General features: G+C 61.1%; 57 protein-coding genes and 5 tRNA genes (2 of these 62 cut by a window edge). 15 read left to right on the top strand and 47 right to left on the bottom strand.

What is annotated here, in order from left to right; genetic code table 11:
* The 24 genes from ACSQ26_RS09645 to ACSQ26_RS09530 all read right to left on the bottom strand — a co-directional run.
* Positions 1-636, bottom strand: the beginning of a protein-coding gene (locus ACSQ26_RS09645; RefSeq protein WP_436015181.1) for an LLM class flavin-dependent oxidoreductase. 690 nt of this gene lie to the left of the window's left edge; the window shows 636 of its 1,326 coding nt (coding positions 1-636); its start codon is at positions 634-636; its stop codon lies beyond the left edge, outside the window.
* 53 nt (positions 637-689) lie between these two features.
* Positions 690-1,349 (bottom strand): methionine ABC transporter permease, encoded by a 660-nt coding sequence (locus ACSQ26_RS09640; RefSeq protein WP_436008330.1) that lies wholly within the window; start codon positions 1,347-1,349, stop codon positions 690-692.
* Complete coding sequence (locus ACSQ26_RS09635) at positions 1,330-2,403, bottom strand: methionine ABC transporter ATP-binding protein (RefSeq protein ID WP_436008329.1); 1,074 nt, start codon at positions 2,401-2,403, stop codon at positions 1,330-1,332. The genes ACSQ26_RS09640 and ACSQ26_RS09635 overlap by 20 nt, the downstream gene beginning before the upstream one ends.
* A 75-nt stretch (positions 2,404-2,478) precedes the next feature.
* Entirely contained in the window at positions 2,479-3,303 is an 825-nt protein-coding gene (locus tag ACSQ26_RS09630) for a MetQ/NlpA family lipoprotein (RefSeq protein WP_436008328.1), read from the bottom strand.
* 179 nt (positions 3,304-3,482) lie between these two features.
* Positions 3,483-4,886: an LLM class flavin-dependent oxidoreductase gene (locus ACSQ26_RS09625; protein WP_436008327.1), complete on the bottom strand. Its 1,404-nt coding sequence runs from the start codon at positions 4,884-4,886 to the stop codon at positions 3,483-3,485.
* 12 nt (positions 4,887-4,898) lie between these two features.
* The gene (locus ACSQ26_RS09620) at positions 4,899-6,128 is read right to left on the bottom strand and encodes an SfnB family sulfur acquisition oxidoreductase (RefSeq protein WP_436008326.1); all 1,230 of its coding nucleotides are present in this window, start codon (positions 6,126-6,128) and stop codon (positions 4,899-4,901) included.
* 4 nt (positions 6,129-6,132) lie between these two features.
* Complete coding sequence (locus ACSQ26_RS09615) at positions 6,133-7,392, bottom strand: SfnB family sulfur acquisition oxidoreductase (protein WP_436008325.1); 1,260 nt, start codon at positions 7,390-7,392, stop codon at positions 6,133-6,135.
* Between the two features lie 22 nt (positions 7,393-7,414).
* Positions 7,415-8,068, bottom strand: a complete 654-nt coding sequence (locus tag ACSQ26_RS09610; RefSeq protein ID WP_436008324.1) for a methionine ABC transporter permease — start codon at positions 8,066-8,068, stop codon at positions 7,415-7,417.
* On the bottom strand, positions 8,049-9,224 hold the full coding sequence (locus ACSQ26_RS09605) for a methionine ABC transporter ATP-binding protein (protein WP_436008323.1): 1,176 nt from the start codon (positions 9,222-9,224) through the stop codon (positions 8,049-8,051). The genes ACSQ26_RS09610 and ACSQ26_RS09605 overlap by 20 nt, the downstream gene beginning before the upstream one ends.
* Complete coding sequence (locus ACSQ26_RS09600) at positions 9,212-10,015, bottom strand: MetQ/NlpA family ABC transporter substrate-binding protein (RefSeq protein ID WP_436008322.1); 804 nt, start codon at positions 10,013-10,015, stop codon at positions 9,212-9,214. Before ACSQ26_RS09600 ends, ACSQ26_RS09605 begins: the two co-directional genes overlap by 13 nt.
* Positions 10,016-10,281: 266 nt before the next feature.
* Positions 10,282-11,274, bottom strand: coding sequence for an ABC transporter substrate-binding protein (locus ACSQ26_RS09595; protein WP_436008321.1), 993 nt, complete (start codon positions 11,272-11,274; stop codon positions 10,282-10,284).
* Positions 11,271-12,020 (bottom strand): ABC transporter ATP-binding protein, encoded by a 750-nt coding sequence (locus ACSQ26_RS09590; protein ID WP_436008320.1) that lies wholly within the window; start codon positions 12,018-12,020, stop codon positions 11,271-11,273. Before ACSQ26_RS09590 ends, ACSQ26_RS09595 begins: the two co-directional genes overlap by 4 nt.
* Positions 12,017-12,766, bottom strand: a complete 750-nt coding sequence (locus ACSQ26_RS09585; RefSeq protein ID WP_436015179.1) for an ABC transporter permease subunit — start codon at positions 12,764-12,766, stop codon at positions 12,017-12,019. The genes ACSQ26_RS09590 and ACSQ26_RS09585 overlap by 4 nt, the downstream gene beginning before the upstream one ends.
* A 77-nt stretch (positions 12,767-12,843) precedes the next feature.
* Complete coding sequence (locus tag ACSQ26_RS09580) at positions 12,844-13,932, bottom strand: LLM class flavin-dependent oxidoreductase (RefSeq protein ID WP_436008319.1); 1,089 nt, start codon at positions 13,930-13,932, stop codon at positions 12,844-12,846.
* Positions 13,933-13,996: 64 nt separating this feature from the next.
* Positions 13,997-14,497 (bottom strand): RrF2 family transcriptional regulator, encoded by a 501-nt coding sequence (locus tag ACSQ26_RS09575; RefSeq protein ID WP_436008318.1) that lies wholly within the window; start codon positions 14,495-14,497, stop codon positions 13,997-13,999.
* Between the two features lie 18 nt (positions 14,498-14,515).
* Positions 14,516-14,869 carry an ATP-binding cassette domain-containing protein gene (locus tag ACSQ26_RS09570; protein ID WP_436008317.1) on the bottom strand — a complete coding sequence of 118 codons (354 nt, stop codon included), beginning with the start codon at positions 14,867-14,869 and terminating at the stop codon, positions 14,516-14,518.
* Positions 14,866-16,128: an acyl-CoA dehydrogenase family protein gene (locus ACSQ26_RS09565; protein WP_436008316.1), complete on the bottom strand. Its 1,263-nt coding sequence runs from the start codon at positions 16,126-16,128 to the stop codon at positions 14,866-14,868. Before ACSQ26_RS09565 ends, ACSQ26_RS09570 begins: the two co-directional genes overlap by 4 nt.
* A 79-nt stretch (positions 16,129-16,207) precedes the next feature.
* Positions 16,208-16,945 (bottom strand): ABC transporter ATP-binding protein, encoded by a 738-nt coding sequence (locus ACSQ26_RS09560; protein WP_436008315.1) that lies wholly within the window; start codon positions 16,943-16,945, stop codon positions 16,208-16,210.
* 27 nt (positions 16,946-16,972) lie between these two features.
* Complete coding sequence (locus ACSQ26_RS09555; RefSeq protein ID WP_436008314.1) at positions 16,973-18,313, bottom strand: ABC transporter substrate-binding protein; 1,341 nt, start codon at positions 18,311-18,313, stop codon at positions 16,973-16,975.
* 96 nt (positions 18,314-18,409) lie between these two features.
* A complete protein-coding gene (locus ACSQ26_RS09550) occupies positions 18,410-19,465 on the bottom strand; it encodes a branched-chain amino acid ABC transporter permease (RefSeq protein WP_436008313.1) in 1,056 nt (351 codons plus the stop codon).
* A gap of 2 nt (positions 19,466-19,467) precedes the next feature.
* Complete coding sequence (locus tag ACSQ26_RS09545) at positions 19,468-20,349, bottom strand: branched-chain amino acid ABC transporter permease (protein WP_436008312.1); 882 nt, start codon at positions 20,347-20,349, stop codon at positions 19,468-19,470.
* 9 nt (positions 20,350-20,358) lie between these two features.
* Entirely contained in the window at positions 20,359-21,126 is a 768-nt protein-coding gene (locus ACSQ26_RS09540; RefSeq protein WP_436008311.1) for an ABC transporter ATP-binding protein, read from the bottom strand.
* A complete protein-coding gene (locus ACSQ26_RS09535) occupies positions 21,126-22,547 on the bottom strand; it encodes an LLM class flavin-dependent oxidoreductase (RefSeq protein WP_436008310.1) in 1,422 nt (473 codons plus the stop codon). The genes ACSQ26_RS09540 and ACSQ26_RS09535 overlap by 1 nt, the downstream gene beginning before the upstream one ends.
* Positions 22,548-22,796: 249 nt before the next feature.
* The gene (locus ACSQ26_RS09530; RefSeq protein WP_436008309.1) at positions 22,797-23,639 is read right to left on the bottom strand and encodes a LysR family transcriptional regulator; all 843 of its coding nucleotides are present in this window, start codon (positions 23,637-23,639) and stop codon (positions 22,797-22,799) included.
* Positions 23,640-23,889: 250 nt separating this feature from the next.
* Between ACSQ26_RS09530 and ACSQ26_RS09525 the strand changes: the two genes are divergently transcribed.
* Genes ACSQ26_RS09525 through ACSQ26_RS09510 form a run of 4 tightly spaced genes read left to right on the top strand, consistent with a single transcriptional unit; the run spans position 23,890 to position 27,731 of the window.
* Positions 23,890-24,873 carry an ABC transporter substrate-binding protein gene (locus ACSQ26_RS09525; protein WP_436008308.1) on the top strand — a complete coding sequence of 328 codons (984 nt, stop codon included), beginning with the start codon at positions 23,890-23,892 and terminating at the stop codon, positions 24,871-24,873.
* A gap of 16 nt (positions 24,874-24,889) precedes the next feature.
* The gene (locus ACSQ26_RS09520; protein ID WP_436015177.1) at positions 24,890-25,894 is read left to right on the top strand and encodes a FecCD family ABC transporter permease; all 1,005 of its coding nucleotides are present in this window, start codon (positions 24,890-24,892) and stop codon (positions 25,892-25,894) included.
* Complete coding sequence (locus tag ACSQ26_RS09515) at positions 25,891-26,925, top strand: FecCD family ABC transporter permease (RefSeq protein ID WP_436008307.1); 1,035 nt, start codon at positions 25,891-25,893, stop codon at positions 26,923-26,925. The genes ACSQ26_RS09520 and ACSQ26_RS09515 overlap by 4 nt, the downstream gene beginning before the upstream one ends.
* A gap of 8 nt (positions 26,926-26,933) precedes the next feature.
* The gene (locus ACSQ26_RS09510; RefSeq protein ID WP_436008306.1) at positions 26,934-27,731 is read left to right on the top strand and encodes an ABC transporter ATP-binding protein; all 798 of its coding nucleotides are present in this window, start codon (positions 26,934-26,936) and stop codon (positions 27,729-27,731) included.
* Here the strand turns inward: ACSQ26_RS09510 and ACSQ26_RS09505 are convergent.
* The 12 genes from ACSQ26_RS09505 to ACSQ26_RS09450 all read right to left on the bottom strand — a co-directional run bounded on the left by ACSQ26_RS09505 (position 27,703) and on the right by ACSQ26_RS09450 (position 34,346).
* Positions 27,703-28,401 carry a class I SAM-dependent methyltransferase gene (locus ACSQ26_RS09505; RefSeq protein ID WP_436008305.1) on the bottom strand — a complete coding sequence of 233 codons (699 nt, stop codon included), beginning with the start codon at positions 28,399-28,401 and terminating at the stop codon, positions 27,703-27,705. The genes ACSQ26_RS09510 and ACSQ26_RS09505 overlap by 29 nt on opposite strands.
* 385 nt (positions 28,402-28,786) lie before the next feature.
* Positions 28,787-29,383, bottom strand: coding sequence for an excalibur calcium-binding domain-containing protein (locus ACSQ26_RS09500; protein ID WP_436008304.1), 597 nt, complete (start codon positions 29,381-29,383; stop codon positions 28,787-28,789).
* 43 nt (positions 29,384-29,426) lie between these two features.
* Positions 29,427-29,732 carry a hypothetical protein gene (locus tag ACSQ26_RS09495; protein ID WP_436008303.1) on the bottom strand — a complete coding sequence of 102 codons (306 nt, stop codon included), beginning with the start codon at positions 29,730-29,732 and terminating at the stop codon, positions 29,427-29,429.
* Complete coding sequence (locus ACSQ26_RS09490; RefSeq protein ID WP_436008302.1) at positions 29,729-30,088, bottom strand: hypothetical protein; 360 nt, start codon at positions 30,086-30,088, stop codon at positions 29,729-29,731. Before ACSQ26_RS09490 ends, ACSQ26_RS09495 begins: the two co-directional genes overlap by 4 nt.
* Positions 30,089-30,570: 482 nt before the next feature.
* Positions 30,571-31,608, bottom strand: coding sequence for an AraC family transcriptional regulator (locus ACSQ26_RS09485; protein WP_436008301.1), 1,038 nt, complete (start codon positions 31,606-31,608; stop codon positions 30,571-30,573).
* Positions 31,598-31,891 carry a hypothetical protein gene (locus ACSQ26_RS09480; RefSeq protein WP_436008300.1) on the bottom strand — a complete coding sequence of 98 codons (294 nt, stop codon included), beginning with the start codon at positions 31,889-31,891 and terminating at the stop codon, positions 31,598-31,600. Before ACSQ26_RS09480 ends, ACSQ26_RS09485 begins: the two co-directional genes overlap by 11 nt.
* Before the next feature lie 43 nt (positions 31,892-31,934).
* Entirely contained in the window at positions 31,935-32,162 is a 228-nt protein-coding gene (locus ACSQ26_RS09475) for a GcrA family cell cycle regulator (protein WP_436015175.1), read from the bottom strand.
* A gap of 453 nt (positions 32,163-32,615) precedes the next feature.
* A tRNA-Arg gene (locus ACSQ26_RS09470) sits at positions 32,616-32,692 on the bottom strand.
* A gap of 49 nt (positions 32,693-32,741) precedes the next feature.
* A complete protein-coding gene (locus tag ACSQ26_RS09465; RefSeq protein WP_436008299.1) occupies positions 32,742-33,047 on the bottom strand; it encodes an ETC complex I subunit in 306 nt (101 codons plus the stop codon).
* Between the two features lie 90 nt (positions 33,048-33,137).
* A tRNA-Pro gene (locus tag ACSQ26_RS09460) sits at positions 33,138-33,214 on the bottom strand.
* Positions 33,215-33,279: 65 nt separating this feature from the next.
* Positions 33,280-33,756 (bottom strand): DUF192 domain-containing protein, encoded by a 477-nt coding sequence (locus ACSQ26_RS09455; RefSeq protein WP_436008298.1) that lies wholly within the window; start codon positions 33,754-33,756, stop codon positions 33,280-33,282.
* Between the two features lie 11 nt (positions 33,757-33,767).
* Positions 33,768-34,346, bottom strand: coding sequence for a cold-shock protein (locus ACSQ26_RS09450; protein ID WP_436008297.1), 579 nt, complete (start codon positions 34,344-34,346; stop codon positions 33,768-33,770).
* 191 nt (positions 34,347-34,537) lie between these two features.
* On the opposite strand from ACSQ26_RS09450, the gene ACSQ26_RS09445 reads away from it, so the two are divergent.
* The 4 genes from ACSQ26_RS09445 (at position 34,538) to ACSQ26_RS09430 (ending at position 37,053) form a co-directional block, all read left to right on the top strand.
* A complete protein-coding gene (locus tag ACSQ26_RS09445; RefSeq protein WP_436008296.1) occupies positions 34,538-34,978 on the top strand; it encodes a VOC family protein in 441 nt (146 codons plus the stop codon).
* Positions 34,979-35,157: 179 nt separating this feature from the next.
* Entirely contained in the window at positions 35,158-36,585 is a 1,428-nt protein-coding gene (locus tag ACSQ26_RS09440) for a YcbK family protein (protein WP_436008295.1), read from the top strand.
* Positions 36,586-36,757: 172 nt separating this feature from the next.
* Positions 36,758-36,832 (top strand) — tRNA-Glu (locus ACSQ26_RS09435).
* A 146-nt stretch (positions 36,833-36,978) separates the two neighbouring features.
* Positions 36,979-37,053, top strand: a tRNA-Glu gene (locus ACSQ26_RS09430).
* A gap of 46 nt (positions 37,054-37,099) precedes the next feature.
* On the opposite strand, the gene ACSQ26_RS09425 is transcribed toward ACSQ26_RS09430, so the two are convergent.
* Both ACSQ26_RS09425 and ACSQ26_RS09420 read right to left on the bottom strand, forming a co-directional pair.
* Positions 37,100-37,477: a helix-turn-helix domain-containing protein gene (locus ACSQ26_RS09425; RefSeq protein WP_436008294.1), complete on the bottom strand. Its 378-nt coding sequence runs from the start codon at positions 37,475-37,477 to the stop codon at positions 37,100-37,102.
* Positions 37,474-37,776 carry a type II toxin-antitoxin system HigB family toxin gene (locus ACSQ26_RS09420; protein ID WP_436015173.1) on the bottom strand — a complete coding sequence of 101 codons (303 nt, stop codon included), beginning with the start codon at positions 37,774-37,776 and terminating at the stop codon, positions 37,474-37,476. The genes ACSQ26_RS09425 and ACSQ26_RS09420 overlap by 4 nt, the downstream gene beginning before the upstream one ends.
* A gap of 210 nt (positions 37,777-37,986) precedes the next feature.
* Here ACSQ26_RS09420 and ACSQ26_RS09415 point away from each other — a divergent pair.
* Positions 37,987-38,061 (top strand) — tRNA-Glu (locus tag ACSQ26_RS09415).
* A gap of 5 nt (positions 38,062-38,066) precedes the next feature.
* On the opposite strand, the gene recJ is transcribed toward ACSQ26_RS09415, so the two are convergent.
* The 5 genes from recJ to ACSQ26_RS09390 form a co-directional block, all read right to left on the bottom strand.
* Positions 38,067-39,869, bottom strand: a complete 1,803-nt coding sequence (gene recJ, locus ACSQ26_RS09410) for a single-stranded-DNA-specific exonuclease RecJ (protein WP_436008293.1) — start codon at positions 39,867-39,869, stop codon at positions 38,067-38,069.
* Positions 39,870-39,930: 61 nt separating this feature from the next.
* Positions 39,931-41,253 carry a homoserine dehydrogenase gene (locus ACSQ26_RS09405; RefSeq protein ID WP_436008292.1) on the bottom strand — a complete coding sequence of 441 codons (1,323 nt, stop codon included), beginning with the start codon at positions 41,251-41,253 and terminating at the stop codon, positions 39,931-39,933.
* A gap of 24 nt (positions 41,254-41,277) precedes the next feature.
* Positions 41,278-42,501, bottom strand: coding sequence for an LL-diaminopimelate aminotransferase (locus ACSQ26_RS09400; protein ID WP_436008291.1), 1,224 nt, complete (start codon positions 42,499-42,501; stop codon positions 41,278-41,280).
* 104 nt (positions 42,502-42,605) lie between these two features.
* Complete coding sequence (locus ACSQ26_RS09395) at positions 42,606-43,238, bottom strand: LysE family translocator (protein WP_436008290.1); 633 nt, start codon at positions 43,236-43,238, stop codon at positions 42,606-42,608.
* A 4-nt stretch (positions 43,239-43,242) separates the two neighbouring features.
* Complete coding sequence (locus ACSQ26_RS09390; protein WP_436008289.1) at positions 43,243-43,554, bottom strand: SHOCT domain-containing protein; 312 nt, start codon at positions 43,552-43,554, stop codon at positions 43,243-43,245.
* Between the two features lie 141 nt (positions 43,555-43,695).
* On the opposite strand from ACSQ26_RS09390, the gene ACSQ26_RS09385 reads away from it, so the two are divergent.
* The 4 genes from ACSQ26_RS09385 to ACSQ26_RS09370 all read left to right on the top strand — a co-directional run bounded on the left by ACSQ26_RS09385 (position 43,696) and on the right by ACSQ26_RS09370 (position 48,519).
* Entirely contained in the window at positions 43,696-45,537 is a 1,842-nt protein-coding gene (locus tag ACSQ26_RS09385; RefSeq protein ID WP_436008288.1) for a PHA/PHB synthase family protein, read from the top strand.
* Positions 45,538-45,609: 72 nt separating this feature from the next.
* Complete coding sequence (gene map, locus ACSQ26_RS09380; protein ID WP_436008287.1) at positions 45,610-46,437, top strand: type I methionyl aminopeptidase; 828 nt, start codon at positions 45,610-45,612, stop codon at positions 46,435-46,437.
* A 7-nt stretch (positions 46,438-46,444) separates the two neighbouring features.
* The gene (radC, locus tag ACSQ26_RS09375) at positions 46,445-47,272 is read left to right on the top strand and encodes a RadC family protein (RefSeq protein WP_436008286.1); all 828 of its coding nucleotides are present in this window, start codon (positions 46,445-46,447) and stop codon (positions 47,270-47,272) included.
* A 110-nt stretch (positions 47,273-47,382) separates the two neighbouring features.
* The gene (locus ACSQ26_RS09370; protein WP_436008285.1) at positions 47,383-48,519 is read left to right on the top strand and encodes an NADH:flavin oxidoreductase/NADH oxidase; all 1,137 of its coding nucleotides are present in this window, start codon (positions 47,383-47,385) and stop codon (positions 48,517-48,519) included.
* A gap of 22 nt (positions 48,520-48,541) precedes the next feature.
* On the opposite strand, the gene ACSQ26_RS09365 is transcribed toward ACSQ26_RS09370, so the two are convergent.
* The 3 genes from ACSQ26_RS09365 to tpiA all read right to left on the bottom strand — a co-directional run bounded on the left by ACSQ26_RS09365 (position 48,542) and on the right by tpiA (position 51,702).
* Entirely contained in the window at positions 48,542-50,170 is a 1,629-nt protein-coding gene (locus ACSQ26_RS09365) for a CTP synthase (protein WP_436008284.1), read from the bottom strand.
* A 139-nt stretch (positions 50,171-50,309) separates the two neighbouring features.
* Entirely contained in the window at positions 50,310-50,810 is a 501-nt protein-coding gene (secG, locus tag ACSQ26_RS09360; RefSeq protein ID WP_436008283.1) for a preprotein translocase subunit SecG, read from the bottom strand.
* A 121-nt stretch (positions 50,811-50,931) separates the two neighbouring features.
* Positions 50,932-51,702 (bottom strand): triose-phosphate isomerase, encoded by a 771-nt coding sequence (gene tpiA / locus ACSQ26_RS09355; RefSeq protein WP_436008282.1) that lies wholly within the window; start codon positions 51,700-51,702, stop codon positions 50,932-50,934.
* Positions 51,703-51,900: 198 nt separating this feature from the next.
* Between tpiA and ACSQ26_RS09350 the strand changes: the two genes are divergently transcribed.
* The gene (locus ACSQ26_RS09350) at positions 51,901-53,427 is read left to right on the top strand and encodes a caspase family protein (RefSeq protein WP_436008281.1); all 1,527 of its coding nucleotides are present in this window, start codon (positions 51,901-51,903) and stop codon (positions 53,425-53,427) included.
* 19 nt (positions 53,428-53,446) lie between these two features.
* A complete protein-coding gene (locus tag ACSQ26_RS09345) occupies positions 53,447-54,184 on the top strand; it encodes a hypothetical protein (RefSeq protein WP_436008280.1) in 738 nt (245 codons plus the stop codon).
* 3 nt (positions 54,185-54,187) lie between these two features.
* Here the strand turns inward: ACSQ26_RS09345 and ACSQ26_RS09340 are convergent, their stop codons facing one another.
* Positions 54,188-54,976, bottom strand: the 3' portion of a protein-coding gene (locus ACSQ26_RS09340; RefSeq protein ID WP_436008279.1) for an alpha/beta hydrolase family protein. Its footprint extends 87 nt past the window's final position; only the last 789 of its 876 coding nucleotides appear in the window; its start codon lies beyond the right edge, outside the window; it ends in the stop codon at positions 54,188-54,190.

The following is a 54,976-nucleotide window of genomic DNA, read 5'->3' as shown; positions in this document are numbered from 1 at the left end:
GACCGGCCAGCCCTGGATCGGTCGCGCAATGTTGAGCGGTCCCGCGACGCTGAGTTCCTCGCCTTTGTGATCCAACCTGTGCATCTTGGCCGGATCAAAGAAGATGCCGCTCTCGGCGTCGCGGAAGAAGGCATCGTCGGCAAAGCTGTCCCAAAGTCCGGTGACGACATCGAAGAATTCCCGCGCCCGTTTGTATCGCTCTCCATGTTCGACATGATCGTCCATGCCGAAATTGCGCGCGGCATCCGGATTGGACGTCGTCACGATATTCCACCCGGCGCGGCCGCCGCTCAGGTGATCGAGCGAAGCGAACCGGCGGGCGACGTGATAGGGCGCCTCGAAGGTCGTGGACGCTGTCGCGACCAGCCCGATCCGCTCGGTGACCGCCGCGAGCGCTGAAAGAAGCGTCAGCGGTTCGAACGATGTGACGGTCTGGCTTCTGCGCAGTGCCTCGATGGGCATGTTCAGCACCGCCAGATGGTCCGCCATGAAGAAGGCGTCGAACTTGGCTGCCTCGAGTTTCCGAGCGAATGCGCTGAGATGCGCGAAGTTGAAGTTGGCATCCGCAAAGGCGCCGGGATACCGCCATGCGCCGGTATGCAGGCTGACGGGACGCATGAATGCGCCAAGGTGCATTTGTCTCTTGTCGGGCAATGCGGTCATCCTCCTGCTTTACGGGTCTATGTGCGTCAGCCCTGGCGATGGTCGAGCCGCGCGACCAATCTGTCGCCCAGCCATTGCATCGCGCATACGAGTGCGATCAGGACGATCACGACAGCGATCATGATACCCGTCTCGAAGCGTTGATAGCCATAGCGGATCGCGAGGTCGCCCAGCCCCCCGGCGCCGATCGCACCAGCCATGGCGGATGCGCCGATAAGCGTCACCAGCGTCACGGTGAAGCCGGCCACGATACCCGGCAGCGCCTCCGGCACGAGAACCTCGCGAATGATCGTCCAGCGCCCACCGCCCATGGCGCGCACCGCTTCGATCAGCCCATGATCTACTTCGCGCAGCGACACTTCCGCGATCCGTGCATAATAGGGCGTGGCCGCAATGGCGAGCGGCACGATCGCCGCCCAGGTGCCGAGCGCCGTGCCGACGATCAGCCTTGTCAGGGGAATGAGTGCCACCAGCAGGATGATGAAGGGCACCGACCGGAAGCCGTTGATAATAGCGCCGAGGATGCGGTTGACCCAGAGGTTCTCGGCAATGCCGCCGCGATCGGTCATGACCAGGGCGAGGCCGAGCGGCAGGCCGGCGATCAGCGAGATCAAGCCCGCGGCACCGGTCATCAGCACGGTTTCCCAGAGAGATCGGACAAAGAGTTCAAGCATGATCGGCGACATGGCCCAGGACCTCCACCCGCGCCAGGCGGGACGTCAAGAATTTCTGGATTCGTTCGGCGTCATTTGCCGCGACGGAAATGAAGAACCGGCCGACTGGCTGGCCCTGGATATGGTCTATGCCGCCATGCAACAGCCTGACGGTCTTGCTGCCGAGGCCTGCGAGATCGAACAGCACCGATTGCGCGTCGGGGCTGGTGATATCCACGGCAAGCAGCAGGTGCTTGCCCGCCGTCGAGAGCCGTCTGGCGATGGCTTCAGGCAATTGCGGCCGCACCGAGCGCAGCATGCTGGCTGTGACCTGCGATTGCGGATTGGCGAAGACCGACCAGACAGGCCCCTCCTCCACGATCCGCCCCGCTTCGATCACCGCCACGCGATCGGCAATCGTTCGCACCACCTCCATCTCATGCGTGATGAGCAGGATGGTCAGGCCGAGCCGCTGGTTGATGTCCTTGAGAAGCGCCAGGATGGAATGTGTGGTTTCGGGATCGAGCGCCGAGGTGGCTTCGTCCGAAAGCAGCAGCGCCGGGCGTGCGGCCAAAGCACGCGCAATGCCGACGCGCTGCTTCTGCCCGCCTGACAGTTGCGAGGGATAGGACCGCTCGCGGCCGGACAGGCCGACGATATCAAGCAATTCCCGGGCGCGCTTCAGCCGTTCCGCTTTCGCAACACCCTCGATCTTGAGCGGCAGGGCGATGTTGTCGATCACCGTCTTGGCCGAAAGCAGGTTGAAATGCTGGAAGATCATACCGATGCGTCTGCGAAGCGGCTGGAGTTCTTGTTCTGCCAGTCGATCGATCCGTCGCCCCTCGATGGCGATCTCGCCGGAGTCGGCACGCTCAAGCCCGTTGAGGCAGCGTATCAGCGTGGACTTGCCCGCTCCGCTACGGCCGATAAGGCCGACGATCTCGCCCTTGCCCACCTCGAGCGACACACCGTTGAGCGCGGGCGTCGCGCCGAAGCGCCGGTGAACATCGGTCAGCCGGACGACCGGTTCGGGCCGGTCGGCCACGGCTGCCGCCTGGATGGGCGCTGGCAGGACAATGGAATTCATATCAAACTCTCCGCATGATCACGGGCCGGGGCAGTTCGGCGCGCGAACCACCCCGGCCCATGATGGATTTCAGACTTAGTAGGCGCTGATGCCGGTGCCCTTGTAGACCCGGTCGAATTCAGCCTTCACCGTGTCGTTCTGATAGGCGGAGACGAGGATCTTAACCCATTCCTCATTCTCAGTACCGGCCTTCACGGCAATGAAGTTACGATACGGATTGTCGTTCACCGGCTCCTGCGCGATCCGGTCGGCGGGCGAAAGGCCGCTCTTCAGCGCCCAGTCGGTGTTGACGACGGCGGCGTCGAGATCGGTGATCGCGCGGCCGACGACGCCGGCATCGAGTTCCTTGATCTCGACCTTCTTCGGATTTTCGACGATATCGGCGATCGTGGCGAGAATTCCCGTGCCGTCCTTCAGCTTGATGATGCCCTCGTTCTGCAGGACGCGGAGTGCACGACCCTCGTTCGACGGATCGTTCGGGACGCCGATCACGGCACCATCAGGAAGTTCGGCAACCGACTTGAACTTCTTGGTATAGAGGCCGATCGGCCAGACGCCGGTATAGCCGACAGGCACGATGTGATAGCCGTGCTGGCTGATCTGGTTGTCGAGATACGGCTTGTGCTGGAAGGCGTTGGCCACGATCTCGCCCCGCTCCAGCGCCTCGTTCGGCTGGGTGTAGTCGTTGAACGTGATGGTCTCGATCTTGAGGCCCTTCTTGGCAGCCTCGGACACGACAACGCGCCAGACGTCCTCGTCCTCGCCGCTCATGATGCCGACCTTGATCGACTTGTCTTCGGCATGCGTAACCGCTGGTGCAGCGAAGGCGAGAACCGCGAATGCGGACGCGGCGAGCGCTGAAAAGCCACGCCGGGTGAAGGTGCGTGTGTTGAAAGACATGTTTCCCGTCCTTGTTTTGATTGCGATGGATGCGTCGGAAAGATCGCAGGCTTGGCGCGATCTTTCGAAGCATGGACATCCCGGTCCGCAGCGCCTGATAGAAAACCTTCGATGCCTTCCATGCTCGCCGTGAAAAAATAACCCACTAAATCGATATATAAAATGCATAAATGATTGCGTCACGCCCGCGTGATGCGCTTTTCGGATGCAGCCGGAACATCAGCCGCACCAATGCGGAAAGACGCTCCGTGATGCCGTGCGGGCAGCCTGTCGCCTTCGCTGAAAAGCTTGTTGCGAAGCCCGCCATCATCATAGGACGTTTTGTAGATGCCGCGGTCCTGAAGTTCCGGGATGACGATATCGATGAAGTCCTCGTAGCTTTCGGGCGTCACCGTCCGCGTCAGGTTGAAGCCGTCGATTTCGCCTTCCTCGATCCATGAAGCCAGCTCGTCAGCGATATGGTTGGCATCGCCGACCGCGCGCGGATATCGGCCGCCGATCTCGACTTCACCGAGCAATTGGCGCTTGGTCCAGCCCTTCTGCTTGGCGAGCTGGGTAATCGACTGGATGGAATTCGAGGTACCGTAGGTAATCGGCTCGTCGAGATCGTATTTCGAGAAATCGATGCCCATGCCGGCGGCAAAATGCGCCAGCCCGGCCTCGGGGCTCGCATCGCGCTTGTATTCCTCGAATTTGTCTTCCGCCTCGGCCCGGGTCTTGCCCGGGATGACAGTGATGCCGATGAAAATCTTGATATCTTCTGGTCGCCGACCCACATCGACGGCCGCCTGCCGCAATGCACGCGACGTCGCGCGGGCCGTGGCCTTGTCTGAGCCCGTGATGAACACACATTCGGCATGGCGTGCCGCAAATTCCCGGCCACGGCCGGAACTGCCTGCCTGGTAAAGCACGGGCGTGCGCTGCTTCGACGGCTCGGCGAGATGATAGCCGTCTGATGTGTAGAAAGGTCCGCGATGATGAACCGCATGCACCTTGGCCGGGTCAGCGTAAAGCCGGGCGGCCATGTCCTTGATGACGGCGCCATCTTCCCAACTGCCTTCCCAGAGCTTGTAGCAGAGGTCGAGGTAGTCGTCGGCACGGTCGTAGCGCTTGTCGTGCTCGTCCTGGCCCGAAAGGCCCAGTGCACGGGAGGCGCTATCGAGGTAGCCGGTCACGATGTTCCAGCCCATGCGGCCCTTGGTCAGATGGTCGAGCGTCGACATGCGGCGCGCGAAGATGTAGGGCGCCTCGGCGCTGAGATTGACGGTGACGCCGAAGCCGAGGTTTTTCGTTACCGAGGCCATGGCCGAGATCAGCATCAGCGGATCGTTGACGGGAAGCTGGATGGATTCCTTGAGAACCAGGTCCACATTGCCCTGGTAGATATCGTAGACGCCGACGATATCGGCGAGAAAGATGCCGTCGAACAGCCCGCGTTCCAGCGTTTTCGCCAGCGAGGTCCAGTAGTCGAGATCGGCATATTCGGTGGAGCGGTCGCGCGGATGGGTCCACAGGCCGTGATTGATGTGACCGACGCAGTTCATGTTGAACGCGTTGAGGAGGATCTTCTTCTTTGATGTCATGTCTCGATCCGATCAGAGCGCGCCGTGGCGCGGCGGCAACCTGCCATTGAGGTAGAACTGCCCGACGGCCTGGTATTTCCAGCGCACCGGGTCATGCAGCGTATGGGTCCGGACATTGCGCCAGTAGCGGTCGAGACCATCCTCGGCGAGCGTCGATGACGTACCGGAGAGCTCGAAAAGCTTGGTCGCGGCGAGAAGTCCGGCCTTGGTGCAGAGGATCTTGGCCTCGGCAACCGCGATCGATGCCTCGGCGACCGATTGCTCCGTCATACCCGCCTGCGCCGCATCGACAAACCGGCCAGCGCGTTCGAGCGAGGCCTCGGCCGCCCTCAGGCGCAGCCGCACATGGCCGACCTGGTGCAGCGTCAGCGGATCGTCGGCCGCCCGTTCGACGTTGGCGTCGAGCCATGGCCGGGCGCGCTCGCGCACGAAGTCCACAATCTCGCGATAGGCGCCCTGCCCGATCCCGAGATCGATCGCCGCATGGATGATCTGCGCGAGGGGTCCGATCGTGGTGGGTTTTTCGAAGGAGACCTGAAAAGGAATGATCCAGTCCGGCTCGATCTCAACGCGATCGAATGTGACGGAGCCTGAGCCAGTCACCCGCTGGCCGAACCCGTCCCAATCGTCATAGATCGCCACGCCCTCGGCTCGGCGCGGCACCATGGCGAGATATTGCACCGGGGTACCATCCTCGTCGACCACGACGAGCGTGGGAATCCAGTGCGCATAGATCGCGCCGGTGCAATAGAACTTCTTGCCGTCGACGAACCACCTGCCGCCCTCCTTGAAGAGACGGGTGCGGCGTTTGAAGTCCTTGTGGCCAATCTCCGCCAATGCATTGCCGAGGCGTTCGCCGGCAAGGACCCGGCCGTAGAAGAAACGCTTCTGCGCCTCATTGGCACCGACGCGCAGCACTTCGAGCGCATAGAAATGGTTCTGCGGAATCTGCGACAACGAGCCGTCCGCGGTCCCGATGATGGCAGTGACCTTGGCGAGCGTTCCGCTCGATACGCCGGCGCCACCGTATTCCCTGGGCACGGTAATGGCCCAGAGGCCGCTGGCGGTGAACCTGTCGAGTTCATTCCATGGCAGCAGCCTTTCCGAGTCACGGCGGGCGGCACCCGTCGCGAAGTCGGCCGCCAGCCTTTCGGCGGTGCGGATCGCTTCGTAGTCGGTTCGTATCAGGTTGGGTACGCGTGCTGGGGCGGGTGCCGGTGCGGCGATCGGGGCTTCGGTCATGATCTCAGTTCCATTGATGGCGCGTGGGAAAGACACCGTTCAGCTCGTAATTGCCGATCAGGTGATATTTCCAGCGGACAGGGTCATGCAGCGTATGGACGCGGGCATTGCGCCAGTGGCGGTCGAGATTGTGCTTGGCGCGCGTTGCCGAGGAACCGGCCAGGTCGAACAGCTTTTCGGTCGCTTCGAGCGCGATCTCGGTCGTCAGAATCTTGGCTTCAGCGACGGCGACGGACGCCTCGGCGCTCAGCGCGTCGGTCATGCGGCGCGTCGACAGATCGTCGAGAAGAGCGCCCGCCTTGTAGAGCATCTCCTGTGCGGCATGGAGTTCCGCCTTCAGCGCCCCGATCTCGTGGATGATCGTGGGATCGTCGGTGGCCTTCTCGAGCCCGGAATCGACCCAGGGCCGGGCATTGTCGCGGACGAAATCAATCGTATCGTCGATGGCCGCGATGGCGATGCCGGAATCGATCGCCGCCTGGATGAATTGCGAAACCGGACCGGACAATCCAGGACGATCGGCAAAGGACCAGACCGGCACGATGAGCGCTTCATCGACCGGCACGTTGTCGAACTCAACCGTGCCGCTCGCCGTGGTGCGCTGGCCGAAAGAACTCCAGTCGTCGATCACCGTCACGCCGGGAGCGTTGTAGCGCGCCCAGACCTGCACCGCCCTGCCCTCGTCATCGACGGCGCGCGTCGGAATCCAGTGCGCGAAGGTGGCGCCGGTCGAATAGAAGCGCTTTCCCGTCAGGCGGAGACCGGACGGCGTGCGGGTGACCTTGGTCGTGGAATGGCTGACCGCCTTCTTGCCCCGTTCGGGCCCGGCATTGCCGATGCGGCTGCCGGCCAGAATATCCGCATAAATGCGTTCTTTCTGCTCGTCGCTGCCGTATTCGCGGATCACCTGCAGCACGCCGAAATGGTTCTGCGGAATCTGCCCGAGTGCCGGGTCAGCGGCGCAAAGGGTTTCGAACACCTTGCCGAGCGTAACATAGGAAACGTCTGCACCGCCGAATGCGCGCGGCACGGTGATGCAGCCGAGCCCGCTTGCGGTGTATTGCTCGATCTCATCCCATGGCAAGCGGCGATCCCGGTCGCGCTCGGCGGCACCGATGCGGAACCGCCCGGCCAGTTCTCTTGCTACTTCAAGCGCTTCGAAATCGCCTGTGATGACGAGCGGTGCCCTCGGTGGCTGAGGGTGGCGGCGGTTTTCCTCGTCGGCATCGATCGGGGCCAGTCGTGCACGGGCGGAATTGGTCATTGGATTCTCCTTGGTCAGGTATTCAGCGGGCGCGCAGGCGCCGAACCGTGTAGTCGCCGGCAAATTGGACGAGGCAGACCATCGCGATCAGCACTGCCAGCACCACGGCCATCACTGTCGTATCGAAGCGCTGGTAGCCGTAGCGGATGGCCATGTCGCCCAATCCGCCGGCGCCGACCGCGCCAGCCATGGCCGAGGCGCCGATCATGCTGACGATGGTGATGGTGAAACCGCCGATGATACCGGGCAGTGCCTCCGGCAGCAGGACGTGACGGACGATATGCCAGCGCCGGCAGCCGATGGCCTGTGCAGCCTCGATCAGTCCATGATCGACCTCCCGGAGGCTCACTTCGGCGATGCGAGCGAAAAAGGGCGTGGCGCTGATCGACAGCGGCACGATTGCAGCCCAGACACCGATGGTGGTTCCCGTCACGAGCCGGGTGAAAGGCAGCAGCGCCACCAGCAAAACGATGAAGGGCGCGGCCCGGAACCCGTTGATCACAGCGGCGAGCACGCGGTGGACGCGCGGTGCCCGGATCAAGCCGCCTGGAGAGGACAGAACCAGGAACACGGCGAGCGGGATGCCGGCGAGTACCGCGATAATGGCCGAAATTCCGACCATCGACACCGTGTCGAGGAAGGCGAAACCCAGCCGCTCAAACATCAGTGGCGACATAGCCCAGTATCCTTGTTCCATGGGTGAGGAGGGCGAGCCGCTGCTCGACATTGGTGGGCACGCCGCGCGCGGAAAGCAGCAGCCGGCCGTGGACATGACCGTCGATCCGGTCCAGCGTGCTCTGGAGGAGCCTTGCCTCGCCGCCGAGGGCAGCTGCTATTTTCACGAGATCGGGTTCGAGACCACCCTCGCCTGTGAATGTCAGTTCGAGAACCGTGGCGTCACCTGTCTCGCCATGCGGCTTGAGCCGGGCGGCGATGTCGCCGGGCATGTCCCGGCTCAACGGCTGGAGCAGTGCCTTCGTCGCATCGTGAGACGGCTTGCCGAAGATGCGCCAGACCGGTCCGATCTCGGCAATCCGTCCCTGTTCGAGCACCAGAACCTGATCGCAGATCTCGCGGATCACGCTCATCTCATGGGTGATCAGGACAATGGTGATGCCGAGCCGCCGGTTGATGTCCTTGAGCAATTGCAGGATCGACAGCGTCGTCTCGGGATCGAGCGCCGATGTGGCCTCGTCGCACAACAGGATTTCCGGCCGCGTGACCAATGCCCGCGCGATACCGACACGCTGCTTCTGGCCACCCGAGAGCCGCGAAGGATAGGTTCGCTCCTTGCCCTTGAGCCCAACGAGCTTCAGCACCTCGGCCACGCGAGCCTCGATCTCCGGCCGCGGCACGCCTGCGACGACCAGAGGCAGCGCGACATTGCCCCAGACGGTCTTCGCGGAGAGCAGGTTGAAATGCTGGAAAATCATGCCGACCCGGCGCCGGAGCGCCACGAGCGCATTTTCGTCGAAGGCGGCAATATCCTCGCCATCGACAAGAACACGGCCGCCGGTCGGGCCTTCCAGCCGGTTGATCGTCCGGAGCAGGCTCGACTTGCCGGCGCCGCTGCGGCCGATGATCCCATAGATCGTGCCGGGTTCGATCGCGAGGCTGATATCCTGCAGAGCGTGGACTACGCCCGCCGAAGAGACGTAGGTCTTTTCGAGGTTCTCGAAGACCACGCTGCCTTTGTGCTCGGCCGGCACCACCCGCTGCACGGCCTTGCGCGGAGGAACGATGATTGGCTCCGAAGGCTTCGCGTCGGGGGCCGCCGCTTGCGCGGCCCCCGCGTCAATCCTTGGGAGGATATTTCCGATCACTGCAGCCATGGGAGCGTGTAGAGTTTGTTGTCGGCGGCAAACGCTTTGTGAACAGCCGCCTTCACGGCCGGCGAGTTCTGGTAGAGCGTCACCAGTTCCTTGATCGCCGGATCCTCGGCCTTCTCCTTGCGGGTGGTGAAGACGATCGCATATTGCTTGTCATCGACGCCGGAATAGATCAGCCCTGAGCTCGGATCGAAGGCCTTGGCGGCGACGATGAAATGGGGATAGCCGAGCGCCAGATCGACATCGGGCGTCACGCGGGCGAGCTGCGGCCCCTCGACTTCGCTGAAGGTGACATGCTTCGGATTATCAACGATATCATCGAGCGTACCCTTGTAGCCCACGCCGTCCTTGAGCTTGATCAGGCCGCCGCGTTCGAGCAGCAGCAGGCCGCGCCCCTGGTTGACGGGATCGTTGGCGATGGCGACGGTGGCGCTGTCCGGCACCGACTTGAAATCCTTGTACTTCAGCGAATAGATGCCGATATTGGCCAGAATGCCGATGCCCGCCGGCGCCAGATCATAACCGCGCTCGGCAATGGCATTGTCGAGGAAAGGCTTGTGCTGGAAATAGTTGACGTCGATGTCGCCGGCATTGAGCGCGACATTGGGCGTCGTCCAATCGGTGAATTCCACGACTTCGATGTCAAGGCCCTTGGCCTTGGCTTCAGGCACCAGCGCCTCGATCGAATCGGCATAGACGCCCGGCACGACGCCGACCTTGATGGTGGCTGCACTCGCCTGAGCTGCGAGCGCCGCAAGCGTCAGGGACAGCAGGCTAACGAGTTTCAATTTCATCGGTTTCTCCATGATTGATCGCGCTACATTAATATCTATCAAATTTATAGACAAAAAAGATTATGTCAAATTGAGATTGTGCGATGCAATATTTTTCCACACATTCCGCAGCGGCAACCGTGACAAGCGTCCGTCTGAAAGCGAGACACGCGAGGAAGCGTTGCCGCGCGGGGTGCGTGGGCGATGAAGGATGTCGCTGATGGGCCTTCCGACCAAGCGGTAGGCCTCGTCGGTAGGTCGGTCGATCAGTTCTTGCGTGCGAACCCTTATACCCTCACGACGTGATCGGTGACGGTCACGGCTTCAGGCAGCACCTTGCGCTCGGCCAGCCAATTCGCCGCATTTTGGAACTTTACCAGGAAGGCCTCGTCGTCGACGGCATAGGGCACGTACTGGCGCTTGAGGGAGACGAAGTGATCACGCACCGCCTCGGCATATTTCAATCCTTCCTGCGCGATCTTTTCGGCCTCGGCATTGTTGGTGCTCGCCCACTCGGCTTCGGCGACGATCGCTGCGTTGAACGCACGCACGAGATCCGGGTTCTGCTCGGTGAAGTCGCGCCGCGTCAAATAGGTGTTGAAGTCGATCTGGAATGGCAGGTCGCGCTCCTCGAGGAAAATGTCGTGCGCCTTGTACTCGACGCGCGCGATATCCACGCCCGGGCTCCACATCGACCAGGCATCGACCTTGCCGGCGGCAAGTGCCGGGGCGGCATCGGGAGGATTGAGATAGATGAAATTGACCTTCGAGCGATCGATGTTGTTCTTCTCGATCGCCGCGACCACCAGGAACTCACCAAGGCCGGAGCGGTTGACCGCAACCGATTTGCCGACCAGGTCTTCGATCTTGTCGATGCCCGATCCATCCCTGGCGATGATCGCCGTGGTACGCGGCGAATAGATGAAGAACTGTGTGAAGACCAGCGGCGAACCGGCAATGATCGCCGCCAGCGCCGGAGTCGTGCTGCCACCGAAGGCAAAATCAGCCGTGCCGCCGGTCACCGCCTGCATGGTGGGCGCATGGTTCGGGAAGGGGCCGACCCATTCGACAGTGATGCCCTGGTCCTTGAGGCTCTTTTCGAGCTGCCCGCGCTGCTTGGCGATGTAGGTCAGGCCGAAATTGCCCCAGGTCAGACGTAGCGTGTCGGTGGTGCGTCCGGCGCCCAACGCCACGCCGCCCGAGAGCCCAAGCGCGCCGACACCGGCGAGCGAGGTCGCGAGGAAGGCGCGGCGGGTAGGTGTCAAAATACGATTGGTCATCGGTGCAGTTCCCTGTTCGTGCTTGTGGTTTGAATGATGTCCGGCGCGCTCTCGACGCCGAGCTCACCGAGAAGCGTCTGCCTCAGGGCGCGCGGCGTGAGCCGGTGCGAAAAATGTTCGGAAGCGATGGCCCCATCGCGCATGACCAGGATGCGGTCGGCCAGCGTGATGGCCTCGTCGACATCGTGCGTCACCAGCAACACGCCGGGTTGATGACGGGCGACGAGATCCTTGACCAGACCATGCATGCGGATGCGGGTCAGCGCGTCAAGCGCGGCAAAGGGCTCGTCGAGTAGCAGAAGCTTCGGCTCCTGCACCAGCGCCCGCGCCAACGCCACCCGCTGGGCCTGGCCGCCCGACAGATTGCGCGGCCAGTCGTCTAACCTATTTCCAAGGCCGACCTCGGTCAGGGCTGCCGCCGCACGGTCGCGTGCGTCCTTGACCCTCAACCCGAGCGTGACGTTGCGCCAGAGCGAATCCCAGGGAAGCAGGCGGTGCTCCTGAAAGACCATTGCCGGGCGGCCCGGCACCTCGATCGACCCTGCCTGGATCGGATCGAGCCCGGCAAGCGCCCGGAGCAAAGTCGTCTTGCCGCAGCCGCTTTCTCCAAGAAGTGCGACGAACTCGCCCTGCCCGATCGTCAGATTGAGATTCTCGATGACAGTGCGCGCGCCATATGTCCGTCCGAGACCGGACACGGTGACGGCCTTCTTGCGGAAGATCGACAGAGATTGGTGCGGGGTCATCGCGCAGCTCCGAAATTCGGATGCCATGAGAGCAGCGACCGCTCGAGCCTGCGCGCGATCACGTCGGCGCCGACCCCGATCAGCGCGTAAATGACGACCGTGAGCACGATGACGTCGGTGCGCAGGAATTCCCGCGCGTCCATGGCCAGAAAGCCGAGGCCGGATTGCGCGCCGATCGTTTCGGCGACGACGAGCGCCAACCACGCGGTGGCGAGCGAGAAGCGCACACCCGTCAGGATCGAGGGCATCGCACCCGGCAGGATGATGCGCCGGATGAGTTCTCTGGTCGTCAGACCCTGCACGCGGCCGAGTTCCACCAGTTTTGGATCGACCTGTCTTATGCCAAGTGTCGTGTTGACATAGATCGGGAAGCCGACGCCGAGAGCCACGAGAAAAATCTTCTGTGTCTCGCCGACGCCGAACCAGACGATGACAAGCGGCAACACGGCCAGGAACGGGATGGCGCGCACCATCTGTACGCTTCTGTCGATGAAAGCCTCGGCCAGCCGCGAGAAGCCAACCAGCGTTCCAAGGACGAAGCCGATGCTGCCGCCGATCGCAAAGCCAACAGCCGCACGCGTCAGGCTGACGAGCAGATCGTTTGCCAGGGTGCCCGAATAGCTCAGCTTTATCGCCGTCATCAGCACCTTACTCGGCGCGGGCAAGACATAGGGTTCGATAAAGCCGAAGCGCGCGAGCGCCTCCCAGATGATCAACAGGACGATGGGCGCAATCCAGGAAATCATCAAGAGCTGCGTCTGGCCGAGCGGCGCACGCGACCCCTTCGAACCTGCCGTATTCGCCGTGATCGTCAGGGTCTCGCTCATGAAGCACCCCTTCTGGCAAGAGCTACGGCACGTGGCGAGGCTTCGAGCGCACGAACGCGTGGGATCACTTCCTCGGCGAAGCTCCGCATTTCCGACCGGAGCGGCTGCATCTGCAGCATGAAGAGTTCGACGCCCGCCTCATGGAATGCCAGTATCCGTTCGGCGACCTGATCGTAGGATCCGACGAGACCCGCCGCCGTACCGCCATTGGTGCCGACCCGGACATATTTCCTCATGGTCTGGAACATCACGGCCTTGGGATCGGCCTTCTTGCCCTGCAGGTCGTGGACATCAGCATCCCTAGCGGCAAGTGCGAGCAGATGATCGTGGGCGTCCTGTGCTTGCCTTTCAGTCTCGCGCGCCACGACGAAGGCCGACAGGCCGTAGCGCAGCGGCGGCCCTTTGCGCGGCCGGCTGCGCACGTCCGCGATCAATCCAGTGACCTCGGCCAGAGGCTGGCCGTTGATGAACCAGACGTCGGCATGATCCGTCGCCAGCGCTCGTGCCGGCTCGGACTCGCCGCCGATGTAGAAGGTCGGCCGTTTGCGGTTGGGTGACTGCGGCGTCAGCTTGTAATCGGTGATCTTGAAGTGCTGCCCGGCATGGGTCACGGTTTCACCGGAGACCAGCCGCTTGACGATCGATGCCCATTCGCGGCCAAGCACGTAGCGATCGTCATGCTCGCCAAAGGGAATACCGGCCTTCTCGAACTCGGATGCATTCCAGGCATTGATCAGGTTGATACCGAAACGGCCGTTCGAGATGTTCTCGATTTGCAGGGCCGCCTTGGCGAGGAAGACCGGATGGGCGATATAGGGCTTGATCGCGGCAATGATCTCGATGCGTTTGGTTAACGCGGCCAATGCGGCGGCGCCGGTCCATGCCTCGAGCTGGTCATGATCCGGCAGATGCGGATTGACCGTGTGTTGAGCAAGCAGCGTCGAATCGAAACCGAGTTCTTCCGCCTCGAGAACCACGGCCTTGTTGTGCTCCCATGAGGCGTCAAAGGGTTCGTCAGGATCGCGTAGAGCAGCGCGGGGCCCGTGGACGGGCGCCCAGACTCCAAACCGGATTACATTGGTCATCGGACAGTTCCCATTTTGTCTTACGCCGCCTTCATTTCCATGATTTTGCAGCTGCTGGCGCGGGCTACTGCTGTGCGAATTCCTCGATCTCGCGCTCGCGTGGATCGGCTCCGATCAGGTCGATATTGTCATCTCCGCCACGAACCAGCAGGGCGTTTCCAATCATCTGTTCCAGGGTCAGTTCGTCGAGAATTGCCGACATGGCGTCTCTCACCTCGGTCATTGCCTTGCGGACGAGACAGGTACCGGGGTCGGCGCAATCCTCGCATTGTTCATAAGCGGTGCGACTGGCGCATCGGATCGGAGCCAAAGGGCCGTCAATGACTCTTATCGCGTCACCGATTCGGATCTCGGATGCCGGCCGAAAAAGGGAATAGCCGCCGATCGATCCCTTACGCGACCTGACGATACCGGCATTGCGAAGGTCGGTCAGGATGTGATCGAGAAACTTCTTCGGGATCTGGTTCGACGCCGCAATTTCGGCGCCCAACGCCCTCCCGCCCTCGGGTAGATGCGCCAGCGCGATGAGGGCTTTCAATCCGTATTTGGCTTTTTTGGTCAGCATGCTGGTGACGACACTCGGTTATCGCGGAATCGGACGGCGGCCATGACCGCAGCCTGATACAAATAGACATATGGCAATAAATCCATGCGTCGCTATATTGTCAATTAATTTTATAGATTTTATATCTTCCGCCTCAGCGCGCAGTTGCCCGCCCTGGAAGTGGGTGATGCGTTCACCGTCGAAGAGGACATCGCCACCGGTCGGGCGCTCAAGCAGGTTGATCAGCCGCATCAGCGTCGATTTGCCTGCGCCGGATGAACCGATGATGCCGAATATCTCGCCCTGCTTGATCGTGAGATAGATCTCCGGGAGCGCGCGCGTCAGTCCATCCCCGACGGCAAAGCTCTTGGATATCCGTTCCAACCGGATCATGATTTGTCAGATCCCGATCCCGATCCCGACGCCGCCGGCGCTTCGCCGATGCGCCACTGATAGGGCGGCGGCGTGCCATTGACAGCGAAATCACCAATGATGCGGTCCTTGTAGATGCGCGGATTGTGCGACGAGAGCGTGCGTGCATTGCGCCAGTGACGGTCGAGCGCGATCGGCTTCTTGGTCGAGGAGGCGCCGAGCGCGTCGAAGATGATCGTCGAGGCTTCGAGGATGAGATTGGTGACGACGGTCACCGCTTGCGACGTCTCCAGTTCGGCGATCGCATTGGCCCGTTCCTCGGCGTCCTCGTCGCCGGTAAAATGCGACTCAAAGGCCCGCTGGAGGGATTGTGCGACCTGGAGAACAATGGCACTCGCGGCATAGGCATTGCTGCGTATCCGCCCCACGACCTGCAGCACCTGTGGATCCTGGCTCGAGCGCGGTCCGGCACCGTTGGTGTAGGAGCGCGTGCGCGAGGCAACCGCAGCCGCCGTCTCGTTGGCAATCGAGCGGCCGATGCCGGCGAGCGTGGCAAGATGCACCAGCTGATAGAACGCCGCGCCGTAGCGGAATTTGTCATCGTCGACAACCACGTCGCTGGGATCGACGGCCACATCGGTGAACGTTGTTGTACCGCTGGCGGTCAGGATCTGGCCGAAGCCGTCCCAGTCGTCGATGACGTTGACGCCCGGATGATCGCGCCGCACCTGGATCGTGATCCCCTCGCCTTCGAGGCCGGTGGCGCCGACATCGATCCAGTCGGCGTAAAGCGAGCCGGTCGTATAATATTTGGTGCCGTTGACGACGAGCCCGCCATTCCTTTGCGAAATGCGCGTGGAGAATGCTTCCTGGCTCGCATTGCCGATTTCCGTCCAGGCATTGCCGGCGATCTCGCCGCGCGCGATGCGCTCCGTCCACCGCTTGCGGCTCTCGCCGGCCTGCCTATTAACGACGTCTTCGACGAAGCCGAAATGGCCGCGAAGTGCCTGGGTGATGTTGGAGTCTGCTTCCGATAGCTCAATCAGGATGTTGGAGAGTTCCGAAAGCGTGGCGCCGAAACCGCCCTCGGCTTCCGGCACTCGAAGTGCACCGAGACCAGCTTTCTTCAGCTTCGCGATCTCTGCATCGGGGAGTTTGCGCGTCAGCTCGCGCTCGATTGCGCCTTTGGCGATCTCGGCGAAAGTCGGCCGGAAGCGGGCCGCGAGTTCTTCGTAACGGGCACTCGGACCAGCGCCCCAGGCCAAATCGATCTGTGTCATGCATTCATTCCCTGAGGTTTAGGCTACAAGCTCCTCTGAGCAGTAGTCAGTTTGGTTTGGTGGCTTTTGCGCCGCCAAGCTAGAAGTCGTGAACATCCTCGCGGGCGCGCACCTCTTCCGCCGTGCCCGACAGGACAACCCGGCCGGTTTCCAGGATGTAGGCGTAATCCGCATAGCGCAGCGCCAGGTTGGCGTTCTGTTCGGCCAGCAGGAAGCTGACGCCGGATTGCTTGTTGAGCGTCCGGATGATCTCGAAGATTTCCTGCACGATGATCGGGGCGAGCCCCATTGAGGGCTCGTCCAGCAGGACGAGGCTCGGCTTGGTCATCAGCGCCCGGCCGATCGCCACCATCTGCTGTTCGCCGCCGGATGTCAGGCCGGCCTTGGTGCCGCGCTTGTCACGCAGACGCGGAAACCAGGTGTAGATCTGCTCGAGATCGCGATGCAGTTCGGCCCGGCGCGGCTTGCGGACGAAGCCGCCGGCGAGGATGTTTTCCTCGACGGTCAGTTGCGGGAAGCAATGCCGGCCTTCGAGCACCTGCACCACGCCTTTTGCCACCAGCCTTGATGCCGAGAGGCTGCTGACCGGCTCGCCCTGCCAGAGGATGCTGCCGCGGCTGACCTTGCCGCGTTCAGGTCCGAGCAGGTTCGAGACGGCCTTCAGCGTCGTCGTCTTGCCTGCACCATTGGCGCCGAGAAGGGCAACGATCCTGCCCTCCTCGACCTTGAGCGACACGTCGCGGACAGCCAGGATCGCCTGACCATAGAGCGCTTCCATGTTGTTGATCTCGAGGAAGCTTTTTGCCTGTGTGGTCATGAGATGATCCCGTCTGCCCGGCTTCGTTCAGTTCTGTGCTTCGCGGGGCGTGATGCCCTTTTCCTTGGCGTAAGCTGCCGCCTTGGCCTTGATCACATCGGCAAACAGGGTCGGGTCCGCCTTGATCCAGTCGGTCCTGGTGTCCCAGCTCTCGCCGTTCCACTGGATGATCTTGGCGGCGATGGTTTCGCCCTTGTGGTTGTCGATGGAGGTCTTGAGCGGGCTGATCAGATTTTCAGCGCCGAGTTCGGCTAGACGCTTCTGATCGATGTTGAGGTTTTCGAGCGCCCACTGGCCTTCAGCTGCCGTCAGCGGACGATTGCCGAACTTCTTGTGGCCGGTACGCAGGGCTTCGACAAAGGTGATCGCTTCGATCACGCCGTAGTTGTAATAGACCGTACCGAACTTGGTGTTGTCCTTGAGGTCGGACTTGCCGGCATCGACAATCTTTTCCTTGAGAGTCTTGATGATGTCGTAATCCTTGCCCGGCGGGAACACCGAGACGGCGAGATAGCCCTTGGCAACGGCGCCGGCCGGACGCGCATCGTCTTCCGAGCCGCTCCAGATATCGCCGATGATCCGGTTGGCCGGGAAGCCGACGCGGGCGGCGGTCTTGATCGCCACCGGCGTCATCACGCCCCAGCCGCGCAGGAAGACCCAATCGGCGCCCGAGCGGCGGATCTGCTGCCACTGCGCCTGCTGCTGTTCGCCAGGATGCGGAACGGGTATCTGGATGTCCTCGAAGCCGTATTTCTTGGCCAGGATGCCGAGCGGCTCGATCGTGTCGCGACCATAGCCGGAGTCGTGATAGAGCGTGGCGATCTTGACGCCCTTCACCTTGTCGTAACCACCGGCCTGCTGGGCGATGTAATCGACGATGATCTGTGCTTCGCTCCAGTAGTCGAACACCAGCGGATACTGATACGGGAAGACGCGGCCGTCGGTGGCGATGTTCTGGCCGCCGCCGGGGCTGACGATCGAGATCTTGTCGACACGGGCCTTGTCGGTCAGCGCCACGTCGAGGCCGCTCGAATGCGGGTAGATCATGGCGGTCAGCGCGCCGTTATAGCCATTCTTGTAGCGTTCGTAGCACTCGATGCCGCGCTCGATCGCATAGGCTGTCTCGCATTCCTGCACCAGGATCTTGACCCCATCGACGCCGCCTTCGACCTCGTTGATATAGCGCAGGTAGTCGATATTGCCGGCGCCGAATGGGATGAACGACGGAGCGTAAGGTCCGGTGCGGTAGGTGAACAGCGGATAGAGCTGCTGGCCCTTGCCGTCTTCGGCGAAGGATGGCCCGCTCATCAGTGTTACCGCCATCGACGCCGCTGCCGCGAGCGTCAGGGTCTTCTTGAGTAATGACATTTTGCACCCCCTAGTGCTGGGTTGAGGAAATGGCGCCGATGCTTGGGAGGAAGGCGGAAAACCCGGCGCCATATGCGATCCGCCCTGACTGCGATTTCAGCCGATGGCTTTCCCGGGACCGCGAAGAGCTCCCACCCCGCGCCGTATCAGGCTGGTCAATCCGTCCGGCTCCTTGATCAGCAGGACGATGATGATGGTGCCGAAGATGATGCGCTGGATATTGGCGAGCGCGCCCTGGTCGGCGAGGAACGAAAGATCGAACACCAGCGACAGCCGGTCGAGCAGGATTGGCGTGAGCACGATGAAGGCGGCGCCGAGGAAGTTGCCGTAGATCGTCGCCACGCCGCCGATGATGACGATGAACAGGATCTGGAACGACTTATCGAGATTGAACGTATGGGCGTCCGAAGTGCCGAGATAGGCGAATGCCCAAAGCGCGCCTGTTATGCCGAGGAAGAACGAACTGATGCCGAAAGCCAGCAGCTTTCTACGAGCCACGCGAATACCGATCACCGACGCGGCGGTATCCATATCCCGGATCGCCATCCATTCGCGGCCGACGCGGCTCTTGACGATGGCAAAGGCAAGCGCGATCAACAAAGCCGTCGTAGCGATGACCAGATAATAACGCCCAGTCGCGGATTGCAGGTCGTATCCGAGAATCTGCAAGCGCGGCGCGGAAATCGTCAGCGACTGGCTTTCGTTCGAGAACCAGCTGAAATTGGTGAACAGCCATTCAAAGAAGAACTGCGCGCCGAGGGTCGAGGCGCCGAGATAGAAGCCCTTGATCCTGAGCGACGGCAGGCCGAAGATCAGGCCGGCAGCGGCGGCGAGCAGACCTGCGAGGATCAGCACCAACGGCAACGGCAGGAACGGCGCGCGCAACAGCAGGTTATAGGCCGAGAACGCGCCGATCGACATGAAGGCGGCGGAGCCGAGCGATACCAGCCCGGCATAGCCCATGAGAAGGTTCAGGCCGATGCCGGCGAGCCCCATGACGACGGTCGGGATGATGATCGAGCTCAGCCAGTAATCGTCGGCGATTGCGGGGACCGCAAAGGCTGCGACCAGGCCGATGATGACCGCCACCGTCGCGGCATTGAAGGGCTGGCGGGCCGTCGTTGCAATCGCGGGTTCCTGAAGCGTGGTCATGATCAGACCCTCTCGATTTCACGGTCGCCGAACAGGCCTGCGGGGCGGATCAGCAGGAAGCCGACGGCGAGGATGTAGGCGAACCAGGTGGAGACGCTGCCATTGACCAGCGGGCCGATGTAGATGTCTGCAAGCGCCTCGGTCGCACCGACCAGCAGGCCGCCGATAATGGCGCCCGGGATTGAGGAGAAGCCGCCGATGATCAGCACCGGCAAGGCCTTCAGCGTCACCAGCGACAGCGAATATTGTACGCCCTGGCGCGAGCCCCAGACGAGACCGGCAACCAGCGCCACGATGCCCGCAACGCTCCAGACGGTGCGCCATATGACCGGCAGGCGAATGCCGATCGACTGTGCCGCAAGCGTATCGTCCGCCACGGCGCGCAGTGAAATCCCCATGCGCGTCTTGTTGAATACGATGGCGAGGACAACGACGAGCGTGAGCGCGATCAGCGATGCAATGATATCGAACTGGCTGACGAAGATTCCGCCGATATCCATGGCGATGTCGGGAATGCCGATATCCAGCATGTGGACATCCATACCCATCAGCAACTGGGCAAATCCTTCGATGACGAAGCTGAGGCCGAGCGTCGCCATGAAGAGAGTGAGCGCATCACGGTTTCTGAGCGGTCGAAGTACGAGCCATTCGATCAGGATGGCCATCACCACCATGACCAGGGCCGTGATGACGAAGGCGACCGCGAATGGCACGCCCTTTTCGATCAGGGTCACGAACGTCAGCGCCGAAAACAACAGCATCGCGCCCTGGGCGAAATTGAACACACCCGACGCCTTGTAGATCAGCACGAAGCCGATCGCGACGAGCGAATACATCACCCCGGCAAACAGACCGCCGACCAATGTTTCAAGAAAATAGGACATTGAGAAACCTCAGTGGACGGTGCCGAGATAGGCGGCGATGACATCGGGATTGTTGCGCACCTCATCCGGCGCGCCATCGGCGACCTTGCGGCCGTAATCGAGCACCACGACGTGGCTGGCGAGACTGAGGACGATGCCGACATCGTGTTCGATCAGCACGACCGTGGTGCCGAACGCGCGATTGACCTCTCGGACGACCCGGCTCATTTCGTCCTTCTCCTCCTGGTTCATCCCTGCCATCGGCTCGTCGAGCAGCAGCAGTTTGGGCTCGGCGACCAGTGCGCGCGCCAGATCGACGCGCTTTTGCAGCCCGTAAGGCAGGGTGGAGACGATCTTTTCCGCATGGCGATCGAGCGCGAGGAACGAGATGATCCGCTCGGCGCGGGCAAGGAAGTCACGCCGCTCTGCGCCGTCGCGGCCAATGCGGAGGATATTCTCGATGAAACTCGCTGAGCCGTGGCGAGACAGGCCCGCCAGCACATTCTCACGCACCGAAAGCCTGCGGAACAGCGCATTGTGCTGGAACGTCCGGCCGATACCGAGGAAGGCTGCCTTCTGCGGATGGATGGCCTCGAAGCGCAAGCCATCGAACACGACATCGCCGGAATCCGCCCGATAAACTCCGTTGATGACATTCAACAGCGAACTCTTGCCCGCGCCATTAGGCCCGATCAATGCGCATATCTCGCCCTTTGCGACGTTGAAACTCAGCGCGTTCAGCGCGCGAACGCCTTTGAAGGACAGCGAGACATCGTGGAGTTCGAGCATTCCGGCCATTACGCCCCCACCGATTTCAAATGCGGCTTGCCAGCAAGTTCGGCATCGCGGCGCTTGACGGCCTCGATATCGCGATAGGTGTTGGCGGGATGGCTGGCCGGCAGATAGGGCCCCTCGCCAAACAACTTCTCGCGCAGAGTTCCGGGCTTGTAGGCCTTGGGATAGACGCCGCGCTTCTGAAGTTCCGGCACCAGCAGATCGACCGCGGCCTCGAAGCTTTCGGGCGTCACGGCATAGGCGAGATTGAAGCCATCGACGCCGGTCTCATCGACCCATTCCTGCAGGATGTCCGCAATCGTGGATGGCGAACCGACGAAGACCGGACCGACACCGCCGATGCCACCCCATTTTGCCAGCTCTTCCACCGTCCAGGCCTTGTCCTTGCCGGCGAAGTGCTCGACCATCGAAACGATGGCGTTGGTCTCGACTTTCTTGAGCGCGTCGGTCGGGGCATATTGACCGAAGTCAATGCCGCTCCAGCCCGACATGAACACCAGCGAGCCGTCATAGGACGTATAGCTCTGATATTCCTCGAAGAGCTTCCGGGCCTTCTCGTCGGTCTCGCCGATGATCAGGGTCGTCAGATTGTAGATCAGCACCTTGTTCGGATCGCGCCCGGCGGCGGCGGCTTTCTGGCGGATCTCCGAAACATAGGCCTTCAGGAGAGACTTGGTCGGCGCGCCGACGAAGACGCATTCGGCATGGCTGGCGGCAAACGCCTTGCCAGGTCCGGAGGCGCCTGCCTGGTAAAGCACCGGCGTGCGCTGCGGCGACGGTTCCGAGAGATGATAGCCGGGAACATCGAAGAACTTGCCCTTGTGGCCGATCTCGTGAACCTTGGTCGGATCGGTGAAGATGCCGCGAACGGGATCGCGCTGGACAGCGCCCTCTTCCCAGCTTCCCTCGAACAGCTTGTAGAGAACCTCGACATATTCGCTGGCGACTTCATAGCGGTTGTCGTGGCTCTTCAGGCCTGCCTGGCCGACATTCTTCGCACCGCTTTCGAGATAGGAGGTGACGATGTTCCAACCCACACGCCCCTTGGTATGATGGTCGGCCGTCGCAAGTCGGCGCGCGAATGTGTAGGGATGCTCGAACGAGGTCGATGCGGTGATGCCGATCCCCAAATGCTCGGTCGCCAGCGCGATGGGAGCCGCAAGCTGCAACGGATCGTTGACCGGGATCTGCGCCGCCTGCTCGATGGCGTGATAGTTCGATCCCTTGTAGACGTCGTAGTAGCCGATCACGTCGGCGATGAAAATTCCGTCGAAAATACCGCGTTCGAGTGTCCGCGCGAGGTCCTGCCAGTAATCCAGATCCTTGTATTTCCAAGATTTGTCGCGTGGATGCTTCCAGAGCCCGGGCGACTGATGGCCAACGCAGTTCATGTCGAAGGCGTTAAATCGGATGTGTTTTGTCATGTCCGCTCCGGCAGCTTTGTTTGTTCGGCTTGACGGGTTTTAGGCACACGCATCCAGTTAATCTAGTAAATATATATTTTTGATGTACAATTAATGAGAATAATTTTCTCCGTGGGCGGCACGCCCAGGCAAGACACCACGGCGCTCACCCGTTGTTAGAAAAGCAACCCAAACGCAATCCAACGCTACTTTTTGCGGGCTTGCAGGCTTCCACATATCGACATAGATCGCCATCGGACAGGCATCCGATCAGGTCTCCCGCCACGTCAAGAGCCATTGATTGAACCCGTGGGCCATGCCGTTGGGCGTGGGTCCGGAAATCTCATACGCACCGACAATCGGGTTAATATGCGGGCAAAGCACGATGAGTTGCCCTTCCCTCAATTCCCGCTCGATCAGGGACGGGCTGGCCTGCCCGATCCCGAGGCCGGTCAAGCATGCATCGATCGATGCCTCATCCGTGTCGAAAGTGATGCTGCCGCCATTGGGCCGGAATGCGATATCAGCGGCATCGCACCAGCGCCGCCATGACCATGCATCCGCGGTATCGAGCAGGACAGGCAGATCAAGCAGCGCCTCGGGGTTCATCGATGCCGCAGCCCTGCCGATCAGGAGCGGCGAGCAGACGGTAACCGTTCTATCGAGAAGAAATGCAGATGGAAACCGAGCTTCATCGGAGCCTCGGCTGTAGGCAATCCTAATGTCGGGAACATCGCTGGCACCGAGCGCAAGCGATTGGATGCTAAGATCGACGTTCCGGTTCTCCGTCAGATATGAGCCAAGCCTCGGAATAAGCCATCGTCGGGCAATGGTGATCGGAGCCTGTACCACCAGGCGCACGCGATCCGGCAGGAGCGCACGGGTGCCATTATCGATCGTGGCGAGAGCTGCATTGACATGGATGAGATACTGCCGGCCGGCATCGGTGAGCAATATCGCGTTGTGCCTGCGATGGAAGAGCTGGATGCCAAGAGCGTCCTCAAGCGATTTGATCTGCCGGCTGATCGCCCCCGGTGTGAGGTGCAATTCCCGCGCGGTCAGCGTGAGGCTGCCTGTGCGTGCCGCGATCGCGAACGCGGGTAGCGTAGCCAACGGAGGCAGTTTGGGATCGGATTGAGAATTCCTCATGCCGGCGTGAGAATCTTTCGCTTGCAATTAACTTGACTGTATCTATCCACAATCCACCGAGCTGACAAGAATGATCCGGGAAGTCTCAGATTGATGAACGAAATCCGAACTCGTCCGTCTGTGCTGCGCCAGAGCGCAGCATGCATTTCTTGCAACGGCATGTGCCGCGAGCGCGACGTCACTGTCCATGCTGACCAAATATAGGGAGAGAACCATGTCTTTTGATTTTGCGCTGTCGAGCAGGCGTATTGTGCTGTCCGGCATGCTGGCCGCCTGCGCTGCCGGCATCGCTCTTCCGGCACGCGCCGATGACGCTACGATCAGCGTGACCGACGACCGCGGCATCGAGGTCCGGGTTCCGGCGCAGCCGAAGCGAATCGCCTCAATCTCGTACTTTGCCGATGACGTCGCGCTCGCGCTCGGCATCAAGCCGGTCGCCAGCACCTATATGGTCGACGGTCGCCCGCCCGAGTTCCTGCTTGGTCTCACCAAGGACATGGTGCAGATCGGCCAGCGCGCCAAGCCGAATCTCGAACTTCTGTCGGAAGCCAAGCCGGACCTGATCGTCGCGATCCGCCGCTACACGGTCGGCAACGCACCGCAGCTCGAAAAGATCGCGCCCTACGTCGCCTGGAACATGGAACTGCTCGACGGCAGCGACAAGGAAATCGAGGCGCTGTCGAAAATCCTCGGCAAGCCGGAGCGCGGCATCGAACTGAACAAGGAGTTCCGCGCGCACCTGGCCGAAATCGCCGCCAAGGCTTCGAAGGATGTCCATCCGCGCTACGCCATCATGTGGGGCGGCGAAGTGCCGTTCGCATTCCATGACGAGAACACCTCCGCGTCCATCGTCAATGCCATCGGCGGCGAGAATATCGCGGGAGCCATGAAACCGGGCGGCGAGTTCGGCATCGACCTGAGCCTCGAGACGATGCTCGAGAAGGACCCCGAGGTTCTCTTCATCTATGATTATGGTCCGGATCGGCCGCACGAGAACAATCCGATCTGGAGCCAGCTGAGCGCGGTCAAGAACAACAGGGTCTTCTATGTCGGCGACCAGTGGGTCGAAACCAACGGTCCGATCGCCCGCGAAATCGTGTTGCGCGAAGCCGCCCATTACCTCTATCCCGATCTCTTCCCGGAAGTGGATGTCCGGGCCGAAGCCGCAAAGCTGATTCCGGCCGCGGTCCAGAACTGACGAGTTGACCGCGACGATGGACGCCCGGAAATCCTCGACAGCCGTCGGCCTCATCGTCGTCGCGACAGTGTTGATCATCGTCGCCGGGCTGCTGCCCGGCGCGAAAATGCTGTCGATAGACGCCGTTCTCCGGGTGCTCGTTGCTCCTGACGGCAAGATCGAGTCGATCCTGGTCTGGACGCTCCGGCTGCCGAGGAGCCTCGCCGCAGCAACCGCCGGCGCAGGTCTCGCCGTCTCAGGCTATATCCTCCAGTCGCTGACGCGGAACCCGCTTGCCGATCCCGGCATCACGGGTGTCACTGCCGGGGCGGTCGCGCCGATCGTCACCTGCTTCGTTTTCTTTCCATGGGTTTCCGGGCACCTTTACCCGTTTCTCGGGCTCGCCGGAGGACTTGCGGCGGCGACCGTGACCTTCTGGGTCGCACGCGGTGGCACGGGCCACCCGCTGCATCTTGCGCTTGGCGGTATCAGCATCTCGTTGTTTCTCGGGGCCATCACCGTCTACGTCCTGCTGCTGGCCGGACCGCAGTCGACTGCTCTGCTCTTTTGGATATCGGGTGGGTTTGCTGGACGGAGTTGGTCCCAACTGCTCCAAATGCTGCCATGGGTGGTTCTCGGCGTTGCTGGGGCACTCGCGCTCAGTAGAGTGATTTCCATGTTTTCACTCAGCGATCACGCAGCGACCGGTATGGGCGTGCAGCTCAATCTATGGAAGCCAATGCTCCTCCTGCTCGGCATCTGCCCGGTCGCGGGCGTCGCTCCCGTCGCGGGACCGGTGGCTTTCGTCGGTTTGGCCGCTCCCCATATCGCGCGCCTTCTTCGACCAAGCGGAACGGGCTGGGAGATCGGCCTGGCCGCCGCGATTGGATCGCTGATCGTAACAACAGCCGACTTGATCGCCCGCACGATCGCCATCCCCAAGGAGCTCCCAGTCGGTATCATCACCGCGCTGCTTGGCGGCCCAATCTTCGTCTATCTCATCCAGCGCGGCCGGTTGGATTTCAGGAGTGAGGGCGCATGACTACCAACGCCCCTGCCATCGGCCGGCCGAGCCCCTGGGTCCTCCCGGCTGCCATTGCGCTCGTGCTGATTTCCTTTCTGGCGGCGGTGTTCCTCGGCATCGTCGACATTCCCGCGCGCGACGTTCTGTCGGCGCTGACCGGGAGTGGTTCGCCGGAAGCGCGCTCGATCATACTCGACATTAGACTACCAAGGATTGTGACAGGCATTCTCGCAGGCGTTCAATTCGCGCTGGCGGGCCTGCTCCTTCAGACCATTACCCGCAACCCGCTCGCCGATCCTTCGCTCATGGGCGTCTCGCAGGGGGCCACCCTGACGGTGACGATGTTCCTGCTGTTCACGGTCTATCTCGCCAATCCGGACTCCCATTCCGTTAACGAGCTGCCCATCGCCTGGTTGCCTCCGGCCGGAATGGTGGGCGGCATGATCGCAGGCGGCATCATTTATCTCCTGGCCTTTCGCCTCGACCTCAGTCCGCTCAGGGTCACGCTCTGCGGCATCGCCGTCGGCGCCGTCATGCACGCCGTCGCCATCGGCCTCATCGCCGGCTGGGGGTCGGCGCGCATTGAGATCATCCTCGAATGGATGTCCGGCAGCCTCTATGCCCGGACCTGGGATCACGCACTCTTCCTGCTGCCGTTCACCGTGGTCGGCCTCGCGATACTTCCCTTGATCTACCGCCCGCTTATCCTTCTCCGGTTCGACGCGGCCGTGGCGCGCTCCTTCGGGCTTTCCTATCGAAGGCAGTTCTCTCTGGTCCTGCTGGTGTCCTGCGCACTCGCCGCAAGCGCCGTCGGCGCGGTCGGTCCGATCGTGTTCGTCGGCCTCATCGTGCCTCACCTGGCACGGTTTCTCGCCGGGCGGCATTTTCCGTTGGTCCTTCCGCTCACCATCGTCCTCGGCGCGGTCATCGTCACGCTTGGCGATTTGATTGGCCGTCTTGCCGGTGGGGCCGAGGAAGTCCCGATCGGGGTCGTCACCGCCCTCATCGGTGTCCCCGTCCTGCTCGCGCTTCTGCGCAAGATTCCTTGAGATCGTCCATGCCCCTTTCTTGCTCGCAATTGTCGGTGGACTACGGTCGCAGAAGGGCATTGCACGGCTTTTCCCTCGCCATGGAGAAGGGGGAAATCCGTGCGCTCATTGGCCCGAACGGATCGGGAAAGAGCACGGCACTTCAGGGCCTGGCCGGACTGATCAAGCCATCGGAAGGAAGAGCCGACATCGAAGGCGTCGCGGTCGCGTCGATGTCGAGAAAGGCCATCGCGAAGAAGCTCGCGTTCCTGCCGCAACAGCCGGTCGCCCCGGACGAAATGACGATCGCCCAGCTCGTCCGGCAGGGCCGCTTTCCCCATGTCGGGCTGTTCCGCTCCTATGACCGCAGAGACGAGGAGGCTATCGAGTGGGCGATCGAGAGCACGGGACTAACTGGTTTTGCCGACAGGACGCTTCAGGAGCTCTCCGGTGGAGAGCGTCAGCGTGCCTGGATATCGGCGGCACTGGCGCAGGAGGCCGGCATCCTTCTGCTCGACGAACCGACTTCGTTCCTCGATATCGGATACCAGGTCGAAGTTCTTGACCTCGTCCATCGTCTCAGTCGCGAGCGTGGGGTGACTGTGATCATGGCGATCCACGACATCAACCAGGCGATTGCGGTCAGCGACCGCATCTCCCTGCTGGAGAAGGGCGAGTTGCGCTTCGATGGCGAGCCGAAGGCGCTCGCTGAAAGCGGGTTGATCGAAAAGACGTTCCGGGTGAAGGGGCGGTTTGTCGAGGTCGCTCCCGACAAGCCGCCGCATTTCGACGTCGAGCTTACGAAGTTGAGCCAGTCGAATTCTTGACCAGCCGGAAGACGATCTTGGTCCGGGTATAGTAGTCGAGCGCGTCCGCGAAATCAGGCGTCCAGCCGTCCTCGATAAACGGAATGAAGCCGTCATATTCCAGCTTGCGGCCGGAAACCTCGAAACCCGCCTTGGCGAAAGCGCGGCCGTAATCGGAAATCGAGCGATCCTGCACGACGGTGTTGGTGCGCTTGGCGACCAGTTCACGCCATTTCGGCCAGAGCGGATTGTCCGTGTGGCAGCCGGTCACGGCATAGTAGACCCCGCCGGGCTTCAACGCCTTGAAGATATCGGCGGCATGGGCGTCGATATCCTCGACGAGATAGATGACTTCATGGCTGATCGCCAGATCGAACTCATCCACCCAGCCTTCCAGTGTTCCGCCGACTGCGTGCTGGACAGGCATATTGCCCTTGAAGGCCTCGGCTTTGGCGACGGATTGCGCTGCGATATCAATACCGAGCGCCTTACGGAAGGGCCTGATCGCATAGAGATGACGCAGCAGGCCACCTTGATTGCAGCCGAAGTCCAGAACGCTCTTCTGAGACAGATCGCGTTCCACGATAAGATCGATCAGATGCCGCCAGATGGGCGCGTGGCCGTCGGACATCCGGTCTTCCGCATCCGGATCGACATACCACGTGGTGATGGTGTTGGCGGCCTGACTCATTGGGTTCTCCCATGCGATTCCCTTGAGCTGGTTACTTAGGGCATGGCGAGTTGTGCGAACAGCCCAAAGTGGCCGTACAGTGTGGCAAACGCGATGTCTGCTTTTTTTGGCGCGTTGCGGAGTGACCACAGGAATAGCAGACTGACTGCTTCTAGAAATTAAAGCGGGTGGCGTGTACGACCGGCATGCAAGGCGCATGCCGGCCAGTGGACAGCTATCTCAAGCCCGGCAGCCAGTGCAAAATTGCAGTGCGTGCCGTCGATGGAGAGGCCTGGTTCAAAACCTGTCACGCGCCGGAGAAGTCCCTTTGACAAACCCCCGCCGGGGTGGATGGCGCCTGCCTAATCCATCCCCCCTACCCCTCTGGCTGCCCATGGTCCGACGACTATTCGCAGCCCACACCATCGTGGTCGCGATCCAGTTTCGGCTGGTAGCCGGGATCGCCGGCGTAGACTGGCGCCGCTCCAGCGGCGCGGGCGGCGGCACAGTTCGGGAATGGCCCGCTGACCACGCTCTGTTCGTCGGACTGCTTCTTTCGTGCGGCGACGACGGTCAGCGGCTTGGCCGATCCGCCCCATACGTCTTCCAGCGTCGCGGCCGGGCCGCACCATGCCTGAAGGCGATTGAGCTTGGCGGCTGCGCCCGGCTGGTAGGGAAGCGCATGTCCTTCGGCGATCAGCGTCTTGCCGACATTGGTGCCGCCAGCAAAGACCTTCGCGAGCGTCCGTCCATAGCGGTCGCGGCCAGTCGGCTTGAACGTGACCTCGTCGCTGTCGAGTAGTTGGCGCAGCCGTTCCTTGGCGTCCAGCGCCTTGACCAGTTCGGCTTCACAGCGCGGCTGGTAGCTTTCAGGCGTGTCGATCTCCACGATGCGGATGGTCTGGCCGTCGATCTTGATCGTGTCGCCGTCCACGATGTTGACGCCAGCGAGGGCCGGTGTCGCGAGTGCGGCGATTGCGGCTGCGAGCAAAATTCTTTGCAAAGTGTTTTCCTGATGGTTTGATGGATGTCGGGCGGTCGCCTGATCACCAGCGCTTCGTGGTGTCGAGGGCGTCTTCCCAGATCGTGACTGTGGTTTCGAAAGTCCGCCCAATGAAGAGCGCAACCGGCCCGACGACGCTGGCGGCGGCGCTGACGACCGTCACGAAGCCGTAAAAAGCAGGGCTGGAATTATATTCCTTGGCCATTTCGCTGATCATCAGCCAGTAGAACAGGGCGAACATCAGCGGTCCAAAGATCGTGGCGACGACGCCGAAGATGCCGTAGTCGGTCAGGTGCTGCGTCGTTATGGTCTTCGACGCGATTCTTGTCCTGGGTTCCGTGGTGCTCATGGCTTCACCGCCTTCACCTTTGCAGGGCGCGGCGGCGCGGCCTTTACGACAGTGATCTGCTTCCAGCCAGAGATCGTCATGCACTGCTTGTAGAACTGCTCCATGGCGATGGCGTTGCCGATGGCGTTGCCAAGCTGCGCGCCAGCCACGAAGCCGGGCGAGCCTTGGGCGTACATACCCTGCGCCACGCTGTTGGACTGCATCCGGCACTTGGCGTCGGCGATCTCCAAGACGTCCCCCGGCGCGAACTGCGTCCACGTCTTCGTCTTGGTGGCCTGCGGCCCATTCGGGTCGCCGGTCTGGCAGCCAGCCAGCATCAGCGCCGCGCAGGACGCGACGATCAATTTCATGTTCATGCGTAGTCTCCAGTTAGCCCCGAAGGCGGTCCGGCTGTAGTTGGGCGACAATGAAAAACGTGCCGGTGTTATGGTGGCGCCATGCGCGTCGCGCACAGGCTCGGGGCCGCGCCATTTGCTGCGCGGTCCCTCGCATGCATGGCGATTGGCTCATGAGTATTATGGGCGCCCAGCCCTCATGAGCTTCCGCCGCAACTCCGATAGCAAGTTTGGAAATCCGCCGATTGCTCGGAGCTGCCAATTGCTTGGCGATCGCTGCCAAATGTGCGCTCTATGCCGTTATGACCGCGAAGGATGTCGCGCCGGACCTGAGGCGCGGAAGTGCGTGAAGCCGATAACTCCTTCGAAACCCACCCGCTACGACAGCGCCGACTATCGCAAAAACGAAGAGCACAACGCCGGCTGCCTCGAACTTGCCATCGCAGTCGGCAGCGAATTCGGCGTTGTCGCCCACTGTTTTCAGTATTTCATGAGGCTGAGAGCTATCGGAGGCGAAACTCCGAGGGGGACTTGCCGGTCCACCGGCGGCAAGCATGACTGAACGAACTCGACTGATGGAAACCCAACAGCCACGCAATCTGTGAGGCCTGAAGATTGTCTTCTTCAAGATAGCGAATTGCCATGTCCCGGCGCATTTGGTTGAGGATTTCGCCAAAGCTGAGGTCTTCTTCTGCAAGCCTGCGTGCGAAGGTACGCTCGCTCATGCCAAGTCGACGAGACACCACCCTGGCGCTCGCCTCGGCATGAGGCAGAAGCGGAGCAATCGTATTTTCAACAAGGGTGCGGAAGGGACTTGTATTCGTCGTGCGAACTGAGAGCGCTTCTTCGCTCATCTGCGTCATAATTTCGTTGAGAAACGGGTCAGCGTTGACCAGGGGAAGCGCAAGCACAGTGGGATCAAAGTGCATTTCGTCGGCATAGGCGTCGAATTCGATATCGCAACCAAACAGCCGGCGCATCTTGTCCAGATTTCCCGAACGATGGTGAACGAAGCTGGCTTTGATCGGCGCAAGCTTTTTTCCAGTGATCTGGCGGCAGACACGCAGAAGCGCGAACACAAAACATTCCATCTGGTGCCGGTCCAGATGCCGAGGAACCCCTGTATAGGACAGTCTGATGCGGCACGCCGATGTCTTCTCGACCTGAACGGTGAGCGCCTCGTTCCCGACGCGGGCGTAACGCTCGATCCGCCGTAGCGCATCGCCAAGAGTTTGTGACGAGGCAGCCACGTAGTAAAGCATCCCGATTTCGCGAAGGTCGAAATCCTGCGCAAGAGTGAGGCCGGTCCAGGCGTCCTTGGTGGCAAGTGAAATCTGCCCCAGAAGCTCGATCTGCGACAAGACGCTGATGCGCGTATGGTTCGAAAGATCAGCCTTCGACAAACCGGAGCGAGACAGCAAGGGCGCTGGATTTATTCCCGACCGTTCAAGATGCGCCACGCCGAGCCGCGCAGCCAAACCGGTCGCGGTGGGGACCGCCGCCAGTTTTCGAATGATCGGACCGTCGTGATTAGTGACCATCACTGCCCATCGCCAGTTTCGCGCCCGAAACATCCTCCCATTGGCAGCTTAAAGCAAGTGAGCCGCGGATCGGCGAACACGCCGCTGTCATCGGCGCACCGAAATGATACACACGCAGCTGCCCGGGGCTGGAAGCCTCCTCATTTGCGGCGAGGACCCCTCGCATGTGCGACGGTCGCCACATTACGGTATTGCCGCCGGTAAAAGGAAACCAAGGCGGAAAACCGGCCTTTGCGGAAAAACTCGCATCATCCGAGAACTGGCTCTCGAACTCGTCGACCAATCTGGCCAAGCTCGCCGAGCAGGTCTACCCCGGAGCCTTTCGTTTAACGCCGTGCCAACCTTGGACGGCGATACGTGTTCTTCGCCGGGAGTGCTATCGCCATCTGGTGATGGTGTGTGCAATAGGGCGACGTTCCAGCGACCGGACGGCAACAAAACAAAAAGTGGCCGACCTCGGCGCGATCCTCAGAGACGGGCCATTTGCACTGATGCGGGCGCAATTGCGTCAGCGGACGCAGCCGAAACCTGTTCTGGATCGGCAGTTCGTCCATTGTGTTTTCAAGCATTGACTGAATTCCTTTTGAGTTAACGGGGCGCCCTCGCCTTGTGGACGCTTCCCCAAGCGAACGGGCCGCTATCAGGGCCGCACCGAACGCAATGCGCTCGCAGCGCACCCACGGCTGGAGGCCGCACCATTCGGGGCGCGATCCCTCAGCGCGGGCGTTGGCCAATGCGCGTCACCGCCGCCACGGGCTCATAAGCGCCCACCGCAACATATGTAGGAAGTGCGCTGAGGCGCTCATTGTTCTCAGCTGCCAATTGCTTGTCGAGCAACGCCAGTTGAGGCCCGTCTTCGATGCGGACGACGGAAAACGCGCGGTGCAAGACAGCAAGGGGAAGCTGACGCTTTGCGCAGGCCGTTACCCATGCGTTACCCAGAGTGATTTGCGACGATGCAGGCCAAACAAGATATGCCGCAATATATTGAAATTATTGATGAAAATTGGCGACCCCTGCAGGGCTCGAACCTGCGACAACCTGCTTAGAAGGCAGGTGCTCTATCCAGCTGAGCTAAGGGGCCGCACTGGCCGGAGGCCGTAAAATTTAGGGCTTCAGGCAGCCGGTGACGACTAGTGCGTCCAGGGCTGTGTACGGGTATATTTGAAATTGTCCGTGTAGGACACCGTCTTGCGGGTCGCTTCCTTTGGCTCGACGACCCGGTATTCGATATTTTCGCGCTTGGCATAGGCCTCGGCCAGCTGGCGCGTTTCGAAGATCAGTCTGAGCTGCTGGCGCATGTCGCCCGAACCGGTATAGCCGGTAACGTAGTCGATGACGCGCGGGCGCTCCTGATCGTATTCCAGCACCCAGAGATTTGTCTTGGCCTTGCCGGATTGCATCGCGGTCTTGGCGGGACGGTAGATTTTTGCCGGCATGCTGGATTCACCCCAAATTCGTCTGGCACTTATGGTCAAGCATACTGCCATAAGATTGACGGCAAGCAAATGACCAAGTCCCTTTCGGAATGGTCGGAGCGGAGAGATTCGAACTCCCGACCCTCTGGTCCCAAACCAGATGCGCTACCAGGCTGCGCTACGCTCCGTATCTTCCGATGTCGAGGGACTTACACAAGTCGCCCCTGCCCTGCAACTGATAAAGTGATGAGATTCAAGGCTTCTTCGCAGATGCCGCGATTTGACCGCTCTCGATCATGTCGCCGGCAGCGATTCCCAGCTTTTGCGCCGTGCCGGCGTTGAGTTCGAGCACGAAGCGCACGGGATCACGCGAATCGATGATCTCCTCCGACAGCGGCAGCGTGTCGGCCCTGACGAGCGCGATCCGGCCATCCGGCGCGATAAACAGCATGTCGAGCGGTAGATAGGTATTCTTCATCCACATGTAAACACGCCGCGTCTCGCCGAAGTCGAACAGCATGCCCCGGTCCGCAGCCATTTCGTCGCGGTTCATCAGCCCCTGCTGGCGCTGGTCGGCAGCAATGGCCAATTCGACAGTGAAGGGAAATTCCTTGCCCGATTTGGTGCGGATCACAAGGTTTTCGGTCTCGAAACTCGCCGAAAAGGCCATGGCCGAGGCCAGCACAAACAGAAAAAGCGCGGCAAGCGCGCTTTTATTGAGACGCTGCATGGCGCGGCGCATCAATGCGACCGGTTGCCCGGATTGATGATGTCAGGATGGATTTCGGCCGCCATCAGCCCCTTGTCGCCATCGCCGAAACGGACGAGCACGCTCTGGCCGGGCCGGAGTTCGGTTATGCCATAGCGGCGCAGCGTTTCCATGTGGACGAAGATGTCCTCGGTGCCCTCGCCGCGCGTCAGGAAACCAAAACCCTTGGTTCGGTTGAACCACTTGACGATCGCCCGCTCGAGCCCGCTCGACGGCGTGACCTGCACATGGGTCCGCACCGGCGGCATCTGCGAAGGATGCACGGCGGTGGATGTATCCATGGAGAGGATGCGAAACGCCTGGTAGCCGCGATCGCGCCGCTGGACGAGGGCTACAACCCGCGTGCCTTCGAGGATCGTCTGATAGCCGTCGCGGCGCAGGCAGGTTACATGAAGAAGGATATCGGCCTCGCCGTTATCGGGGATGATGAAGCCGAAACCCTTGGCTACATCGAACCATTTGATGACGCCGGTGATTTCGAGGAGGTCAACCGGGTCGGCAGCCATGTCCTCGAAGAGGGAGATGCTCTTGGAAGAAATCCTATCCGCCATACTGTCTTGCCCCTACTACGCCACATACCGGTTAACTGATTCTTCACTCCTGAGATTAACATCCCGAAATGATACAGATGCAAGTCCCGGTAGCTAAAAAACCTATGGCTTGTGTTCGCATAAATGGCTTGCCTCAAGCTGGCTTTCTGTCCAGATTTGCGCCAAACATCAGCCAAAACGAGGAAATCCCAATGCGTTATCTCCATACGATGGTTCGCGTCACCGATATCGACGCTTCGCTCGACTTCTATTGCAACAAGATGGGGATGATCGAGGTCCGCCGCATCGAGAACGAGGCCGGCCGCTACACGCTGGTCTTCCTCGCGGGCTCCGACGATATCGACGCCGCCAGGGCGTCCGCCGCGCCGACTCTCGAACTGACGTTCAATTGGGACCCCGAGGACTATACCGGCGGCCGCAACTTCGGCCACCTGGCTTACGAAGTCGATGATATCTATGCCCTTTGCGCGTCGCTGCAGGAAAAGGGCGTCACCATCAACCGGCCGCCGCGCGATGGCCGGATGGCCTTCGTCCGCTCGCCGGATGGCATCTCGATCGAGATTCTCCAGAAGGGTGGAGCCCTTCCGCAGGCCGAACCCTGGCTTTCCATGCCGAATACGGGAAAGTGGTAAGCCTGGCAAAAGGCCCGGCTGCGACGGAACACGCTTTCGCCGCATTTGATACGCATCCAGTGCCGGGGCTCGGCGACAGCCCCGGAATTTGCTGCAAACCCTGTTCATCGTAGCGGCGATCACGACCATTTTACCTTGGTTTACATTTCGCGATTTTCTGTCTAAACAGGGTCGCCGGGATGAAAATCATACAAATAGCGTGGGGACGGATTTTGCCAAGCGACCGGATCAGCACCGCCAAACCCGGACCTCTGCGTTACGTGCTTCTTGCCGCCACGATGCTCGGCCTCCATGGCTGCATGTCCTCTCCCGCCGACCAGCTTGCCCAGATCCAGACCACCGCCGCCACCCGTCCCGCCAATCTCGTCGAACTTGCCGCGCAGCAGAGCGCTGCCGCCAGCGAAGAACAGTCCGAGATCGCCAACCAGGCGCACCAGGACGTCCAGTCGCTCGATCCCGCCGATCTCGGGGTGACCGACGATGCGAGTGCGAACCAGAATCAGGGTCTGTTGACGCAACCCAAGAACATCGCCGCCACGCAGAACAGCATCTATTCGACGACGGACAGCAATTTCACCCAGCAGGGTCTTGTACCCAAGACCGGCCGGCTGAAGGTCGAGCCCGTCGCGGCAACCAAATCCAGCATCTACGCCAACAATTCCGTCGAAGCCGTGATTGCTGCCGACAGCCGGACTGAGCAATCGGCCGCTGACACGCTGCCGAGCTACGACAGCCTCGCCGAGCGGATGGCCGTGCCGATGCCCGATGCCAAGGACGTCAAGCAGGTGCAGGATGTCGCCATGGCCGACACCGAAATCCCGGTCCTCGACCCCAATCCGACGCTCAATGCGCTCGATACGGCCACCGGCCCGGATTCCGAGTTGGCCGCCGCCGATCCCGCGATTGCCGATCTCGATGCGCTGCAGGCAAATCTTGCCAGGCCCGTCGCCGCAGAGACGGAAGAACAGCCTGAGAAAAAGCCGCTCACGCTCGCCGACCTCTTCCGCAAGAAGGATTCGAAGGATTTCGACGGCGACCGCTTCGCCAAGAAGAAGACGCTCACGCGCGGCATCCCCAACATGCAGACAGCGGCGCTCAGCGACAACGCGCTCCCCGGCGTCAACGTCAATGCCATGTTCCCGACGAATCGCATGCCCGACGACGAGGAACACGAAGGCGATGACGAGGACGCGCCCGCTGGCCTGATGCAGCTGGCATCGCTGCCATCCATGACCCGCCTTGCTCCCAACGGCCTTTATATCCAGACCGACAAGGTCGAGGTCCGTTGCCTGAGGTCGCAGCTCGTCGATCTCATCCACCAGGTCGAGAACCACTATAAGCGTCCTGCGATCATCACGTCGGGCTTCCGTGATCGGCGCCACAACAGGCGTGCCGGCGGCGTGCGCCATTCGCTGCATACGCTCTGCGCCGCAGCCGATATCCAGGTGCAGGGCGTCTCCAAATGGGAGCTCGCCGATTATCTCCGCTCGCTGCCGGGCCGTGGCGGCATCGGCACCTATTGCCATACGGAATCGGTGCATATCGATATCGGCAGCGAACGCGACTGGAACTGGCGCTGCCGTCGTAAAAAGCGCGCCCGCAGCTGATATCCAGTCGTCGAACCACCTGACGCCGTCCTCCCACCCCAGCTATTCCATGCCTAAGTCATTGCCCTGATTTTGCTTTTTCGCATTTGGTTGATGCGGCGTATTTACCGGCGGAAATTCGGATTTTGCGCTTGCGGTGTGCAAACAAGCTGGCTATATACGCCCCGTTCGCGCGCCCTTCGTCTATCGGTTAGGACACCAGATTTTCATTCTGGGAAGAGGGGTTCGACTCCCCTAGGGCGTGCCAACCGTTTCTCCCCCTCAAAGAATATGAAATCGTTTGAACGCATTGCATGAGTTTCTTCATGTGATCTTGAAGATTTTGTGAAAATCCCTCACCTGCCCGCTTGCGTGAATCGAATCCGCTGCTATAAGGGCGCCACCGAAGCGCACGCGCCCTTCGTCTATCGGTTAGGACACCAGATTTTCATTCTGGGAAGAGGGGTTCGACTCCCCTAGGGCGTGCCACTTCGATCTTCCCCATCGCAACCCGTTGATGAGATTCGACCTTGACCTACGCCGCAAGCTTGTAGGGGACAACAAGCAGGTCGGCCGGAATATGCCATTCCGAACTCAACAGATGGATCATCTCTTTCGATAGCGCGCGCCGTCGCCTGAGTACCTCGGAAGCACGTTGACGGGAACCGAAGAGTTTACCCAGATCCCCTTGTGTCCGGTTCGTATTTTCCATATGCGCCTTGAGCAGGTCGATGGGCTCCATGGGTTCGATCGGGTAGTGCTTGTTTTCATAGGCTTCGATCAAGTCGCACAGCACTGTAAAACGGTCGCCTTCTTCGGAACCGATTTCAGGCGGAGTATCGAAATAGACATCAACCTCCTTCAAGGCCCAAGCAAGATCTTCATTGTTGCGAATGGGACGAATGTCTCTCATCTTCCTATGGTCTCCGCATTTATCTTGTCATACTCGGAATGGGTGCCGACAAACTTGATCTGCAGCGACTTCCATTGATAGGCCACGCGAACAATCAGCCGGTATTTGTTTCCGGCGATGTCGAAGATCACCCGATTGTCACCCACGAAATCAACGTTTGAACCATAATCCCGCTTGATGTCGGCGGGGCTCGTCCAATCCGCCCTGCTCGCGATATTGAACCATGCTCTGAGCGGTCCCTCAGCTTGAGGGTGGCGTTGCCAAAACAATCTCAAGGTCGAAAAAGCGATGATCTGCACGTCCATACCGTACCCAAAACGGGAACGTCGGTCAACGGGCTTTCGTCATAATACGGGCTTTCGCCATAATATTGAGGCTGGCTAGGGTAACAACAATTGAAAAGCGACAGCGTGATCGAAGCTCCTTAAACACGCACCAGTTCAATTCTCCGACGAAACAACGCGACACTTGCGGCAAACCATGCTCTTGCCTATATTGCCCGTCACCGCGCGCCCATCGTCTAGCGGTCAGGACACCGCCCTCTCACGGCGGGAACAGGGGTTCGATTCCCCTTGGGCGTACCAATTTCTCACACAGCCTTCGCCGCATCCGTGATCCGGAACTGGATTCGCCGCGACCCCTGCCAGTAATCCGCGCTGAGCGACCCGGTAACATGCACCTGGTCGCCACGCGAGGAGAGCAGAAAGCGGCCGAGGTCGGTGTCGACGGCGCGGAAGGCCATGGCTTCGAGGCGTGCGCCATCCATCGCCTGCAGCGATACGCGGATGTGGTTGGTGCCGACATAGCGACATTCCTGGATCCGATGGAACGGTAGCGCGAAGACCGGTTGCGGGTGGCCCGAACCGTAAGGCCCGGCTTTCTCCAACTGGTCGATCAACTCGAACGTGGCGCCCGAGGCCCCGAGTGCGCCATCGATATCGAGCATCTGGTCCTCGACAAGCTCCGACACCTGCTTGCCGGCCATCTCCTCGAAGAAGCTGCGCACACGGCCGAGATTGCCGCGTTCCACTGTCAGGCCGGCTGCCATGGCGTGCCCGCCACCCTTGAGCAGGATGCCCTCGTCAACGGCGGCGCGCACCATGCGGCCCATGTCGAAGCCGGGGATCGAGCGTCCCGAGCCGGTGCCCTTGCCCGAGGGATCGAAGGCTATGGCAAAGGCGGGCCGGCAGAAGCGCTCCTTGAGGCGCGCGGCGATCAGCCCGACAATACCGGGATGCCATTTGTCGCGCGCGGTGACGATGACGGAGGCGCCCTCGCCGGTGCCGTACTCGGCCAGCGCCTCGGCCTCCGCCTCTGCCAGCATGATCTTTTCCATCTCCTGGCGCTCGCGATTGAGATCGTCGAGCTTTGCCGCGATCTCGCCAGCCTTGCCGGCATCATCGATGGTCAGCAGGCGCGAGCCAAGTGCCGCGTCACCAATGCGTCCGCCAGCATTGATTCTCGGGCCGACAAGAAAGCCGAGATGATAGGGCGTCACCGGCCCGCCGATGCCTGCCTTGACGAAGAGCGCGGCGAGGCCCGGATTGGTCATATGGCGGGCCGCGATCAGGCCCTTCACCACATAGGCGCGGTTCAAGCCCTTGAGCGGCACGACATCGCAGACCGTCGCGAGTGCGACCAGGTCGAGCAAGGACAGGAGATCGAGGCTCGCCGCCCGCGGATCATTACGCTGGCGCATCAGGCGGTGCAGCGCCACCAGCACGAGGAAGACGACACCGGCGGCGCAGAGATGTCCCTGTCCCGACAGATCGTCCTCGCGGTTCGGATTGACCAGGGCATGCGCGATCGGCAGTTCATGGCCGACCTGATGGTGATCGATGACGACGACATCGATGTCGCGCGCCGCGGCCGCCGCCAGCGAGTCGATGCTGGTCGAACCGCAATCGACGGTGACGATCAGCTGCGCGCCGTCGTCGATCAACTGGTTGATGGCCGCCGGATTTGGGCCATAGCCTTCGAAGATGCGATCGGGGATATAGATCGTCGCTTCCAGGCCGAAATGCCAGAGGAAGCGGTAGAGCAAGGCCGCCGACGAGGCGCCGTCGACATCGTAATCGCCGAAGATCGCGACGTGTTCGCCCCGGTCGATGGCGCGCGAGATGCGCTCGGCCGCCTTCTCGCAATCGGTCATCGCATAGGGATCGGGCATCAGGTCGCGGAGCGTCGGATCGAGGAAGGCAGGCGCATCGGCAACGCCCACACCCCTGCCCGCGATCACCCGCGCGATCAGCTCCGACATGCCATGGGTCTGGGATATGGCAAGCGCACGGTTGAGTCCCGCCTGGTCAAGCCGCTGCTGCCAGCGCTGGCCGCTCACCGAGCGCTCGACGCCGAGAAAAGCCCTTTCGACCGGATCAACGCGCTCGTTCATCACAACTCCTCGCAACGCATTGAGAAGTAGGGATAAACACCGGCGAAGTCAAAGCGGCGGCTCAAGCCGCCTTCGGCCGCTCGATGCGGATCACCTGCGGCTCGCCGATAAGGTAGCCCTCGGTCTTGATCGCACCGACCGCAGTGCGGACCGATTGCTCAGTGGTGGCATGCGTGACGAGGATAATCGTCTGGCGTTCGGCCTTGTCGTCATGCTTCTTGGGGCGCTGAACGATGGATTCGAGCGAGATGGCATTCTCGGCCATCCGCGTCGCGACGCTCGCGAAAACGCCGGTGCGATCCTCGACGGTGAGACGAATGAAATAGCCGCCTTCATGGCTCTGGATCTCGCCGCGCTTGTAGGGCGCGAGCTGTTTTGCCGGGCGGCCGAGGCTCGGTACGAGCTGCGCGCCGGGATGGCTCTTGGCAATGTCGGCGATGTCGCCCATCACGGCCGAGGCCGTCGCATTGCCGCCGGCGCCGGGGCCGACCATCAGGAGTTCACCCAGCACGTCGGATTCGATCGCCACGGCGTTGGTCACGCCATCGACCTGGGCGATCACCGAATCCTGCGGCACCATGGTCGGATGCACGCGCTGCTCGATGCCGGATGCGGTCTTCTGCGCCACGCCGAGCAGCTTGATCCGGTAGCCGAGATCGGCCGCCGCCAGGATGTCCTCAAGCGAGATATTGGTGATGCCTTCGAGATAGATGTCATCGGCCGCGATCTGGGTGCCGAAGGCCAGCGTGGTCAGGATCGACAGCTTGTGCGCCGTATCATTGCCCTCGATATCGAAAGCCGGATCGGCCTCGGCATAGCCAAGCCGTTGCGCTTCCTTGAGGCAGGCTTCGAAGGTCAGGCCTTCCTTCTCCATCCGGGTCAGGATGTAGTTGCAGGTGCCGTTCATGATGCCGTAGACGCGGCTGACCGTGTTGCCGGTCAGCGACTCGCGGAGCGCCTTGATGACGGGAATGCCGCCGGCGACCGCTGCCTCGAAATTGAGGATCGCGCCGTTCTGCTCTGCCAGAGCGGCAAGCTCCACACCATGCCTGGCGAGCAGCGCCTTGTTGGCGGTGACGACGTGCAGGCCGCGGGACAATGCGGCTTTCACCGAGGAATAGGCCGGATCGTCATCGCCGCCCATGAGTTCCACGAAGACGTCGATATCAGCCGTGCGTGCGAGTTCGGTAGCATCGTCGAACCATTGGAAGCCGCTTGCATCGAAGCCGCGGTCGCGGCTCCGGTCGCGTGCCGACACAGCCATGACCTCGATCGGTCGGCCGCAGGAGACAGCCAGCAGTTCGCGGCGTGTCTGGAGAACCTTTATCAGCGAGGCACCAACGGTGCCCAAGCCTGCAATGCCTATTCTGAGGGCATCAGCCATAATCAATTCCTGTTTCCGTAATGTCTATCTGGCGGATTTAAGCGCGACGACGTTGTGCAACGTGTCGTCCGCCGTTCCGAAGAATTTCTTGATCGACCGCGCGGCCTGACGCAGCCGGTGTTCGTTTTCGACCAGGGCAATGCGCACATAGTCATCGCCGTGCTCGCCAAACCCGATGCCTGGTGCCACGGCCACATCGGCCTTCTCGATCAGCAGCTTGGAGAATTCGAGGCTGCCGAGATGGCGGAATTTTTCCGGCACCGGCACCCATGCGAACATCGAAGCCTTCGGCGCCGGGATATCCCAGCCAGCCCGGCCGAAACTCTCGACCATGACATCACGCCTGCGCTTGTAGATCTGCCGCACCTCGTCGATATGCTTGTCCGCGTCCGGATCGTTGAGCGCGGCGCTCGCCGCCACCTGGATCGGCGTGAAGGCGCCGTAATCGAGATAGGATTTCACCCGCGTCAGCGCCGAAATCAGCCGCTCGTTGCCGACGGCAAAGCCCATGCGCCAGCCGGCCATCGAGAAGGTCTTCGACATCGAGGTGAATTCAACCGCGACATCCATAGCGCCCGGCACCTGCAGAAGCGATGGCGGCGGGTTGCCGTCGAAATAGATTTCGGAATAGGCGAGATCGGACAGCACGAAGATGCCGTGCTTCTTGGCGAAGGCCACCACGTCCTTGTAGAAATCGAGATCGACCACGGTCGCGGTTGGGTTCGATGGATAGCAGAGCACCATCGCGATCGGCTTGGGGATGGAATGAGCCACGGCGCGTTCCAGCGCCCGGAAGAACTCGGCATCCGGTTCGACCGGGATGGAGCGGATCACGCCGCCGACCATCAGGAACCCGAAGGCATGGATCGGATAGGACGGGTTCGGGCACAGCACCACATCGCCGGGCGCGGTAATCGCCTGCGCCATGTTGGCAAAGCCCTCTTTGGAACCCAGCGTCGCGACGATCTGTGTGTCGGGATTGAGCTTGACGCCGAAGCGCCGCTCATAATAGCCGGCCTGTGCGCGGCGCAGGCCGGGAATGCCCTTTGAAGAAGAATAGCCATGGGTATCGGGCCGCTGCACAGACTCGACCAGCTTGTCGACGATCAGCTTGTTGGTCGGCAGGTCGGGATTGCCCATGCCAAGGTCGATGATGTCGGCACCGGCCGCGCGCGCCTGCGCCTTCAAACGGTTGACCTGTTCGAAAACATAAGGCGGAAGGCGACGGACCTTGTGAAACTCTTCCATCATAGACCTCTTGGGCTAATAGCGGCATCACCGCGCCGCAAATCACGCTTTGCGTCCAAACGCCGGGAAAGGCAAGGGCAAAAAGGGCATCCGCGACGGCTATATTAGCGCTGCGCATCCGTTGCCATCCGCATGGCAAAGCCGGCGAGCACGGTTCCCATCACCCAGCGCTGCACCAGCATCCAGGTCGGGCGACTGGTCAGAAACACCGCGAGCGAGCCGGCAATCATGATCAGCACCGAGTTGACGGTCAGGCTGATGGCGATCTGCGTGAAGCCCAGCGCCAGCAGTTGCGTCATCACGCTTCCCGCGTCTGGATGTATGAACTGGGGCAGCAGCGACAGATACATGACCGCAACCTTCGGATTGAGCAGGTTGGTCACCAGTCCCATGGCCAGCAATTTCTTCGGGCCGTCGGGCTTGAGTTCGCGCACCTGAAACGGCGACCGGCCACCGGGACGAACCACCTGCCATGCGAGATAGAGCAGGTAAAGCGCGCCGGCGAAACGCAACGCGTCATAGGCATAGGGCACGGCCAGCATCAGCGACGTGATGCCGAGGGCCGCGGAGAACATGTAGAAAAGGAAGCCGGCGCCGACGCCGATCAGGGAGATGAAGGCCGCAACCCTGCCCTGGCTGATTGAGCGCGAGACGAGATAGACCATGTTCGGACCCGGTGTGATCACCATGCCGAATGCGATCAGCGAGAATGCGAGAAAGCTTGCGAGCGACGGCATTCAGCTACTCCGTTGTCCGGGCGAGCGCCTGAAGCTCCTCGACGCGGCGCCTGTATTCCGCCTCCGAGATCGTTCCTGCCTTGCGCTGGCTTGCGAGCGCCGAGAGTTGCGTCTCCATCCGCGCGGCGTCCTCATCCGTCATCTGCGGCATGGCCGAGTCGAGCGGCTTGGAGAAATCGGGATACCTGTCCGACTGGACCGGCCGATGATCCACAGGATGCACCGTCTCTGTCCGCGAGGCGCTGGAGCACGCGCCTAGCCCCATAGAGAGCACCGCAAGTGCGATCAGGTTTTTGAGGGTCCGTGCGGAGGGCATTCCGTTCTCGCGTCTGAAAATAGAATTTCGGCATTTGGCCGGGGTGCCCATTTTTCTGACACCTAAATGGTGGAAATTGCAATGCGTTTCATGCAATCTATCCGCCAATAATGAGAATGAGAATAAGGGGAGCGAGGCACGATGGCCGACAGCGACACGAGGCAAGAGCCGCCCAGCGATGCCCTGCCCGGTTTCGATCCGGCCAAGATCGAGCCCTTCGTCGTCAAGAATCCCGAAGCCTTGTCGCTTAATATCGCCCGTTCGCTCGAAAACCTCGGCAAGGCCGCTTCCGAATGGCTGCAGCCGCGCGAAAAGGGCGAGAAGACCAATGCCGATATCGAGCCGCTCACCGATATCGTCGCCACCATTTCCAAGGTCGTCGAATACTGGGTCTCCGACCCCTCGCGCACACTCGAGGCGCAGACCCACCTGATGAGTTCTTATTTCGGCATCTGGATGAATTCCATGAACCGCGCGGCCGGCAAGCCGCCGGCAGCGCCCGAGGTGCGGGAAGACAAGCGCTTCTCGGCGCATGACTGGAAGGAAACGCCGTTCTTCGATTTTCTGCGCCAGACCTATCTCGTCACCGCCGACTGGGCCGAGAAGCTGGTGCAGGAAGCCCAGGGGCTCGATCCGCATACCCGCCACAAGGCGGAGTTCTATGTCAGGCAGATCACGTCGGCGCTTTCACCCAGCAATTTCATCGTCACAAACCCGGTCCTCTACAAGGAAACCGTTGCCCAGAACGGCGCCAATCTCGTCGAAGGCATGAAGAAGCTTGCCGAGGATATCAAGGCCGGCCGCGGCGACCTGCGCCTGCGCCAGACCGATACGTCCAAGTTCAAGGTCGGCGAGAACATGGCGGTCACGCCGGGCAAGGTGATTGCGGAAAACGACATCTGCCAGATCATCCAGTATGACGCCGCGACCGACGAGGTTCTCAAGCGCCCTCTCCTCATCGTGCCGCCGTGGATCAACAAATTCTATGTCCTCGACCTCAACCCGCAGAAATCATTTATCAAATGGTGCGTCGAGCAGGGTCACACCGTCTTCGTGGTATCGTGGGTCAATCCCGACGAACGCCACGCGCACAAGGATTGGGAAGACTATGCCCGTGAAGGCGTGGGCTTTGCGCTCGACACCATCACCAAGGCGACCGGCGAGAAGGATGTGAACGCGATCGGCTATTGCGTCGGCGGCACGCTGCTGGCGGCAGCGCTGGCACTGCATGCGCAGGAAGGCGACAAGCGGATCAAGTCGGTCACGCTGTTCACAACCCAGGTCGACTTCACCCATGCCGGCGATCTGAAAGTGTTCGCTGACGAGGCTCAGATCCGCAGCATTGAAAAGAGCATGGCGGAAGACGGCTTTCTCGAAGGCACCAAGATGGCGATGGCCTTCAACATGCTGCGCGCGCAGGAATTGATCTGGCCCTATTTCGTCAACAACTACCTCAAGGGGCAGGAGCCGACGGCCTTCGACCTGCTCTACTGGAACGCCGATTCCACCCGCATGCCGGCGGCCAACCATTCCTTCTATATGCGCAACTGCTATCTCGACAACAACCTCGCCCAGGGCAAGATGAAGATGGGCGGCAAGACGCTCAGCCTCAAGGACATCAAGATCCCGGTCTATAACCTCGCCACCCGCGAGGATCACATCGCGCCGGCAAAGTCGGTCTTCACGGGCTCGAAGCTGTTCGGCGGGCCGGTGACCTATATCATGTCGGGCTCCGGCCATATTGCAGGCGTCGTCAACCCGCCTGACAGGAAGAAGTATCAGTTCTGGCACGGCGGGCCAGCCAAGGGCGATTTCGACGACTGGGTGGCAGAGGCCGAAATGACCGAGGGCTCCTGGTGGCCGCATTGGCATGCATGGATCGAAAGCCAGTCGGACAAGAAGGTCGACGCGCGGAAACCGGGCGGCAACAAGCTCAATCCGATTGAAGAAGCGCCCGGCTCCTACGTGAAGGTTCGCATTTGACGAGGTCCTTTTCCCAGCATAGAGGTTGGAATACCGCTTGAACGTGCCTGAGTTGAAAGTTGATTGGTCCTAATGGTCACCTATATCGAAGCCCTTGCCGCACCCATGAAGAACACCGGTGCCATCCGTCTTTATGGACCCGATGCGTTCGAGGGCATGCGCAAGGCCTGCCAGTTGACCGCGCGCTGCCTCGACGATATCTGGCCGCTGATCAGACCCGGCGTGACGACCAACGAGATCGACCGCTTCGTCTTTGAGTTCGGCATGAAGAACGATGCCCTGCCCGCGACGCTGAACTATCGCGGCTACCGCAAGAGTTCCTGCACCTCGATCAATCACGTCGTCTGCCACGGCATCCCCGACGACAAGCCGCTGCGCGAAGGCGAGATCGTCAATATCGACGTCACCTTCATCCTCGACGGCTGGCATGGCGATTCGAGCCGCATGTATCCCGTCGGCGAGGTCAAGCGCGCCGCCGAACGGCTGATGGAAGTCACCCACGAATGCCTGATGCGCGGCGTGCGTGCAGTGCGGCCGGGCGCCCGCACCGGTGCGATTGGTCATGCCATCCAGTCGTTCGCCGAGGCGGAACGCTGCTCCGTTGTGCGCGATTTCTGCGGCCATGGCGTCGGCCGGCTATTCCATGATGCGCCGAACATCCTGCATTACGGCCAGTCCAACGAAGGCCCTGAGTTGAAAGAGGGCATGATCTTCACCATCGAGCCGATGATCAATCTCGGCCGGCCGCATGTGAAGGTCCTGTCCGACGGCTGGACCGCCGTCACCCGCGACCGCTCGCTGTCGGCGCAATACGAACACACGGTCGGCGTCACGGCTGACGGTTGCGAAATCTTCACGCTTTCGCCGGGCGGGCTCGACAAGCCCGGCCTCCCCAACTGAGGTATCGATGAACAATTCCTCCGGCATTCCCCGCGATCTCCTGGACCCGGAAAATGCCGGGACGGATGAGCCGGTCGAGGACGAGCGCGGCTTCTTTTCCGAGACAATGCCGCGCAAGAATGCGCTCAAGAAATCGACCCCTTTGAAGGATACGAACGGCGCCGAGGCACATTATCATGGCCACCGCGAGCGGCTGCGGACCAAGTTCCGCGATCTCGGCGATACGGCACTTGCAGACTATGAGTTGCTGGAACTGCTGCTCTTCCGTCTCATTCCCCGCAGAGACACCAAGCCGATCGCCAAGGCGCTGATCGACCGCTTCGGCTCGCTGGCAGCCGTGCTGGGCGCACCGATCCATCTGCTGCAGGAGGTCAAGGGTGTCGGCGAGGCAGTCGCTACGGATATCAAGCTGATCGCCGCCGTCGGCCACCGCTCGCTGAAAAGCGGCATCACCGGCAAGAAGCTGCTCGGCTCATGGTCGGCTGTGATCGAATATTGCCACGCCGCCATGGCCTATGAGACGCAGGAACAATTCCGCATCCTTTTCCTCGACAAGCGCAACCAGTTGATCGCGGACGAAGTGCAACAGCGCGGCACGGTGGATCATACGCCGGTTTATCCGCGCGAAGTGGTCAAGCGGGCGCTGGAACTCTCGGCCACCGCCATCATTCTCGTCCACAACCATCCCTCGGGTGACCCGACACCATCGCGCGCCGATATCGACATGACTCATACGATCATCAATACAGCCAAGCCGCTGGGCATCTCCGTCCATGATCACATCATTATCGGCAAGGAAGGACATGCAAGCCTCAAGGGGTTGAGGCTGATTTAGAAAATCATTCCTCGCAATCATGATTTTGATTACCTAGTTTGTGATCGCCCTCCCAAGGCAAGACCGCCGCCTCTCAGCACGTGTCCACACATCAGATTGCAGGCCAGCTCATGTCCCAGCTATTTTCCCCCATCACATTCCGTGAACTCACACTCAAGAACCGCATCACCGTCGCCCCCATGTGCCAGTATTCGGCACGGCACGGCTTTGCCAATGACTGGCACTTCGCCCATCTCGCGCGCTTCGGCATAGGCGGTTTCGGGCTCGTCACAACAGAGGCGACTGCCGTTTCCCCAGAGGGCCGCATTTCCTACGCCGATACCGGCCTGTGGAGCGACGAGCAGATCGAACCCTTCCGCCGCATCGTCGATTTCCTGCATTCCCAAGGCGCTGCCGCCGGCATCCAGCTTGCCCATGCCGGCCGCAAGGCCTCGACACCGGTGCCGTTCCGGCCCAACCCCGCGGACGAGGAGAAGGCGGCGATCGCCTTCGAGGACTGGCAGCCGATCGCGCCGAGCGCGGTTATTCACTCGCCGACCGCGCCGGGCTTCAAGGAGCCACGCGAGATGACAACTGACGATATCAAGCGCTTCAAGAATTCGTTCGTGGAAGCGGTGTTTCGCTCGGAGAAGGCAGGCTTCGATGTTGTCGAGATCCACGCCGCGCATGGCTACCTGCTCGACCAATTCCTGTCGCCGCTCGCCAATAAGCGTCAGGACGATTACGGCGGCAATCGCGACAACCGCATGCGGCTATTGCTCGAATTGACCGAGGAGGTGCGCGCCGCATGGCCGCAGGCTAAGCCGCTCTTCGTGCGCATTTCGGCATCCGACAATCATCCGGATGGCTGGACGATCGATGACAGCATTGTCCTGGTCGGCAAGCTGAAGGCGCTGGGCGTCGATGCAGTCCATTGCTCCTCGGGCGGCTTCGATGGCGCGGCCTTCACTCCGAAGGCGCTCTACCAGCTGCATTTCTCGACCGCGATCCGCAAGAAAACAGGCATTCCGACCATCGCCGTCGGGCTGATCACCAAGCCATCCGAGGCCCAGTCGATCATCGAGAACGGTGATGCCGATCTGGTCGCGATCGCGCGCGCGGCACTCGATGACCCGAACTGGGCGGTCCATGCCCGGCTTGCCCTCGAACGTTCAGAAGACGCTTACGCAAGCTGGCCGCTTCAAGCTGGTTATGCCGTGAAGAACCAGGACCGCGCGCTGAAGCAACGCGCCTTCGAACAGACCTGATCCGGGAGACGAGGGAGCCGCCTCAGACGAAGCGGCTCTGCTCCACCGCGGCCTCGATGAAGCTCGCAAACAGCGGGTGCGGCTCGAATGGCCGGCTCTTCAGTTCCGGATGATACTGCACGCCGACGAACCAGGGATGATCGGGATACTCGATCGTTTCCGGCAGGACGCCATCCGGCGACATGCCCGAGAAGACCAGCCCGCAGTTCTCCAGGCGTTCCTTGTAGTCGACATTCACCTCGTAGCGATGGCGATGCCGTTCGGAAATCTCGGTCGAGCCGTAGATATCCGCGATCTTGGTGTCCTTGTGGAGCACCGCGCGATAGGCGCCGAGACGCATCGTGCCGCCGAGATCACCGCTTGCGGAGCGCTTTTCGAGCTCGTTGCCCTTCACCCACTCGGTCATCAGGCCGACCACCGGCTCGGACGTCTTGCCGAATTCGGTGGAGGAGGCCTTCTCGACACCGGCGAGATTGCGCGCGGCTTCCACCACCGCCATCTGCATGCCGAAACAGATGCCGAAATACGGCACCTTGCGCTCGCGGGCGAACTTCGCCGCCTGGATCTTTCCCTCGGAACCGCGCTCGCCGAAGCCGCCGGGGACGAGAATGCCATGGACCTTTTCGAGATACGGCGACGGATCTTCCTTCTCGAAGATCTCGGATTCGATCCAGTCGAGCTTGACCTTGACCTGATTGGCGATGCCGCCGTGATAGAGCGCCTCGATCAGCGACTTATAGGCATCCTTGAGGCCGGTATATTTGCCGACGATGGCGATGGTCACTTCGCCCTCGGGATTGTGTATCCGGCGTGAAACCTCTTCCCACCGCTCCATGCGCGGCTGCGGCGCAGGCTCGATACCGAACGCGGCCAGAACTTCGTCGTCGAGACCTTCCTTGTGATAGGCGATCGGCACGTCGTAGATGCTTGCGGCATCGAGCGCCTGGATCACGGCCGATTCCCGCACATTGCAGAACAGCGATAGCTTGCGGCGCTCGGGTTCGGGAATCTCGCGATCGGCGCGCACCAACAGGATATTCGGATGAATACCCATCGCCTGCAGTTCCTTGACGGAGTGCTGGGTCGGCTTGGTCTTCAATTCGCCGGCAGCCGGAATATAGGGCATCAAGGTCAGATGGACAAAGACCGCGGAATTGCGCGGCAGTTCGTTGCCGAGCTGGCGGATCGCCTCGATAAAGGGCATCGCCTCGATATCGCCGACCGTGCCGCCGATTTCGCAGAGCACGAAATCATAGCCCTCGTTGCCTTCGGTCACGAAGTTCTTGATTTCATTGGTAACGTGCGGAATGACCTGGACGGTGGCGCCGAGATAATCGCCGCGGCGTTCCTTGTCGATGATATTCTTGTAAATGCGGCCGGTGGTGATGTTGTCGGTCTTGGTCGCCGAACGGCCGGTAAACCGCTCATAGTGGCCGAGATCGAGATCGGTCTCCGCGCCGTCATCGGTCACGAACACTTCACCGTGCTGCGTCGGGCTCATCGTGCCCGGATCGACATTGAGATAGGGATCGAGTTTGCGGAGCCTGACCCTGTATCCGCGGGCCTGAAGCAGTGCACCCAGTGCTGCGGATGCGATTCCCTTGCCTAGGGAAGAAACCACACCGCCGGTAATAAAAACATATCGCGCCATGGGCTTTACCCCCTACTGCTTTGCGGATGATTCCGCCAGAAGAAATTCTTGGTTGCTGACGTTTTCCCGTGGGCACGCCATGCCCATGAAAAAACCGGCAGGAAATTCCCGCCGGTTTTGAATGCCTGTGCCGAAGAGGTTATTGCGGCAGGGCCGGCTTTTCCTCGGTCGTCGCGTCCGCAGGCTTGGTGTCGGTCGAGGTGATCGGATCGGCCGGCTTGACATCCGTCGCGGTCGCGTCGGTCGGCTTCTGGTCGGCTGCGGGATCGGCTGCATTGGTATTGTCGCCGCCGAGCGGGATCGCGTTGGGATCGGCCGGGACTTCCTTCTTCTCTTCCGTCTTGGGCGCCAGGGAATCGAGAAGATTCTTGTCGCCCGTCGTGGTCGTCGGGAGCCGGTCGAGAATGTCGGTGGGCTTGGATTCGTAGCGCGCCAGGATGCCGAGGCCGAGCGAGGTGACGAAGAACAACAAGGCCAGGATGGCCGTCGTCCGCGTCAGCGCATTGGCAGTGCCGCGGGCGCTCATGAAGCCAGAGCCGCCGCCGATACCAAGGCCGCCGCCTTCCGAACGCTGGATCAGCACAACGCCGACGAGCGCAAGCACGATCATCAGATGAATTACGATGAGAACGGTCTGCATATATCCAATCCCGCCCGCCGGGCGGCGGACAAATGTCTAGAGTTGGCGCGCTATTACACGAGCCTTGGAGGTTTTGAAAGCCCTCGGCGCGCGATTTTGGCGGCGCTTCCGGGCGCTGTCGTCAGGCGATCAGGTCGCCATAGACCTGAGAGATGGCGAGGAAGTCCGATGATTTCAAGCTGGCACCGCCGATCAGCGCGCCATCGACGTTGGCGACAGCCATCAATTCACTTGCATTCGAGGGCTTGACCGAGCCGCCATAGAGAATGCGCATCTTGGCCCCCTCGCCGCCGAAACGGGTCTTGAGCTCGGCGCGCATGAGGGCATGCGCTTCCTCGACATCGCCTGTCGTCGGCGTCAACCCGGTGCCGATGGCCCAGACCGGCTCATAGGCGATCACGACGGTTTCGGCTGTTGCGCCATCCGGAACCGAACCGGCAAGCTGCGTCCTCAGCACATCGAGCGTCGAGCCACCCTTTCGCTCCGCTTCCGTTTCGCCGATGCAGACGATCGCGGTTAGCCCCGCTGCGATCGCGGCTTCCGCCTTGGCGCGGACCAGCGCGTCATTTTCTTTGTGCAAGGTGCGACGCTCGGAGTGGCCGACAATCACTGATGTGCCGAAGCAATCCGCGATCATTGCGGCCGAGATGTCGCCGGTGAACGCGCCGGACTGTGCTGGATGGCAATCCTGCGCGCCGATCTTCAGCGGGCTGTCGGTGACGAGCGCGGTGGCGACATAGAGCAAGGTCGCGGGCGGGCAGATCAGCATATCGATCTCTCGGGACAATGCCGGAGCACCCTCGGCCATCGCCTTCAACTCATTGAGTGACTCGCGCGTGCCATTCATTTTCCAATTGCCCGCGACCAGCGGCCGGATGCCCGGAGTTGTCATCGTCTTTCCCCTCCAACAGAATTTGCTGTGGTGACCTACCAGAAAGCCTGAAAATTCCGCAAGCGAAAGTTAAGAAGACGTCATCGCGCAACATTCCGGCTTAAGAATAAAACAATCACATTGACCGTATCGGATTCAACGACTTCAATCTTTCCTGCGGATTCGATATGATGACCGCCGGGACCGAGGAACACCTGGATGTCCGCCTACATTCGCATCAGCCGGCCATTGGTTGGCCTCATCGCGATCATGCTGCTGACCATCTCGGTCGTTGCCGCTGAAGCGGCCAACCGCGTGGCGCTCGTCATCGGCATGTCGAAATATCAGAGCATTCCCCAGCTTGCCAATGCCACCAACGACGCGACTGCCATCGCCGAGAAGCTCAAGGGGTTGGGCTTCGAGGTCGACACAGCCATCGATCAGCCGCTCGCCGATCTGGTCTCGACGATGAATGCATTTTCCTTCAAGTCCGAGACGTCAGATATCGCCCTCGTCTATTATGCAGGCCATGGTGTCGAGCTCAACGGTCAGAACTTCCTGATCCCGGTCGACGTCAAAATCGCCAAGCCGTCCGATATCGGTGCGCAGGCGATCACGCTCAAGCATATGCTGGCTTCGGTCGAGCATGCGCGCAAGCTCCGGATCGTCATTCTCGATTCCTGCCGCAACAATCCTTTCGCCGATTGGCCGGTACAGGAAGTTGCCAAGGCGGGCACCGAGGAGTTCGATTCCAATGCGACCCGTTCGATCAGGCGCGCCGGCCTGTCGGCACCGTCTGTCGACAAGGGCATGCTGGTCGTCTACGCGGCAAAGGATGGCGAAGTGGCGCTCGACGGCGAAGGCGGTCACAGCCCGTTCGCCCGCGCGCTGATCGAAAACCTCCCGGCCCGCAATGTCGAGATCGGCATGATGTTCCGCCAGGTCCGCGATGCCGTGATCAAGGAAACCAAGAACAAGCAGGAGCCGCATTTCTACGGCTCGCTGTCCGGCGTGCCCTTCTTCCTCGGCGGCGCCGACATGAATGTCGCCTCGCTCACCGATCGCAAACAGGCCTGGGGCTCGCTGGCGCCCGACCAGGCGCTGCAACTCGCCTCGCTCGCCGATGAAGGCAATGTCCGCGCCATGATCGGCCTCGGCTATATGTCGCTGTCCACCAATGACAAGGCCCGCTTCAACCCGGAAAAGTCCTACGAGCTGTTTTCCAAGGCAGCCTCGGAAGGCGACCCGGAAGCCATGTTCGAGCTCGGCAAGCTCCATGAAAAGGGCATCGGCACCAAGCAGGACGTCGCCAAGGCGCTTGAGCTTTACCAGAAGTCCGCCGATCTCGGTTTCGCCGATGCCATCAACGATCTCGGTTTCCTCTATTACCAGGGCGCGAGCGGCCTGAAGCGCGACCAGGCCAAGGCCGTCGAGCTTTTCCTGCAAGCCGCCGACCTGCGTCACCCTCAGGCCATGTACAATGTCGCGGCGCTGATCGATGACGGCGTGGTCAAGGGCAAGACTCCGGATGATGCGGCGAAGTATCTTTATGCCGCCCTTCGCTCGGGCGTGAAGGATGTGCTCGAACAGCTCGAGACCAACCCCAATCAGTTCAAGCCCGCAACGCGCAAGGCACTGCAGGCGGAACTCGCCCGCAATAGCCTCTATGCGGGCAAGATCGACGGGTCCATAGGCAAAGGCACGCAGCGCAGCATGCGCATCGCTTTCGGTGAAACGGTAGAATAACGGGGACGGATATATGTATATGAGAGCGACGGCATTCGCGGTGAGAACGTGCTTTGCGTTTTGCATCGCCTTTTCAGGCGTCGTTCCCGTCTATGCCGGCATCCCCGCACCTCGGACATTGTCATCGCAGGATCTCGACGCGATCGACCTCCTGTTCAAGGCCCAGACGGTCGATCCGGGCGGCGGCGGCGATCCTCCTGGTGACGGCGGCGGCAATAACGGCGGAGGCAATAACGGCGGCGGCAAGACCAGCCCCGGCCAAGGTGGCAATTACGAGGGTCGCAAGCGCGAGGAATTCCGCATAAGCCGGTATGAGACCGATCGCATCATCCAGGATTTGCGCTTGGTACGCCGCGAATGCAGCAATTATGACGAAGTCTATCGCATCGATTGCCTGCGCCAGGGAATCGACATGGTTGTGGCTTCCATGCCCGATGGCGGCGACTACACTGAAGCCAAGCGTATCCTCCGCAAGACAAGCAAGCGCCTCGGCTCGATCGTCTCCAAATATCAGGATCGCGACGCGCCGAAACTGGTGGCTCCACGCAATGCCAATCCGCGCTTCAAGAAGCGCCGTACCTATCGTGCCGTAAAGCAGGAATCTCTGCCGCACGCGATGGCTGAGGCAAATGCCGCAGTCTCGGAGGCCGCGACACAGCTCCTCCGTTCGGCCGAGAATTCCGAACGCCGCTACGCCCATTACCAGCAGATTTCCGTGGCCGTGGATTCGACCAAGGTCCTGCTCCGCTCCGGCTGATATCTAATTCAGAATCCAGTTCAGCGTCACACGCCAGTCCGTCATGCGGATTGGCGTGCCATGCGAACCGGTGTTGAAAAGCACGAAACGCGTCGGATAGTGTTTGCCGATCAGGCTCTTGTAGAGCGCATACTGGTCCTGCCAGCGGTAGACGTTGTCGTCGGAACCGTGGCTGAAGAACATCGGCAGCCTCGCGGCATAGGCAGCGCTCTTCGTGAAGTCCGGATTGGTGGGACCACCAAAGATCATCATGCCGGAAAGCTGGCCCGACGCGGTCGCGTCATCAGTTATCTTCCAGCAGATGGAGGTTCCCATCGACGCGCAGGTCAGCACGATCTTCGCCTGTGGCGCGGAGGCATGGACATAATCGATGAGCGCTGAAACGTCCGCCGCCCCCTGGTCTTGGAAATCCTTGGCCGAGGGCGCGAAATAGACGCCATTATTCTCGTCCACGAGATTCTTGAGGCGATTGAAATTGCCACCAAAGGTGAAATCGTTGGCACCCAGCTTGCGATCGCCGCCGCGCCCGTGGACGAAGATCACTGCAAAGCGCGCCGAACGCAGCTTGCCGATATGGAAGACATCGACGGAGCGGCCCTGATGCTCGATCGTCTCGAAATCCTGGCGCCAGCGGACACCGAGCGAAACATAGTCGCCCTTGACTCGGCGCTCCAGGATCTCGTCACGCTTGTGGATGTCGCGCATCTTGTCGTAATCGACCTTCAGGAACGCGCCGTCATCGGCCTGTTCGAGAATACCGGGATAGGCAAAGAGCTTGTCCTTGAAGCTTCC

The sequence above is a fragment of the Rhizobium sp. LjRoot254 genome, from assembly GCF_964254105.1.
GTDB lineage: Bacteria > Pseudomonadota > Alphaproteobacteria > Rhizobiales > Rhizobiaceae > Rhizobium_E.
The sequence above is the reverse complement of the archived record's forward strand: the minus strand, read 5'-3'. Positions and strand labels throughout refer to the sequence as shown.

What these genes read in the sequence shown, in the direction of transcription:
- ACSQ26_RS09370 (WP_436008285.1), top strand. Translation starts at nt 47,383, where the DNA reads ATGTCCCAGCTATTTTCCCCCATCACATTCCGTGAACTCACACTCAAG.
- recJ (WP_436008293.1), bottom strand. Translation starts at nt 39,869, where the DNA reads ATGAACGAGCGCGTTGATCCGGTCGAAAGGGCTTTTCTCGGCGTCGAG.
- ACSQ26_RS09345 (WP_436008280.1), top strand. Translation starts at nt 53,447, where the DNA reads ATGAGAGCGACGGCATTCGCGGTGAGAACGTGCTTTGCGTTTTGCATC.
- radC (WP_436008286.1), top strand. Translation starts at nt 46,445, where the DNA reads ATGAACAATTCCTCCGGCATTCCCCGCGATCTCCTGGACCCGGAAAAT.
- map (WP_436008287.1), top strand. Translation starts at nt 45,610, where the DNA reads ATGGTCACCTATATCGAAGCCCTTGCCGCACCCATGAAGAACACCGGT.
- ACSQ26_RS09550 (WP_436008313.1), bottom strand. Translation starts at nt 19,465, where the DNA reads ATGACCACGCTTCAGGAACCCGCGATTGCAACGACGGCCCGCCAGCCC.
- ACSQ26_RS09495 (WP_436008303.1), bottom strand. Translation starts at nt 29,732, where the DNA reads ATGAGCACCACGGAACCCAGGACAAGAATCGCGTCGAAGACCATAACG.
- ACSQ26_RS09630 (WP_436008328.1), bottom strand. Translation starts at nt 3,303, where the DNA reads ATGTCTTTCAACACACGCACCTTCACCCGGCGTGGCTTTTCAGCGCTC.
- ACSQ26_RS09505 (WP_436008305.1), bottom strand. Translation starts at nt 28,401, where the DNA reads ATGAGTCAGGCCGCCAACACCATCACCACGTGGTATGTCGATCCGGAT.
- ACSQ26_RS09610 (WP_436008324.1), bottom strand. Translation starts at nt 8,068, where the DNA reads ATGTCGCCACTGATGTTTGAGCGGCTGGGTTTCGCCTTCCTCGACACG.
- ACSQ26_RS09450 (WP_436008297.1), bottom strand. Translation starts at nt 34,346, where the DNA reads ATGGCGGATAGGATTTCTTCCAAGAGCATCTCCCTCTTCGAGGACATG.
- ACSQ26_RS09510 (WP_436008306.1), top strand. Translation starts at nt 26,934, where the DNA reads ATGCCCCTTTCTTGCTCGCAATTGTCGGTGGACTACGGTCGCAGAAGG.
- ACSQ26_RS09570 (WP_436008317.1), bottom strand. Translation starts at nt 14,869, where the DNA reads ATGATCCGGTTGGAACGGATATCCAAGAGCTTTGCCGTCGGGGATGGA.
- tpiA (WP_436008282.1), bottom strand. Translation starts at nt 51,702, where the DNA reads ATGACAACTCCGGGCATCCGGCCGCTGGTCGCGGGCAATTGGAAAATG.
- ACSQ26_RS09535 (WP_436008310.1), bottom strand. Translation starts at nt 22,547, where the DNA reads ATGACAAAACACATCCGATTTAACGCCTTCGACATGAACTGCGTTGGC.
- ACSQ26_RS09425 (WP_436008294.1), bottom strand. Translation starts at nt 37,477, where the DNA reads ATGAGAGACATTCGTCCCATTCGCAACAATGAAGATCTTGCTTGGGCC.
- ACSQ26_RS09465 (WP_436008299.1), bottom strand. Translation starts at nt 33,047, where the DNA reads ATGCCGGCAAAAATCTACCGTCCCGCCAAGACCGCGATGCAATCCGGC.
- ACSQ26_RS09390 (WP_436008289.1), bottom strand. Translation starts at nt 43,554, where the DNA reads ATGCCCTCCGCACGGACCCTCAAAAACCTGATCGCACTTGCGGTGCTC.
- ACSQ26_RS09545 (WP_436008312.1), bottom strand. Translation starts at nt 20,349, where the DNA reads ATGTCCTATTTTCTTGAAACATTGGTCGGCGGTCTGTTTGCCGGGGTG.
- ACSQ26_RS09640 (WP_436008330.1), bottom strand. Translation starts at nt 1,349, where the DNA reads ATGTCGCCGATCATGCTTGAACTCTTTGTCCGATCTCTCTGGGAAACC.
- ACSQ26_RS09400 (WP_436008291.1), bottom strand. Translation starts at nt 42,501, where the DNA reads ATGGAAGAGTTTCACAAGGTCCGTCGCCTTCCGCCTTATGTTTTCGAA.
- ACSQ26_RS09635 (WP_436008329.1), bottom strand. Translation starts at nt 2,403, where the DNA reads ATGAATTCCATTGTCCTGCCAGCGCCCATCCAGGCGGCAGCCGTGGCC.
- ACSQ26_RS09440 (WP_436008295.1), top strand. Translation starts at nt 35,158, where the DNA reads ATGAAAATCATACAAATAGCGTGGGGACGGATTTTGCCAAGCGACCGG.
- ACSQ26_RS09385 (WP_436008288.1), top strand. Translation starts at nt 43,696, where the DNA reads ATGGCCGACAGCGACACGAGGCAAGAGCCGCCCAGCGATGCCCTGCCC.
- ACSQ26_RS09625 (WP_436008327.1), bottom strand. Translation starts at nt 4,886, where the DNA reads ATGACATCAAAGAAGAAGATCCTCCTCAACGCGTTCAACATGAACTGC.
- ACSQ26_RS09540 (WP_436008311.1), bottom strand. Translation starts at nt 21,126, where the DNA reads ATGGCCGGAATGCTCGAACTCCACGATGTCTCGCTGTCCTTCAAAGGC.
- ACSQ26_RS09580 (WP_436008319.1), bottom strand. Translation starts at nt 13,932, where the DNA reads ATGACCAATGTAATCCGGTTTGGAGTCTGGGCGCCCGTCCACGGGCCC.
- ACSQ26_RS09405 (WP_436008292.1), bottom strand. Translation starts at nt 41,253, where the DNA reads ATGGCTGATGCCCTCAGAATAGGCATTGCAGGCTTGGGCACCGTTGGT.
- ACSQ26_RS09560 (WP_436008315.1), bottom strand. Translation starts at nt 16,945, where the DNA reads ATGACCACACAGGCAAAAAGCTTCCTCGAGATCAACAACATGGAAGCG.
- ACSQ26_RS09565 (WP_436008316.1), bottom strand. Translation starts at nt 16,128, where the DNA reads ATGACACAGATCGATTTGGCCTGGGGCGCTGGTCCGAGTGCCCGTTAC.
- ACSQ26_RS09490 (WP_436008302.1), bottom strand. Translation starts at nt 30,088, where the DNA reads ATGAACATGAAATTGATCGTCGCGTCCTGCGCGGCGCTGATGCTGGCT.
- ACSQ26_RS09590 (WP_436008320.1), bottom strand. Translation starts at nt 12,020, where the DNA reads ATGACCCCGCACCAATCTCTGTCGATCTTCCGCAAGAAGGCCGTCACC.
- ACSQ26_RS09520 (WP_436015177.1), top strand. Translation starts at nt 24,890, where the DNA reads ATGGACGCCCGGAAATCCTCGACAGCCGTCGGCCTCATCGTCGTCGCG.
- ACSQ26_RS09475 (WP_436015175.1), bottom strand. Translation starts at nt 32,162, where the DNA reads ATGGACGAACTGCCGATCCAGAACAGGTTTCGGCTGCGTCCGCTGACG.
- ACSQ26_RS09525 (WP_436008308.1), top strand. Translation starts at nt 23,890, where the DNA reads ATGTCTTTTGATTTTGCGCTGTCGAGCAGGCGTATTGTGCTGTCCGGC.
- ACSQ26_RS09455 (WP_436008298.1), bottom strand. Translation starts at nt 33,756, where the DNA reads ATGCAGCGTCTCAATAAAAGCGCGCTTGCCGCGCTTTTTCTGTTTGTG.
- ACSQ26_RS09365 (WP_436008284.1), bottom strand. Translation starts at nt 50,170, where the DNA reads ATGGCGCGATATGTTTTTATTACCGGCGGTGTGGTTTCTTCCCTAGGC.
- ACSQ26_RS09485 (WP_436008301.1), bottom strand. Translation starts at nt 31,608, where the DNA reads ATGGTCACTAATCACGACGGTCCGATCATTCGAAAACTGGCGGCGGTC.
- ACSQ26_RS09445 (WP_436008296.1), top strand. Translation starts at nt 34,538, where the DNA reads ATGCGTTATCTCCATACGATGGTTCGCGTCACCGATATCGACGCTTCG.
- ACSQ26_RS09585 (WP_436015179.1), bottom strand. Translation starts at nt 12,766, where the DNA reads ATGATTTCCTGGATTGCGCCCATCGTCCTGTTGATCATCTGGGAGGCG.
- ACSQ26_RS09555 (WP_436008314.1), bottom strand. Translation starts at nt 18,313, where the DNA reads ATGTCATTACTCAAGAAGACCCTGACGCTCGCGGCAGCGGCGTCGATG.
- ACSQ26_RS09605 (WP_436008323.1), bottom strand. Translation starts at nt 9,224, where the DNA reads ATGGCTGCAGTGATCGGAAATATCCTCCCAAGGATTGACGCGGGGGCC.
- ACSQ26_RS09350 (WP_436008281.1), top strand. Translation starts at nt 51,901, where the DNA reads ATGTCCGCCTACATTCGCATCAGCCGGCCATTGGTTGGCCTCATCGCG.
- secG (WP_436008283.1), bottom strand. Translation starts at nt 50,810, where the DNA reads ATGCAGACCGTTCTCATCGTAATTCATCTGATGATCGTGCTTGCGCTC.
- ACSQ26_RS09595 (WP_436008321.1), bottom strand. Translation starts at nt 11,274, where the DNA reads ATGACCAATCGTATTTTGACACCTACCCGCCGCGCCTTCCTCGCGACC.
- ACSQ26_RS09620 (WP_436008326.1), bottom strand. Translation starts at nt 6,128, where the DNA reads ATGACCGAAGCCCCGATCGCCGCACCGGCACCCGCCCCAGCACGCGTA.
- ACSQ26_RS09600 (WP_436008322.1), bottom strand. Translation starts at nt 10,015, where the DNA reads ATGAAATTGAAACTCGTTAGCCTGCTGTCCCTGACGCTTGCGGCGCTC.
- ACSQ26_RS09615 (WP_436008325.1), bottom strand. Translation starts at nt 7,392, where the DNA reads ATGACCAATTCCGCCCGTGCACGACTGGCCCCGATCGATGCCGACGAG.
- ACSQ26_RS09395 (WP_436008290.1), bottom strand. Translation starts at nt 43,238, where the DNA reads ATGCCGTCGCTCGCAAGCTTTCTCGCATTCTCGCTGATCGCATTCGGC.
- ACSQ26_RS09515 (WP_436008307.1), top strand. Translation starts at nt 25,891, where the DNA reads ATGACTACCAACGCCCCTGCCATCGGCCGGCCGAGCCCCTGGGTCCTC.
- ACSQ26_RS09575 (WP_436008318.1), bottom strand. Translation starts at nt 14,497, where the DNA reads ATGCTGACCAAAAAAGCCAAATACGGATTGAAAGCCCTCATCGCGCTG.